Origin of the sequence: Roseomonas sp. KE0001 (genome assembly GCF_016107285.1) — a bacterium.
GTDB lineage: Bacteria > Pseudomonadota > Alphaproteobacteria > Acetobacterales > Acetobacteraceae > Pseudoroseomonas.
Window position 1 is genome coordinate 110,737 of sequence record NZ_RCVQ01000002.1, and the last position, 53,634, is coordinate 164,370.

General features: G+C 71.6%; 59 protein-coding genes and 2 pseudogenes (1 of these 61 only partly in view). 36 read left to right on the top strand and 25 right to left on the bottom strand.

The window, feature by feature from the left end:
* The 5 genes in view from D9598_RS03955 to D9598_RS03975 are tightly spaced (at most 52 nt apart) and all read right to left on the bottom strand, a layout consistent with a single transcriptional unit that may run on beyond the window.
* On the bottom strand, window positions 1-310 hold the 5' portion of the coding sequence (locus D9598_RS03955) for a hypothetical protein (protein WP_198365114.1). 227 nt of this gene lie to the left of the window's left edge; 310 of the gene's 537 nt are visible here — the first part of the coding sequence; its start codon is at window positions 308-310; its stop codon lies off the left edge, out of view.
* A 52-nt stretch (window positions 311-362) separates the two neighbouring features.
* Window positions 363-587 (bottom strand): hypothetical protein, encoded by a 225-nt coding sequence (locus tag D9598_RS03960; protein ID WP_198365115.1) that lies wholly within the window; start codon window positions 585-587, stop codon window positions 363-365.
* Entirely contained in the window at window positions 584-997 is a 414-nt protein-coding gene (locus tag D9598_RS03965; RefSeq protein ID WP_198365116.1) for a hypothetical protein, read from the bottom strand. Before D9598_RS03965 ends, D9598_RS03960 begins: the two co-directional genes overlap by 4 nt.
* Before the next feature lie 17 nt (window positions 998-1,014).
* Window positions 1,015-1,311, bottom strand: a complete 297-nt coding sequence (locus D9598_RS03970) for a hypothetical protein (RefSeq protein ID WP_198365117.1) — start codon at window positions 1,309-1,311, stop codon at window positions 1,015-1,017.
* Complete coding sequence (locus D9598_RS03975; protein WP_198365118.1) at window positions 1,308-1,610, bottom strand: hypothetical protein; 303 nt, start codon at window positions 1,608-1,610, stop codon at window positions 1,308-1,310. Before D9598_RS03975 ends, D9598_RS03970 begins: the two co-directional genes overlap by 4 nt.
* A gap of 210 nt (window positions 1,611-1,820) precedes the next feature.
* On the opposite strand from D9598_RS03975, the gene D9598_RS03980 reads away from it, so the two are divergent.
* Window positions 1,821-1,979, top strand: a complete 159-nt coding sequence (locus D9598_RS03980) for a hypothetical protein (protein ID WP_198365119.1) — start codon at window positions 1,821-1,823, stop codon at window positions 1,977-1,979.
* A gap of 848 nt (window positions 1,980-2,827) precedes the next feature.
* On the opposite strand, the gene D9598_RS03985 is transcribed toward D9598_RS03980, so the two are convergent.
* The 4 genes from D9598_RS03985 to D9598_RS04000 all read right to left on the bottom strand — a co-directional run bounded on the left by D9598_RS03985 (window position 2,828) and on the right by D9598_RS04000 (window position 6,674).
* Complete coding sequence (locus tag D9598_RS03985) at window positions 2,828-3,121, bottom strand: hypothetical protein (RefSeq protein ID WP_198365120.1); 294 nt, start codon at window positions 3,119-3,121, stop codon at window positions 2,828-2,830.
* Window positions 3,118-3,258, bottom strand: coding sequence for a hypothetical protein (locus tag D9598_RS03990; protein ID WP_198365121.1), 141 nt, complete (start codon window positions 3,256-3,258; stop codon window positions 3,118-3,120). The genes D9598_RS03985 and D9598_RS03990 overlap by 4 nt, the downstream gene beginning before the upstream one ends.
* A 260-nt stretch (window positions 3,259-3,518) precedes the next feature.
* Complete coding sequence (locus D9598_RS03995; RefSeq protein ID WP_198365122.1) at window positions 3,519-5,624, bottom strand: VapE domain-containing protein; 2,106 nt, start codon at window positions 5,622-5,624, stop codon at window positions 3,519-3,521.
* A gap of 225 nt (window positions 5,625-5,849) precedes the next feature.
* Entirely contained in the window at window positions 5,850-6,674 is an 825-nt protein-coding gene (locus D9598_RS04000) for a helix-turn-helix domain-containing protein (RefSeq protein ID WP_198365123.1), read from the bottom strand.
* A gap of 201 nt (window positions 6,675-6,875) precedes the next feature.
* Here D9598_RS04000 and D9598_RS04005 point away from each other — a divergent pair, with 201 nt between their 5' ends.
* The 11 genes and pseudogenes from D9598_RS04005 to D9598_RS04045 all read left to right on the top strand — a co-directional run bounded on the left by D9598_RS04005 (window position 6,876) and on the right by D9598_RS04045 (window position 17,888).
* Complete coding sequence (locus D9598_RS04005) at window positions 6,876-8,138, top strand: CaiB/BaiF CoA transferase family protein (RefSeq protein WP_370591930.1); 1,263 nt, start codon at window positions 6,876-6,878, stop codon at window positions 8,136-8,138.
* Window positions 8,135-8,893: a tyrosine-protein phosphatase gene (locus D9598_RS04010; RefSeq protein ID WP_198365124.1), complete on the top strand. Its 759-nt coding sequence runs from the start codon at window positions 8,135-8,137 to the stop codon at window positions 8,891-8,893. The genes D9598_RS04005 and D9598_RS04010 overlap by 4 nt, the downstream gene beginning before the upstream one ends.
* Before the next feature lie 60 nt (window positions 8,894-8,953).
* A complete protein-coding gene (locus tag D9598_RS04015; RefSeq protein WP_198365125.1) occupies window positions 8,954-9,928 on the top strand; it encodes a tripartite tricarboxylate transporter substrate binding protein in 975 nt (324 codons plus the stop codon).
* 4 nt (window positions 9,929-9,932) lie between these two features.
* Complete coding sequence (locus D9598_RS04020) at window positions 9,933-10,994, top strand: SDR family oxidoreductase (protein ID WP_198365126.1); 1,062 nt, start codon at window positions 9,933-9,935, stop codon at window positions 10,992-10,994.
* A 112-nt stretch (window positions 10,995-11,106) separates the two neighbouring features.
* Window positions 11,107-12,267, top strand: coding sequence for an ABC transporter substrate-binding protein (locus tag D9598_RS04025; RefSeq protein ID WP_198365127.1), 1,161 nt, complete (start codon window positions 11,107-11,109; stop codon window positions 12,265-12,267).
* Window positions 12,264-12,791: pseudogene (locus D9598_RS21570) on the top strand (ATP-binding cassette domain-containing protein); the annotation flags it as partial. The gene D9598_RS04025 and the pseudogene D9598_RS21570, both read left to right, overlap by 4 nt.
* Window positions 12,792-12,903: 112 nt before the next feature.
* Window positions 12,904-13,023: a hypothetical protein gene (locus tag D9598_RS21575; RefSeq protein WP_370591948.1), complete on the top strand. Its 120-nt coding sequence runs from the start codon at window positions 12,904-12,906 to the stop codon at window positions 13,021-13,023.
* A complete protein-coding gene (locus tag D9598_RS21580; RefSeq protein WP_370591949.1) occupies window positions 13,020-13,745 on the top strand; it encodes an ABC transporter ATP-binding protein in 726 nt (241 codons plus the stop codon). The genes D9598_RS21575 and D9598_RS21580 overlap by 4 nt, the downstream gene beginning before the upstream one ends.
* The gene (locus D9598_RS04035; protein ID WP_198365129.1) at window positions 13,742-14,614 is read left to right on the top strand and encodes a branched-chain amino acid ABC transporter permease; all 873 of its coding nucleotides are present in this window, start codon (window positions 13,742-13,744) and stop codon (window positions 14,612-14,614) included. Before D9598_RS21580 ends, D9598_RS04035 begins: the two co-directional genes overlap by 4 nt.
* 20 nt (window positions 14,615-14,634) lie before the next feature.
* Window positions 14,635-15,687, top strand: coding sequence for a branched-chain amino acid ABC transporter permease (locus D9598_RS04040; RefSeq protein ID WP_198365130.1), 1,053 nt, complete (start codon window positions 14,635-14,637; stop codon window positions 15,685-15,687).
* Between the two features lie 56 nt (window positions 15,688-15,743).
* The gene (locus D9598_RS04045; protein WP_198365131.1) at window positions 15,744-17,888 is read left to right on the top strand and encodes an acetate--CoA ligase family protein; all 2,145 of its coding nucleotides are present in this window, start codon (window positions 15,744-15,746) and stop codon (window positions 17,886-17,888) included.
* On the opposite strand, the gene D9598_RS04050 is transcribed toward D9598_RS04045, so the two are convergent.
* Window positions 17,860-18,855: an NADPH:quinone oxidoreductase family protein gene (locus tag D9598_RS04050; protein WP_198365132.1), complete on the bottom strand. Its 996-nt coding sequence runs from the start codon at window positions 18,853-18,855 to the stop codon at window positions 17,860-17,862. The two genes, D9598_RS04045 and D9598_RS04050, sit on opposite strands and share 29 nt — an antisense overlap.
* Window positions 18,856-18,953: 98 nt before the next feature.
* Here D9598_RS04050 and D9598_RS04055 point away from each other — a divergent pair, with 98 nt between their 5' ends.
* From D9598_RS04055 to D9598_RS04085, 7 genes are all read left to right on the top strand, one after another.
* Window positions 18,954-20,192: an acyl-CoA dehydrogenase family protein gene (locus D9598_RS04055; protein ID WP_198365133.1), complete on the top strand. Its 1,239-nt coding sequence runs from the start codon at window positions 18,954-18,956 to the stop codon at window positions 20,190-20,192.
* Window positions 20,189-20,989 (top strand): SDR family oxidoreductase, encoded by an 801-nt coding sequence (locus tag D9598_RS04060; RefSeq protein WP_198365134.1) that lies wholly within the window; start codon window positions 20,189-20,191, stop codon window positions 20,987-20,989. The genes D9598_RS04055 and D9598_RS04060 overlap by 4 nt, the downstream gene beginning before the upstream one ends.
* Before the next feature lie 3 nt (window positions 20,990-20,992).
* Complete coding sequence (locus D9598_RS04065) at window positions 20,993-22,054, top strand: phosphotransferase family protein (RefSeq protein ID WP_198365135.1); 1,062 nt, start codon at window positions 20,993-20,995, stop codon at window positions 22,052-22,054.
* Window positions 22,055-22,128: 74 nt separating this feature from the next.
* Window positions 22,129-22,668 (top strand): carboxymuconolactone decarboxylase family protein, encoded by a 540-nt coding sequence (locus tag D9598_RS04070; protein ID WP_198365136.1) that lies wholly within the window; start codon window positions 22,129-22,131, stop codon window positions 22,666-22,668.
* Complete coding sequence (locus D9598_RS04075) at window positions 22,655-23,464, top strand: SDR family NAD(P)-dependent oxidoreductase (protein ID WP_198365137.1); 810 nt, start codon at window positions 22,655-22,657, stop codon at window positions 23,462-23,464. Before D9598_RS04070 ends, D9598_RS04075 begins: the two co-directional genes overlap by 14 nt.
* A 14-nt stretch (window positions 23,465-23,478) precedes the next feature.
* Window positions 23,479-24,279, top strand: a complete 801-nt coding sequence (locus D9598_RS04080; RefSeq protein WP_198365138.1) for an SDR family NAD(P)-dependent oxidoreductase — start codon at window positions 23,479-23,481, stop codon at window positions 24,277-24,279.
* Between the two features lie 55 nt (window positions 24,280-24,334).
* Window positions 24,335-25,342, top strand: coding sequence for a tripartite tricarboxylate transporter substrate binding protein (locus D9598_RS04085; RefSeq protein ID WP_198365139.1), 1,008 nt, complete (start codon window positions 24,335-24,337; stop codon window positions 25,340-25,342).
* Between the two features lie 46 nt (window positions 25,343-25,388).
* Here D9598_RS04085 and coaA read toward each other — a convergent pair whose 3' ends face one another.
* Window positions 25,389-26,375 carry a type I pantothenate kinase gene (gene coaA, locus D9598_RS04090; RefSeq protein ID WP_198365140.1) on the bottom strand — a complete coding sequence of 329 codons (987 nt, stop codon included), beginning with the start codon at window positions 26,373-26,375 and terminating at the stop codon, window positions 25,389-25,391.
* Window positions 26,376-26,518: 143 nt separating this feature from the next.
* On the opposite strand from coaA, the gene D9598_RS04095 reads away from it, so the two are divergent.
* Entirely contained in the window at window positions 26,519-27,598 is a 1,080-nt protein-coding gene (locus D9598_RS04095; protein WP_232476897.1) for an MBL fold metallo-hydrolase, read from the top strand.
* Between the two features lie 69 nt (window positions 27,599-27,667).
* Here D9598_RS04095 and dnaA read toward each other — a convergent pair whose 3' ends face one another.
* Together dnaA and rpsT are read right to left on the bottom strand one after the other, a co-directional pair.
* On the bottom strand, window positions 27,668-29,167 hold the full coding sequence (gene dnaA / locus D9598_RS04100) for a chromosomal replication initiator protein DnaA (protein ID WP_198365141.1): 1,500 nt from the start codon (window positions 29,165-29,167) through the stop codon (window positions 27,668-27,670).
* Window positions 29,168-29,528: 361 nt separating this feature from the next.
* A complete protein-coding gene (gene rpsT / locus D9598_RS04105) occupies window positions 29,529-29,804 on the bottom strand; it encodes a 30S ribosomal protein S20 (protein ID WP_198365142.1) in 276 nt (91 codons plus the stop codon).
* A 294-nt stretch (window positions 29,805-30,098) separates the two neighbouring features.
* Here rpsT and D9598_RS04110 point away from each other — a divergent pair, with 294 nt between their 5' ends.
* The 6 genes from D9598_RS04110 to mgtE all read left to right on the top strand — a co-directional run bounded on the left by D9598_RS04110 (window position 30,099) and on the right by mgtE (window position 37,184).
* Complete coding sequence (locus tag D9598_RS04110; RefSeq protein ID WP_198365143.1) at window positions 30,099-31,250, top strand: ABC transporter ATP-binding protein; 1,152 nt, start codon at window positions 30,099-30,101, stop codon at window positions 31,248-31,250.
* Window positions 31,243-32,190 carry a carbohydrate ABC transporter permease gene (locus D9598_RS04115; protein ID WP_232476898.1) on the top strand — a complete coding sequence of 316 codons (948 nt, stop codon included), beginning with the start codon at window positions 31,243-31,245 and terminating at the stop codon, window positions 32,188-32,190. Before D9598_RS04110 ends, D9598_RS04115 begins: the two co-directional genes overlap by 8 nt.
* Window positions 32,191-32,209: 19 nt before the next feature.
* Window positions 32,210-33,034, top strand: a complete 825-nt coding sequence (locus tag D9598_RS04120) for a carbohydrate ABC transporter permease (RefSeq protein WP_255528586.1) — start codon at window positions 32,210-32,212, stop codon at window positions 33,032-33,034.
* A gap of 32 nt (window positions 33,035-33,066) precedes the next feature.
* Window positions 33,067-34,350 (top strand): ABC transporter substrate-binding protein, encoded by a 1,284-nt coding sequence (locus tag D9598_RS04125; RefSeq protein ID WP_198365145.1) that lies wholly within the window; start codon window positions 33,067-33,069, stop codon window positions 34,348-34,350.
* Between the two features lie 3 nt (window positions 34,351-34,353).
* On the top strand, window positions 34,354-35,193 hold the full coding sequence (locus D9598_RS04130) for a metallophosphoesterase (RefSeq protein WP_198365146.1): 840 nt from the start codon (window positions 34,354-34,356) through the stop codon (window positions 35,191-35,193).
* A 605-nt stretch (window positions 35,194-35,798) separates the two neighbouring features.
* Window positions 35,799-37,184 carry a magnesium transporter gene (gene mgtE / locus D9598_RS04135; RefSeq protein WP_198365147.1) on the top strand — a complete coding sequence of 462 codons (1,386 nt, stop codon included), beginning with the start codon at window positions 35,799-35,801 and terminating at the stop codon, window positions 37,182-37,184.
* Between the two features lie 80 nt (window positions 37,185-37,264).
* On the opposite strand, the gene D9598_RS04140 is transcribed toward mgtE, so the two are convergent.
* Genes D9598_RS04140 through D9598_RS04155 form a run of 4 tightly spaced genes read right to left on the bottom strand, consistent with a single transcriptional unit; the run spans window position 37,265 to window position 40,707 of the window.
* Window positions 37,265-38,032: an enoyl-CoA hydratase gene (locus tag D9598_RS04140; RefSeq protein ID WP_198365148.1), complete on the bottom strand. Its 768-nt coding sequence runs from the start codon at window positions 38,030-38,032 to the stop codon at window positions 37,265-37,267.
* 13 nt (window positions 38,033-38,045) lie between these two features.
* Window positions 38,046-38,903, bottom strand: a complete 858-nt coding sequence (gene mutM / locus D9598_RS04145; RefSeq protein ID WP_198365149.1) for a bifunctional DNA-formamidopyrimidine glycosylase/DNA-(apurinic or apyrimidinic site) lyase — start codon at window positions 38,901-38,903, stop codon at window positions 38,046-38,048.
* Between the two features lie 6 nt (window positions 38,904-38,909).
* Window positions 38,910-39,434 carry a L,D-transpeptidase gene (locus D9598_RS04150; RefSeq protein WP_198365150.1) on the bottom strand — a complete coding sequence of 175 codons (525 nt, stop codon included), beginning with the start codon at window positions 39,432-39,434 and terminating at the stop codon, window positions 38,910-38,912.
* 1 nt (window position 39,435) lies between these two features.
* Window positions 39,436-40,707, bottom strand: coding sequence for a GTP cyclohydrolase II (locus D9598_RS04155; RefSeq protein WP_232476899.1), 1,272 nt, complete (start codon window positions 40,705-40,707; stop codon window positions 39,436-39,438).
* Between the two features lie 265 nt (window positions 40,708-40,972).
* On the opposite strand from D9598_RS04155, the gene D9598_RS04160 reads away from it, so the two are divergent.
* Window positions 40,973-41,689, top strand: a complete 717-nt coding sequence (locus D9598_RS04160) for a response regulator transcription factor (protein WP_198365151.1) — start codon at window positions 40,973-40,975, stop codon at window positions 41,687-41,689.
* A gap of 37 nt (window positions 41,690-41,726) precedes the next feature.
* Here the strand turns inward: D9598_RS04160 and D9598_RS04165 are convergent, their stop codons facing one another.
* A complete protein-coding gene (locus D9598_RS04165) occupies window positions 41,727-42,167 on the bottom strand; it encodes a MarR family winged helix-turn-helix transcriptional regulator (RefSeq protein ID WP_198365152.1) in 441 nt (146 codons plus the stop codon).
* A gap of 54 nt (window positions 42,168-42,221) precedes the next feature.
* On the opposite strand from D9598_RS04165, the gene D9598_RS04170 reads away from it, so the two are divergent.
* On the top strand, window positions 42,222-42,656 hold the full coding sequence (locus tag D9598_RS04170) for a cupin domain-containing protein (RefSeq protein WP_198365153.1): 435 nt from the start codon (window positions 42,222-42,224) through the stop codon (window positions 42,654-42,656).
* Between the two features lie 104 nt (window positions 42,657-42,760).
* On the top strand, window positions 42,761-43,126 hold the full coding sequence (locus D9598_RS04175; protein WP_198365154.1) for a bleomycin resistance protein: 366 nt from the start codon (window positions 42,761-42,763) through the stop codon (window positions 43,124-43,126).
* Between the two features lie 44 nt (window positions 43,127-43,170).
* Here D9598_RS04175 and D9598_RS04180 read toward each other — a convergent pair whose 3' ends face one another.
* Window positions 43,171-43,836 (bottom strand): MBL fold metallo-hydrolase, encoded by a 666-nt coding sequence (locus D9598_RS04180; RefSeq protein WP_198365155.1) that lies wholly within the window; start codon window positions 43,834-43,836, stop codon window positions 43,171-43,173.
* A 152-nt stretch (window positions 43,837-43,988) separates the two neighbouring features.
* The gene (locus D9598_RS04185; protein ID WP_198365156.1) at window positions 43,989-44,585 is read right to left on the bottom strand and encodes a hypothetical protein; all 597 of its coding nucleotides are present in this window, start codon (window positions 44,583-44,585) and stop codon (window positions 43,989-43,991) included.
* A 229-nt stretch (window positions 44,586-44,814) separates the two neighbouring features.
* Between D9598_RS04185 and D9598_RS04190 the strand changes: the two genes are divergently transcribed.
* The 3 genes from D9598_RS04190 to D9598_RS04200 all read left to right on the top strand — a co-directional run bounded on the left by D9598_RS04190 (window position 44,815) and on the right by D9598_RS04200 (window position 47,213).
* Window positions 44,815-45,381 (top strand): transposase, encoded by a 567-nt coding sequence (locus tag D9598_RS04190; RefSeq protein ID WP_198365157.1) that lies wholly within the window; start codon window positions 44,815-44,817, stop codon window positions 45,379-45,381.
* Between the two features lie 72 nt (window positions 45,382-45,453).
* A complete protein-coding gene (locus tag D9598_RS04195) occupies window positions 45,454-46,689 on the top strand; it encodes an argininosuccinate synthase (RefSeq protein ID WP_198365158.1) in 1,236 nt (411 codons plus the stop codon).
* A 128-nt stretch (window positions 46,690-46,817) separates the two neighbouring features.
* Window positions 46,818-47,213, top strand: coding sequence for a hypothetical protein (locus tag D9598_RS04200; RefSeq protein WP_198365159.1), 396 nt, complete (start codon window positions 46,818-46,820; stop codon window positions 47,211-47,213).
* Between the two features lie 92 nt (window positions 47,214-47,305).
* Here D9598_RS04200 and htpX read toward each other — a convergent pair whose 3' ends face one another.
* Window positions 47,306-48,268, bottom strand: coding sequence for a zinc metalloprotease HtpX (htpX, locus tag D9598_RS04205; RefSeq protein WP_198365160.1), 963 nt, complete (start codon window positions 48,266-48,268; stop codon window positions 47,306-47,308).
* A 43-nt stretch (window positions 48,269-48,311) separates the two neighbouring features.
* Between htpX and D9598_RS04210 the strand changes: the two genes are divergently transcribed.
* Complete coding sequence (locus tag D9598_RS04210; RefSeq protein WP_198365161.1) at window positions 48,312-48,500, top strand: succinate dehydrogenase assembly factor 4; 189 nt, start codon at window positions 48,312-48,314, stop codon at window positions 48,498-48,500.
* 145 nt (window positions 48,501-48,645) lie between these two features.
* On the opposite strand, the gene D9598_RS04215 is transcribed toward D9598_RS04210, so the two are convergent.
* The 3 genes from D9598_RS04215 to D9598_RS04225 form a co-directional block, all read right to left on the bottom strand.
* Window positions 48,646-49,851 carry an MFS transporter gene (locus D9598_RS04215; RefSeq protein ID WP_198365162.1) on the bottom strand — a complete coding sequence of 402 codons (1,206 nt, stop codon included), beginning with the start codon at window positions 49,849-49,851 and terminating at the stop codon, window positions 48,646-48,648.
* A 62-nt stretch (window positions 49,852-49,913) separates the two neighbouring features.
* Entirely contained in the window at window positions 49,914-50,312 is a 399-nt protein-coding gene (locus D9598_RS04220; RefSeq protein WP_198365163.1) for a GFA family protein, read from the bottom strand.
* Window positions 50,306-50,788: a nucleoside deaminase gene (locus D9598_RS04225; protein ID WP_198365164.1), complete on the bottom strand. Its 483-nt coding sequence runs from the start codon at window positions 50,786-50,788 to the stop codon at window positions 50,306-50,308. Before D9598_RS04225 ends, D9598_RS04220 begins: the two co-directional genes overlap by 7 nt.
* A gap of 107 nt (window positions 50,789-50,895) precedes the next feature.
* Here D9598_RS04225 and D9598_RS04230 point away from each other — a divergent pair, with 107 nt between their 5' ends.
* Window positions 50,896-51,090, top strand: a complete 195-nt coding sequence (locus tag D9598_RS04230; RefSeq protein ID WP_198365165.1) for a DUF1508 domain-containing protein — start codon at window positions 50,896-50,898, stop codon at window positions 51,088-51,090.
* Between the two features lie 25 nt (window positions 51,091-51,115).
* Here the strand turns inward: D9598_RS04230 and D9598_RS04235 are convergent, their stop codons facing one another.
* Window positions 51,116-51,871 (bottom strand): SDR family NAD(P)-dependent oxidoreductase, encoded by a 756-nt coding sequence (locus D9598_RS04235; RefSeq protein ID WP_198365166.1) that lies wholly within the window; start codon window positions 51,869-51,871, stop codon window positions 51,116-51,118.
* 65 nt (window positions 51,872-51,936) lie between these two features.
* Between D9598_RS04235 and D9598_RS04240 the strand changes: the two genes are divergently transcribed.
* Together D9598_RS04240 and D9598_RS04245 are read left to right on the top strand one after the other, a co-directional pair.
* Complete coding sequence (locus D9598_RS04240; RefSeq protein WP_198365167.1) at window positions 51,937-52,677, top strand: gamma-glutamyl-gamma-aminobutyrate hydrolase family protein; 741 nt, start codon at window positions 51,937-51,939, stop codon at window positions 52,675-52,677.
* A pseudogene (locus D9598_RS04245) lies at window positions 52,674-53,420 on the top strand (pseudouridine synthase); the annotation flags it as partial. The gene D9598_RS04240 and the pseudogene D9598_RS04245, both read left to right, overlap by 4 nt.
* Window positions 53,421-53,634 lie beyond the last annotated feature (214 nt).

The following is a 53,634-nucleotide window of genomic DNA, read 5'->3' on the forward strand; positions in this document are numbered from 1 at the left end:
TGAAGACGCCATTGCCTGCATCGTGGAACGGATCGCCGAAGTCCGTGAACTTCGCCGCCGCCGCCGCGGCATCGACAGGCCGAAGGCCATGCCGAACCAACTGCGCGGTGAGGGCGATATGAACGACGCGGCGGAACGACAAGAGCAGGGGAATTCCCCTGCCTCGCCTGTCCATGTCGTCCTCCGGGATGAGCAGCGCAGCGCTCGGTCCATTCGACCAGCTTTTTAGTTTGTCCGTGCTGATCCCTGCCGCCACACAAGCGACGGCAGAGCTGTAACGCTCGATATGATCGGACGAGGGGTCGGACATGAAGGCTCTCCTTTCGCCTGAGTATAAGCCTTCACTCTTAAGAGTTGAAGCCCTAACTCTTGCTTTCTTGCCTTTGAGAGAGGGCCCACCGCTGCCGCTGCTCCAGCCACCCTAAGTGCTTCTCGGCATTCCCCGGCAGAAGGAGCCAGCCGGGCTCGTAGCCGAACTGCTCCTCGATCTCGGCGGCCAGCGCCTGCTTCCGGCCGTCGCGCCAGGCCAGCTCCAGCTCAAGGCAGAGAATGCGGAAGCGGAGCCAGAGCTTGCGGAGACGCTTCATGCCCGGCCCTCCAGCAGCCGGAGAACATCCTCGGTGAGGCTCCGCACGGCTTCCTCCTCAGAATTGAGGGCGTCGCCGTCGAGATCGGTCTGCACCCGGCGGCGCATCACCTTGGCCTTCCAGACCAGCCCGGCCGTCGTCTGCGCCGGGATCTCGTGCAGGGCTTCCAGGGTCTCGTTCATCTCCGGGACGAGCGCCCGCTGGGCATCGCCGAAGCGGTCGCGCTCCACCTTGTCGCCGGCATCGTCCGCCTCGCATTCCAGTTCGAACAGCCGATCCCATGTGTCCTCAATATTGAGGACACGCTGGCAGAGGGTGATCAGTTCAGCGTCAGGGTTGTCCTCAATATGAATGACCTTTGCCACCACCGGCGCGACGGCCATCGGCGCCAGGGCTGCGGTGATGAGCACTGATCTTCTCCCGCGGCTCACAGCGTCACCGCCAGGCCAGTGCAGGCCATGAAGAGGGCGGAACAGGCGACGATGCAGGCGCGGATGGCCCGGTCGCCAGGATCGGCAAGCGTCCGTTTCGCGGCGGGGGGCCGCTTAACCGGCGGCGGTGGTGGGACCCACGGTTCCCGCGCCGGCCAGACGAAGGCCAAGACCGGCGGCCGGTCGCCGTTCGCCAGATAGGCCATGGAGCGTCGCAGCAAGCCGGGGCGGTAAACCTGACCAGCGGGCAGGTTTGGCGGCGCAGCGCTGCGGAAGGGTGCGGGGCGGATCATCGCACCAGTTCCCCCTCGATCATCATGCGGCGGGGTTTGGAACCGCTGCGGTTCAGAACCACCCCCTCGGCCAGCCCGGCGGCCTCCAGGGCATCCCAGCCGGGGAAGGGCTGCAGCCTATGTTCGGCATAGGGCGTCAGGGTGGCAGGCTGCAGGCTACGCTCGTCATCGGCATCAGCCTCGTGGTCCCAGTCCGGCTCCATGTCCGCGGACGGCGCGTCATAGGCGTCCAGCAGGTCGATCAGGCGGGCGATGAGGGCCTCGATACGGGCGCGGTCGGGTGCGTCAAGTTGACGCACCTTGGCGGGCAGTCTTCTTCTAGACGCGAGGATAGCGTCAGGGGTAAGGGCGCGCGTAGCCATGAGCCAATGCCTCCAGCATCGGGTTGTGGTTAGGCACGTCTCCGGGATCCGACCCCCGGAGGCCTGCCGCCTTGCCTCAGCAAGACACTGGCTACATAATGGCTACGCAGTGAGAGTGTCAAGCCAGTGGCTATACAAGAAAAGCGGTTGAAGACGGCTCAGGTAAACCTTCGGTTGCTGCCGGAGATGAAAGCTGCTGCCGAGAAGGCCGCTTCCGACGATCAGCGGTCGCTTACCTCACTGATCGAAAAACTGCTGGCGGACCATCTGCGCGAGAAGGGCTATCTGCCCAGAGCGGAAGATTGAGGCGGCATAAAGAAGCCCGCCCCTGGATGGGACGGGCCGGCTTAAGCAACCAAAAAAAATCGCTTAGCTTAAACTGCTGCCATCAAGGATAGGCGCGAGCATGCTCCTCGCAGATCCGATCAACGGTCTCCCAAAGAGGTTCCCCAGGCTGACGCTTACTCTTAATGTAAACCTCTGCTCCCAAGCTGGAGTTGAGCGTGGCTCTGGTCCGCCTCCGATTATTCGTTCGGAGGGTTGCCACCACGATATTAATGTCGGCTTCATCGCAACCATACATGGCGGCGAGAGTGGCGATATCGACGCCTGACTTGCGTTGCCGGCGGATTTCCCCCTGCTGCTCTTCGTCAAATTTTACAGGTGGTCGAAGCGCAACGGTAATGGGGGAGATACTACCGCAGCCCCTACTGGGAGGCTTGCTAGGAATGAAACTCATCAGATTTAGCCTTTACAATGGGTAAGCGCGTTGCGCGCGCTGCGCCACGGAAAGGACTTGCCTCGCTATTCAAAGCCGCCTACACACGGCCTACCACGATCGCTAACGCAAGCACTGCTGCTACCATGAAGCAGCAGAATTATTGGTTCTAAGCATGATCGGCTGGCAGGCTCTTCATGCTAAGGTTGCAATAACCCAAAGCTTCACTAGCTTGTGACCGGCCGCTGAGTCGAGTCAAAATTTGCACAATGCGCTATTTTTTGGCGTCTGCGCATCTGCGCAGGCGCTTTTGCAGTTTGACAGCGACCCTTTCGAGGTTTGGTTGAAGATTTTTTACCCTTCTTTCAACCCCTAAACCCCCCCCTCCGTTTTTGCTCCTGCTGCAAAAGAAGGCCCACCACGGTCCAGGGGCCCATCAGCCCTGAGCGATTTTCTCTCGCGCCGTCGCCAGCACCTCGGCCGCCACGGCCTCAGAGAGCCGCTGGGGCAGGCTGACCGCCGGCAGCCATCGCCCAGTTCGCGGATGCCGGAAGACCGGCGCAGCACAGCTCAGAGAGCCATCAGCCGCGCGGTTCACCTGCACGCCCTGTAGCGTCACCACCAGCCCGGCCACCTCGACCGCCACCACGGCCAGCGCTACCAGCCGCCCGGCGCCCAGCACCGGCTCCACGCCCAGCACCTCATAGCCCACGGATACCGTCTCGCTCATGGCATCCCCGGGCTACGGGCCAGCCGGCGCAGCGCATGCACCAGCTCGGCCTTCTCGATGTGGAACGCCTCGGGGTCGCGATGGCTCGGGCAAAGCCGGGACAGGCGGCGGGCGAGATCCTCGATGCACTGACGCACTCTGAAGTGCGTCAGTGCTAGTGCTTTGTTTTTATTGCCCGCAATGTTGCGGACTGACGCACTGACGCATTTCCCCCTACGTACTTTCTCACCCCCACCACCATACCCCCTTGCCCCCTCTACCCCTCCCCCAGGGGTCCAATAGAATGCGTCAGTATGCGTCAGTGCGTCAGATACTTCTTTTAAATCAACAATTTGCGCCTCCTGACGCACCCCATGTGCGTCAGTAAATCGGCCATGTGCGTCAGTAAGTGCGTCAGTCATGGCAGCGGCCCCTTAACCCAGTGCCGCTCCCCGGCCGCTCCGCTCCGCGCCCCCCGCACCCAGCCGAGCCGCTCCAGCGCGGCGGCGATGCGGCGTTGGTCGGCGGTGCCGATCTTCGCTGTCTCGATGCACAAGGCACCGCGTGCGACATGCAACACGGTCACCCTCTGCTTGCCTGCCAGCCATTCGGCAATGGCCTGTTCCCAGGCGTCGGCCTCGTATCGCTGTTCCTGCTCGCTGCGGATGTGCTCGGCCTCGAAGTCGCGGGTCGGCCACCACTGCGTGCCCTGGCGATACAAGGCATAGGCCTCGGCGAAGAGCTGGTCGCGGTCCCGGCCGAGCCCGGCCACGTCCAGCACAGGAGCCACCTTCACCGGCCAGAACCGCCGCCCGCCGGTCTCGTCCCGCAGGTAGGCGGTCTTGTTGGTGGTGCCGATGAAGACGCACTGCCGGGGCTCTATGACATCCTTCCTGCCGTAGCTCGGGCGGTAGCGCTCGATGGGCCGGGTGATGAAGGCCTTGAGCGCGGCGGCCTCGGCCTTGTCGAGCGCCGACATCTCGGCCACCTCGATCAGCCACTTGCCGTTCAGATGCTGCGACACGTCCTTGCCGCCGCGGATGTCCGGCAGGTTGTCGCTGAACCATGGCCCGCCCAGCACGGCGCAGGCAGTGGACTTCATGGCCCCCTGCGCGCCTTCCAGCACCATCATGTAGTCGGCCTTGCAGCCGGGCTGGAACACGCGGGCCACCATGGCGACCATGAACATGGTGCCGATGCCGGCGGTGTAGGGTGTGGCCTCGGCGCCGAGATAGGTGTGCAACCACGTCGCCAGCCGCGGCTGGCCGTCCCAGAACAGCCCGTTCAGATACTGCTGCACCGGGTGAAAGCCCCGCTCCCGGGCCCGTAGCGACACGGCCTGGTGCACCGTGTCCTTGCTCACCCTCTCCAGCCCCTGGCGTTGCAGGAACTCCTGCAGGGCGCTGACATCGGCATCCTGCACCGGCCGGGCCTCTTCCGACGGGCACAGGCTGGACGGCACCGGCCGCGCCAGGATCTCGGCACGCAGCATCTGGTCATAGGCCAGCAGGTCCGTGAGGTGCCGGTCGGCGCGCAGCGCCAGCATGACGTTCGCCAGATTGCCGCGCGGGTCGCCTTCCTTGTCGGTCTGGCACCGCTCCAGCCAGGAGGGCGGCTCCAGATCCTCATCCTCCTGTTCCAGCCCAGACGCCGCGTCGGGGCCGCTCTCCGGCTCGGCGGGCGGCTCCCAGGCCTTGGCCTGCTGCACCAGTTCCAGCAACCGTGGGATGGTTCCGCCGGCGGCCAGCCAGTCGGTCACGTCCCCCTTCTCCGGCAGATCAGGTAGGGCCAGGATGCCGACGAAGGCGGCGGTGCCGTGCAGGTTCCGCGCGACCGCCTCGGCATGGTCCCGGCCCACCGCGTCATTGTCCGGCAGGATCACGACGCGCCGGCCCTGGAACCACTTGGCGAAGTGCGACGGCCATTTGCCCGCGCCTTCGGGATTGCAGGTGGCCAGCATCCGATGGGCGGCCAGGCTCTCCACGTCCTTCTCGCCCTCGACAACGAAGATCGTGTCCATCTCGGCGCAGGAGGCCAGCAGCTCGGGCAGCCGGTAAGGCACCTTCTCGATGCCCGCCACGCCCGGCTTCCAGCCCTCATCCACGGAACGCCACTGGCGGAAGGTCTTCTTGCCGTCCTGGACGTGCCGGGTGACGCGGTAGACGACGCAGCCGTCCGCATCGCAATAGTCGTATTGGGCGATAGGAGGCGGCAGCGGCTTATGCTTGGTGGGCTTCCGCCAGATGCCGGGCCGGCTATCCACGATCTCGGCGCCGATCTCGCGCTTGAGCCAGTCGATCTCCCGGCCCCGCGGCACCCGGCCCTCGACGCGGATCAGGTCCAGCACACCGCCGCCGACCTTATCGACGTGGTTGTACCAGACCCCGCGCTTGTCCCCGCCGACGTTCACGCTGATGCGGCCGTTCTCGGAATAGCGCCACTCCGTACCGCCCCCCAGGATGTCGCTCGGCTCACCCAGCAGCCGCCGCGCCACCGGCTCGATGAAGCTGGCAAAGTCGGTCATGCCAGCGCCTCCGAGAGCCGGAAATCCGCTCCCTCACCGGTAGCCACATGGCCCAAAAATCGTTGATTTTGCTGGCCGGTTCCGGCATAGGGTGGCTGGTGTAAGTCGTTGATCGGGAAGGCTTCCGAGCCTCCCCTCAGCTCCACCACCGCGCAGGTTTCCCCCTCCGTCTTCCAATCAGATGGTCCGTAAGCAGCCGGTCGGGCGGCAAGGCTGAACCGCCCCTCAGGCCCGCGGGTGGTCGTCCGCCGCCGCGCCCTCCGGGTGCCACAGCCCGGCCAGCATCCCGCCGAGTTCGCCCGCCGCCTGGCGCAGCGCCGGCAGCAAGCGCGCCACCACGGTCGTCTCGTCGATCGCCTCGCGCAGATACATCAGGTTCAGCGCCGCCACCGCCTCCTCCCGCACCAGGACGGGCACGCCGATGGAGCAGGCCAGGCCGCCGTAGTCGCGGCGGGAATAGGCCTCGTTCATCACCGCATAGCCGCGCCGGCGGATGTCCTGCAGCAGCGCCGCCAGCGCCTCCGGCTGCCGTGCCACCGCGTCCCAGGGCTCGCGCGAGCGGGCGGCGAGGTCGAGCGCCCGCTCCCGCTCCGCCGGGCCGCAATGCGCCAGGAAGGCGAGGCCGAGCGAGGTCGCCAGGATCGGGGCGCGGAAGCCGGGCCGGCGCTGGAACAGGAAGCGGCCGCCCTCGTCGCGGCTGGTATGCACCACCACCATGGCGTCACCGTCGAAGACCGCGATGTCGGAGGGCCAGCCGATGCGCTGGCGCAGCGCGGTCATCGTCGGCGTGGCGGCGATCCCGACCTCGCGCTGCATCTCGTAGCCGGCCGAGAGCTCCAGGGTGCGGCCGGTCGGCAGATAGAAGGGCTGGCCCGGCTGGCGCGTGACGAAGCCGGCATGGATCAGCGTCTCCAGCATCCGCACCACCGTGGGCTGGCTGAGGCCGGTGGCCTGGTGGATCTCGCGCACCGTGGCGCGGGGCAGGCGGTTGACCAGGCGCAGCACGTCGAGGCCGCGCAGCAACGCCGTGACGGGATCATAGGATGGCATGGCGCCTCGAGGCTCCCTGGGACAGCGGGCGGGCCGGCGGGCGGCCGCGGATTCGCCGTTCACGGCCCGCATTCCCTATGCCATACTGTTCTGAAATTCAATTTCAACGAATGAAATTTATGCCTCGCGCCCTGGTGCGAGGGCGGCGAGGGGGAGGGCCCGCATGGGCGGAGCGCGGCGGACAGGACGGGGAGAGGACGCGTGAGCGGGGTGGAGGACAGCGGCGCCGCGCCGCTGGCGGGCCTGAAGGTGCTCGACCTGTCGCGCGTGCTCGCCGCGCCCTGGGCCACCCAGATCCTGGGCGATCTCGGCGCCGAGGTGCTGAAGGTCGAGCAGCCGGGGCGCGGCGACGACACGCGCGGCTGGGGTCCGCCCTTCCTGGAGGATGGCTCGGCCCGGCCGGACGCCGCCTATTATCTCTGCGCCAACCGCAACAAGCGCTCGCTCGCCATCGACTTCGCGCAGCCGGAGGGCGCCGCGCTGGTGCGCCGCCTGGCGGCGGAGGCCGATGTGCTGGTGGAGAACTTCCGCACCGGCGGGCTGGCGAAGTACGGGCTGGACGCCGCCAGCCTGCGCGCCGGAAACCCGCGCCTGATCTATTGCTCCATCACCGGCTTCGGGCAGACCGGCCCCTATGCCGCGCGCGGCGGCTACGACTTCCTGGTGCAGGGGCTGAGCGGGCTGATGAGCATCACCGGCCGCCCGGACGGCGTGCCGGGCGGCGGCCCGATGAAGGTGGGCATCCCGGTCAGCGACCTGTTCACCGGCCTCTACGCCACCGTCTCCATCCTCGCCGCGCTGAACGAGCGGGGCCGCAGCGGCCTCGGCCAGCATCTCGACTGCGCCCTGCTCGACAGCCAGCTCTCGGTGCTGGTCAACCAGGCGATGAACTACCTGGTCGGCGGCGTCACGCCCCGGCGCCTGGGCAACGACCACCCGAACGTCGTGCCCTATCGCGACTTCGCCGCGGCGGACGACTACATCATCGTCGCCTGCGGCAATGACGGACAGTTCCGGGCGCTGTGCCGCCTGCTCGGGCTCGAGGCGCTGGCGGCCGACGCGCGCTTCGCCACCAATGCCGGCCGCGCCCGCCACCGCCGCGAGCTGGAGGTGACGCTGGCGCATGCCATCGCGCCCTGGAAGGCGGCCGACCTGCTGGCCGCGATGGACGCGGCCGGCGTGCCGGGCGGGCCGATCAACACCATCGACCAGGTGCTGGCCGATCCGCAGGTGGCGGCGCGCGGCCTGCTGCGCGAGATGCGGCGCCAGGACGGCACGCCGGTCACCGTCATCGGCTACCCGGTGCGGTTCGGCCGCACCCCGCCGCGCTACGATCTGGCGCCGCCGCGCCTCGGCCAGGACACGGCCGCGGTGCTGGCGGAGCGGCTCGGCCTCGATGCCGCCGAGCTGGAGCGGCTGCGCGCCGCCGGCATCGTGCAGATGGCGGAGGAGGCGGCGGCATGAGCGGGGCGGTTCCCGAGCTGCCGCGCCGGCTGGCGCTGGAGGGCTGCACCAACCTCCGCGACCTCGGCGGCTACCGCGCCGCCTACGGGCGGCGGGTCCGCTTCGGGCTGGTGTTCCGCGCCTCCGCCCTGGGCGCGCTGACGGAGGCCGACCTGCTGGCGCTCGGCCGCCTCGGTCTGCGCACCGTCTGCGACCTGCGCGGCGAGCGCGAGCGCGCCCGCATGCCCTCCCGCCTGCCCGATCCGGCGCCCGACGTGGTTTCGCTGCCGATCGAGCCCACCGTCGGCGCCTCGCTGCGCGACATCCTGGAGCATGGCCAGGCGACGGGCGAGGATGTCGTGTCGCTGCTGGCCGAGGCCTATCGCGCCTATGCCACCGACAAGCTGCCGCAATACCGCGCCCTGCTCGCCCTGGTGGCGGAGCCGGGGCGGCTGCCGCTGGCCTTCCACTGCACCGCCGGCAAGGACCGCACCGGCTTCGGCGCGGCGCTGCTGCTGACCGCGCTCGGCGTACCGCGCGAGGTGATCCGGGAGGACTACCTCGCCACCAACCGCTTCTGGACCGGCAGCGGCCTGCTGCCGCTGACCACGCCGCCGGCGGTGGCCGAGGCGCTGATGCGCGCCCACGCGCCGCTGCTCGACGCCGCGCTCGACACCGCGCTCGCCGGTCATGCCGATACCGCCGCCTTCCTGGAGGCGGCGCTGGGCCTGGATGCGCGCCGCCTCGCCGCGCTGCGCGACAGCCTGCTCGAATGACCGAACGCTGAACGACAACGCGCCGCCGGCAGAAGCGGCCGTGTCCAGGGGAGAAGACCGATGCTGAGACGAACCATCCTGGCGGGCCTGCCCGGCCTGCTCGCGGCGCCGGCCCTGCTGCCGGCGGCCCCGGCCCGCGCGGCGGAGGCCTTTCCGGGCCGGCCGGTGAGCATCGTCGTGCCCTTTCCGCCCGGCGGCGCCACCGATGTCATGGCGCGGACGCTGGCCGACCGCATGGCGCCGGCGCTCGGCCAGCCGGTGATGATCGACAACAAGCCCGGCGCGCAGACGGTGATCGGCGCCGATGCCGTGGCGCGCGCCACGGCCGATGGCCACACCCTGCTGATGTCCTCGGGCACGACGCTGACGCTCAACCCGCTGCTGCCCGACAAGCTGCCCTACCGGTTCGAGGACTTCGCGCCCATCGTGCTGTGCAGCAAGCTGCCCTTCGCCATCGTGGTGCGCGACGGCCTGCCGCGCGACCTCGACGGTTTCATCAGGCTGGCGAAGTCCCAGCCCGGCAAGCTGAACTACGGCTCCAACGGTCCGACCAGCTTCAACAACATCGCCGCCATCGTCGCCTTCGAGGGGCTCGGCATCAGGCTGACCGAGATCACCTATCGCGGCGACGCGCAGCAGCTCACCGACCTGATGGCCGGCACGCTCGACGTCATCGTCGTCGGCGGCAGCTCGGGCCTCGCCGCGCACCGCTCGGGCCGCGGCCATATCGTCGCCTGGACCGGCGACCGGCGCCTCGCCGTGACCCCCGACATCCCGAACGTCTCGGAACACGGGCCGGACATGGTGGCGCAGACCTGGTTCGGCCTGCTCGCGCCGGCGAAGACGCCCGCGGGCGTGGTGGAGAAGCTGAACGCGGCGGCGCAGAAGGGGCTGGAGAACCCGGCGCTGCAGGAGCGGCTGCTGTCCGAGGGGCAGTATGTCGCCGGTGGCACGCCGGAGGAATTCGCCACCTTCCTGCGGAGCGAGATGGACCGCTGGCGCCCGCTCGTTCGGCGCCTGACCGGGGCGGGCTGAACCCATGCCGGGCACCCTTCTCGTCGCCGGCGCGCTGGGGCTGGTCGGGCGCGCGGCGCTGCAACGCTTCGAGGCCGCCGGATGGGAGGTCATCGGCCTGTCCCGCCGGCCGCCCGACTTCGGGACGCGCGCGCGCTTCCTGGCGCTCGACTTGATGGACGCGGCGGCCTGCCGCGCCACGCTGCCCGGCCTCGGCGTCACGCACCTGGTCTATGCGGCGCTGCAGGAGAAGCCGGCGCTGCGGGCCGGCTGGCTGGACGCGGAGCAGATCAAGACCAACCGCGCCATGCTGGCCCATACCCTGGCCGGGCTGGAGGGCGGGCCGCTGCGGCATGTCGCGGTGCTGCAGGGCACCAAGGCCTATGGCGTGCATCTCGGCCAGATGCCGATTCCCGGCCGGGAGGACGCGCCCCGCCACATGCACCCGAACTTCTACTGGGCGCAGGAGGATCTGCTGCGCGAGCGGGCCGCGCGCGGCGGCTGGCACTGGACCGTGCTGCGCCCGCAGGCGGTGATCGGCCATGCGCGCGGCAGCGCCATGAACCTGCTGGCGGCGATCGGCGCCTATGCCGCGATCAGCCGCGAGCTTGGCCTGCCACTGGTCTATCCCGGCCGGGGCGACCGCATCACCGAGGCGACCGATGCCCGGCTGCTGGCCTCGGCCCTGCTCTGGGCGGCCGGGGCGGAGGCGGCGCGGGACCAGATCTTCAACGTGGCGAATGGCGACGTGCTGACCTGGCGCGGCCTCTGGCCGGTGGTGGCGCGCGTCTTCGGCATGGAGATCGGCGCGCCGCACCCGATGCCGCTGACGGCGCTGATGGTCGACAAGGAGCCGGTCTGGCAACGCATCGTCGCGCGCCACGGGCTGCGGCCCGGAACCCTCGCGGAGCTGGTCGGCGCCTCCTGGCAGTTCGCCGACTTCGCCTTCAGCCGCGAGGAGCAGACCGCCTCGCTGGTCAGCACCATCAAGATCCGCCAGGCCGGCTTCGGCGACTGCGTCGACAGCGCCGCCATGCTGGAATGGTGGCTGCGCCATCTGCAGGAGGCGCGCATCCTGCCCGCCTGACCGGCCACGCCGGCCCGCCCGCATGAAACGTCAGCCCGGGGCGGCCGCCATCCGGGCACAGGAACTGAGGACCGGCACCACAGAACCGCCGGCCATGGAGGAGGTCCCGAAGATGACGATGTCCCGCAGGACGATGCTGCGCCTCTCGGCGCTCGGCGCGGCGGCGCTGGCCGCGCCGCTCGCGGCGCCCCGCCTGGCGCGCGCCGCCGATCCGGTGAAGGTCGGCGCGCTGTTCCCGCTGAGCGGCGGCGCCGCGCCGCAGGGCCAGCATGTCAGCCAGGCGATCGAGATCGCCGCCGCGCTGGTCAACGAGCAGGGCGGCGTGCTCGGCCGCCCGGTGCAGATCCTCCGGCGCGACGACGAATCCACGCCCGCCGTCGGCGTCAGCCGCGCCAACGAGCTGATCGGCGAGGGCGTGGCCGTCATCATCGAGGGCTGGAACAGCCCGGTGACGCTGGCGACGCAGACGGTGATCGCGCGCGCCGGCGTGCTCGACATCACCGCCATCTCCAAGGCCGACCAGATCCTGACCGGCGGCGGCAATCCGCTGGCGATCCGGCTCAACTCCTCCAACGCCCAGGACGGCCGCATCATCGCCGAGCACCTGAAGGCCACGGGGGCGAAGCGGCTGGCCTTCCTGACGCAGAACGACGCCTACGGCAACGGCGCCCAGGCGGCGATCGAGGGCGAGCTGAAGGCCATCGGCCATGCCTATGACAAGGTGGCGGAGGAGCGCTTCCCCTTCGCCCAGGCGGATTTCCGCGTCGCGCTGACCAATGTGCGCGGCAGCAACGCGGACGCCATCGTGGCGATCAACGCCAATGAGGGGTCCGGCCTGCCGGCGCTGATCCGCCAGGCGCGGCAGATGCGCCTCAGGGGCGAGCTGGTCACCGCCGTCGGCACCGTGGCGCCGAGCGTCATCGCGGTGGCGGGCGAGGCGGCCAATGGCATCGTCGGCGCCGACATCTATTTCCCCAATGTCGAGCCCTTCGCCTCCAACCCGGCGAACCGGACCTTCGTGCGCCGCGCCGAGGAGACCATCCGCTACACGCCGGACAAGTTCATGGCGCTCGGCGCCGCGGCGCTGCAGGTCTGGGCCATGGCGGCGAACGAGCTGAAGTCGCTGGAGCGCGAGGCCATCGCGAAGCGCATCCGCGGCGGCGCCTTCCAGGGCACGGTGCTGGGCGACATCACCTTCGGCGCCGACGGCCAGCTCGCCTCCAGCCACCACCTCTTCACCGTGAAGGACGGCAGGATCGAGGTCCGCGCATGACAGCGGTGCTGCGGGTCGAGGGCCTCGGGGTGCGCTACGGCGCCCTCGTCGCCCTCGACGGCGTCTCCTGGGAGGTGGCGGCGGGCGAGGTGCTCGGCATCATCGGCCCGAACGGCGCCGGCAAGAGCTCCTGCTACGACGCGGCCACGCACATGACGCGCCGCACCGGCCGGGTCTGGCTGGACGGGCGGGAGGTGACGGCGGTGCCGCCGCACGGCCTGGCGGCGCTCGGTCTGAAGCGGGCCTTCCAGCAGAACGCCTTCTTCGCCCAGCTCAGCGTGCTGGAGAACATGGTCGCCGTGCTGCAGCGGGAGGGCGGCGCGGGCCTCGCCGCCAGCCTCGCCCTGCCCTGGCGCGAGGCGCGGCTGCGCCGGGCGCTGCGGGCCGAGGCGGCGGCGCTGCTGGAGGAGTTCGGCGTGCCGCGCGAGATGCACGAGCTGCGCCCCGGCCACATCCCCTACGGCAGCCAGCGCATGCTCTCCATCGTGCTCGCCTGGGGGCGTGGCGCGCGGGTGCTGATGCTGGACGAGCCGGCGGCGGGGCTCGGCGGCCCCGACATGGCGCGGCTGCGCGACCTGCTGCAGCGGCTGCGCGGGCGCGGCACTGGTCGTCATCGAGCACCACATGGACCTCATCATGTCGGTGGCCGACCGCATCCTGGTGCTGGAGCAGGGGCGACCCCTGGCCAGCGGCACGCCGCGCGAGATCCAGCAGGATGCGCGGGTGCTGGAAGCCTATCTGGGGCGCGCGGCATGAGCGCGCCCATCCTGGAGGCGAGCGGGCTGCGGGTCGTCTATGGCGGCAACCTCGCCCTCGACATCCCGCACCTGGCGCTGCGGCCGGGCGAGCTGATCGGCGTGGTGGGCGCCAATGGCGCGGGCAAGTCCACCCTGGTCAACGCGCTGCTCGGCTGGTCGCGCGGCGCGCCGCGCGTCGAGGGGCGGGTGCGGCTCGCCGGGCAGGACGTCTCGGCCCTGCCGCCGCACCAGCGGGTGCGGCGCGGCCTCGCCCTGGTGCCCGAGGGCGGGGCGGTCTTCATGCGGCTGACGGTGGAGGAGAACCTCGCCGCCGCCGTGCCCGAGGGAGGCCGGCGCGGCCACGGGCTGGAGGAGGTCTATGCCCTCTTCCCGCGCCTGCGCGAGCGGCTGCATCACCTCGCCTCGATGCTCTCGGGCGGCGAGCGGCAGATGCTGGCCATCGCCCGCGCGCTGCGCCTCGGCCCCGCCGTGCTGCTGCTCGACGAGCCTTCCATCGGCCTCGCCCCGCGCCTTGTCACCGATGTGCTGCGCAGCGTGCGCGGCCTGGTCGGGCCGGGGCTCTCGGTGCTGCTGGTCGAGCAGAACGTGCGCGCCGCCATCGAGGTGGTCGACCGGCTGGTGCTGCTGGAGCGCGGCCGCATCCTGGCCGAGGGGCCGGTCGCCGCGATGCGCGACGACCCCCGCATCCTGCATGCCTACCTGGGCGAGGCGGTGGCATGAACCTGGTGCAGCAACTGATCAACGGGCTGATCATCGGCCATGCCTACGCGCTGATCGCCATCGGCTGGACCGTGCTGCTCGGCGTGGCGCGGCTGGTGAACTTCGGCCACGGCCAGATGTACATGCTGGCCGCCTTCGTCACCTGGTGGGGGGTCGCCGGGCTCGGCCTGCCCTATCCGCTGGCCATCCTGCTGGCCATGGCGGGCGGCGTGCTGCTCGGCCTCGTCATGCAGCTCACCATGCTGCGGCTGACCTTCGCGCAGGACCTGGTCTCGATCATGATCGTGACGCTGGGCTTCGGCCATGTCATGCGCGGCCTGGCCGGCCTGCTCTTCGGCGGCAATCCGCAGGTGCTGGAGACGCCGCTCTCCTGGATCGACTTCGAGATCGCCGGTGCCTGGGTCACGGCGCAGGACCTGCTGATCGTCGTCGCCGCCATCGCCGTCTTCCTGCTGCTGCGCCTGGTGCTGGAGCGCGGCGCGCTCGGCCGCACCGCGCGCATGGTGGCGGAGGACCCGAAGCTGGCGCAGCTCGGCGGCATCGACGTGCGCCGCGTCTATCTCGCGGTCTTCGCCTTCGAGGGCGCGGCGGTGGCGCTGGCCGCCGCGCTGGTCGCGCCGCGCACCCCGATCCTGACCAGCATCGGCTTCGAGGAGGTGATCATCACCTTCGTCGTCGTCGTGCTGGGCGGCATCGGCTCGATCGGCGGCAGCTATCTGGCGGGGATCGGCCTCGGTCTCTTCACCGCCCTCTTCGGCGGCTTCGTCTCGCCCGCCTACGCGACCTCGGCCGCCTTCGGCGTGCTGATCCTGGTGCTGGTTCTGCGGCCCGGCGGCCTCGCCCTCGGCGCCAAGGGGGGCAGGGCATGAGGCCGGGCATGAGGCCGGGCATGAGCGGCGCGCCCCGTCTCCTCCTGCCCCGTCTCTTCCTGCCCCGTCTCTTCCTGGCAGTGGCCGGCGCGCTGCTGCTGCTCCCGCTGCCGGGCTGGATCGGCGGCGTGCACGGCGCCTTCGCCGTCATCGCCATCCTGGCCGTCGCCGCCTACGGGCTCGACATCGTCGTCTCCGATCTCGGCGAGGTCAGTCTGGCGCACACGGTGTTCTTCGCCGCCGGCGCCTATGCCACCGGCCTGCTCGCCACCCGCGCCGGCGCGGGTAGCTGGGTGACGCTGCCGGCGGCGCTGCTGGCCGGCCTCGCCATCGCCCTGCTGCTCGGGCTGATCACGCTCTCGCTGCGGGAGTTCGTCTTCTCCCTCGTCACCTATGCCGCCTCCGTCGTCGCCGCCGCCGTGGCGCACAACTGGAACGTGCTGGGCGGCTCGGACGGCGTCTCCGGCATCCCGACGCTGGACCTCTCCATCGGCCCGCTGCGGCTCGCGGCGCGCAACGATGCCGAGCTCTGGCCCTTCGCCCTGGCGCTGCTGCTGGTCACGCTCTACGCGGTGCGCCAGTTCCGCCGCTCGCGCCTCGGCGCCATGGCGATGATGGTGCATCTCAACCCGCGCCTCGCCACCATGTCGGGGATCGACGTGCGCCGCGTCCGGCTGCGGGTCTTCCTGCTCTCCGCGCCGTTCAGCGCCGCGGCGGGCTGGCTCTACGCCTATCAGCGCGCCTATGTCGGGCCGGACCTGTTCGAGACCTACTTCCTGGTGCTGATGCTGACCGCCGTGGTGCTGGTCGGCCGCCGCCTGCTGCTGGGGCCGCTGCTCGGCACGGCGCTGATCATCGGCCAGGAGCGCTTCCTCTCCTTCGGTGGCGACATCAACGCCATCCTGCTCGGCGGCGCGCTGATCCTCTCGCTGGCGGTGCTGCCCAGCGGCGGGACGAGCGGCGGGACGGGCGGGCTGGCCGGCGGCCTGGCCGGCCTCCTGGAGCGGCTGCGCCCGCGGGCGCCGGACGCCGCCGCGCCGCCCGCCGAGGGCCGCTCCGTGCCGCAGCCATGACGCCACACGGAACCGCCCGAACGGGAACCACGCAGGGGAATGCCATGGGGAATGCCATGCCCGAACGTCCGCTCTACCGCGCCGCCGACCTCCGCGCGCTGCTCTCGCCGCAGAGCATCGCGGTGGTGGGCGCCTCGGCCCGCGCCGGCTCCTTCGGCGAGCGCACGGTCCGCAACCTCGATGGCTTCCGGGGCCGGCTGCACCTGGTGAACGCGCGCTACGACAGGCTGGGAGAGCGGCCCTGCCACGCCGCGCTCGCCGCCCTGCCCGAGGTGCCGGAACTGGTCGTGGCCGCGACGCCGATGGAGGCCGCCGAGGGCGTGCTGGAGGATTGCGCGGCGGTCGGCGCCCAGGCGCTGGTGCTCTACGCCGCCGGCTTCTCCGAGACCGGCCGGCCCGAGCGCATCGCGCTGCAGGAGCGCCTGGCGGCGCGCGCGCGGGCGGCCGGCATCCGGCTGGTCGGGCCGAACTGCATCGGCCTCGTGGACTATGCCAGCGGCGCGAAGATCAGCTTCATCACCGTGCCGCAGCCCCTGGCGATCCCGACGCGGCCCGCCATCGGCATCGTCAGCCAGTCGGGCAATCTCGGCTTCGCCCTGGCCCAGGCGGTGGAGGCGGGGGCGAATATCGGCCGCGTGCTGACCTGCGGCAACTCGGCCGATGTCGATGTCGCCGACTATGTCGCGGCGCTGGCGGAGGATCCGGCCTGTTCCGGCATCGCCCTGCTCTTCGAGGGCATGGCGGCGCCGCGCCGGCTGCTGGAGGCGGCCGAGATCGCCTGGGCGCATGACAAGCCGCTGGTGGTGCACAAGCTGGCCACCGGCGAGAGCGGGGCGGCGGCGGCGCTCTCGCACACCGGATCGCTGGCGGGGTCGGACGCCGCCTATCGCGCCGCCTTCGAGCGTAGCGGCGCGGTGCTGGCCGAGCCGTTCGAGGGGCTGCTGGAGCTGGCCAGCTTCCTGGCCAAGGCGCCGCCGCCGCGCGGCGCGGGCGTCGCCGTCGTCTCCACCTCCGGCGGCTCGGCGATCATGGCGGCGGACCGCGCCGAGGTGCGCGGCGTCGATCTGCCGCAGCCCGGCGCGGCGGCGCGGGCGGTGCTGGAGGCGCGCATCCCGGAGTTCGGCTCGGCGCGCAATCCCTGCGACGTCACGGCGCAGGTGCTGAACGACCCGGACTCGCTCCGCGCCTGCGCCGGCGCGCTGCTGGAGGACCCGGCCTATGGCGCGCTGATCCTGCCCAACGGCTATGCCTATGACGTGGCGACGCCGCGCTTCGCCATGGTGGGCGAACTGGCGGAGACGCACGGCAAGATCGCCTGCGTCGTCTGGACCACGCAGTTCCTGGAAGGCCCCGGCGCGCGCGAGGCGGAGGCCGAGCCGCGCGTGGCGCTGTTCCGCTCGATGGACCGCTGCATGGCCGCCATCGCCGCCTGGCAGGCGCGCGGGGCGCGTCGCGCCGCCGGCACGCCCGCCGTCGCGCGCCTCTCGCCGCCGGAGGCCAAGGCCCGGGCGGCGGCGCTGCTCGACCAGGCGCGGGGCCCGGTGCTGACGGAGCGCGAGGCCAAGGCGGTGCTCGCCGCCTATGGCGTCCCGGTGGTGGCCGAGACGCTGGCCGCCGATGCCGGGGCCGCCGTCGCGGCGGCGGAGGCCGCCGGCTACCCCGTGGTGCTGAAGGTCGAATCGCCCGACCTGCCGCACAAGACCGAGGCCGGCGTCATCCGCCTCAACCTCGCCGATGCCGCCGCCGTGCGCGCCGGCTTCGCCGAGGTCATGGCCAATGCCGCGCGCGCCGCGCCCCGGGCGCGCATCAACGGCGTGCTGGTGCAGCCCATGGTGCCGGCCGGCATCGAGATGGTGGTGGGGGCGCGGCACGACCCGCTCTTCGGCCCCACCGTGGTCGTCGGGCTCGGCGGCATCCTGGTGGAGCTGCTGCGCGACACCGCCCTCGCCCTCGCTCCGGTCGGGCACGGCGAGGCGCGCGCCATGCTGGAGCGGCTGAAGGGCGCGAAGCTGCTGCACGGCTTCCGCAACCTGCCGGCGGTGGATCTCGATGTCCTCGCCGGCATCGTGCAACGCGTCTCGGAACTGGCCGCCGACCAGGCCGGGCGCATCGCCGAGATCGACGTGAACCCGGTGATCTGCGCCGGCGGCCGTCAGGTCGCGGTGGACGCGCTCATCGCGCTGGCGCCGCCGCATGGGTGAGCAGCACCAGCTTGCCGGTGGCCTGCCGCGCGGCCAGCGCCTCCAGCGCCTCCGGCGCGCGCTCGAGCGGCAGGGTGCGCGAAACATGCGGCCGCAGCTTCCCCTCGGCGATCCAGCCGAAGAGATCGGCCAGCAGGGCGCGATAGGCCGCGCGCTCCCGCCGGGCGAACTCGCCGAAGAAGACGCCGGTGATGGCGCAGCCCTTCAGCAGCGCCAGGTTCAGCGGCGGGCGCGGGATCTCGCCGGCCGCGAAGCCGACGACGAGGTAGCGGCCGCGCCAGGCGGTGCCGCGCAGCGCCGGCTCGGTATAGGCGCCGCCGACGGGATCGAAGACGACATCGGCGCCGCGCCCGCCGGTCAGTGCCTTCAACTGATCGCGCCAGTCGGGCGCGTTGTAGTCGAGGAGGGCATCGGCGCCCTCGGCCCGGCAGGCCTCGAGCCGCGCCGCCGAGCCCGCGGCGGCGATCACCCGCGCGCCCATGAGCCTGCCGAGCTGCACGGCGGCGAGGCCGGTGCCGCCGGCCGCGCCCAGCACCAGCAGCGTCTCGCCGGGTTGCAGCGCGCCGCGGTCGCGGAGCGCGTGCAGCGCCGTGCCATAGGCGAGGCAGACGGCCGCGGCGACCTCCGGCGCCACGCCCTCCGGCACCGGCACCACGGCCTCCGCCGGCAGGGCGACAGCCTCGGCGAAGCCGCCATGCGTCATCAGCGCGGCGACACGGTCGCCGGGGCGGAAGCCATCGACGCCCTCGCCCAGCGCCGCCACGCGGCCGGAGACCTCGCCGCCGGGCGCGAAGGGCAGCGGCGGCTTCTGCTGGTATCGCCCCTCGATCAGCAGCAGGTCGGGAAAGTTCACGCCGCAGGCCTCGACGCGCAGCAGCACCTCGCCCGGGCCGGGCACCGGATCGGGCAACTCGCCCGGCCGCAGCGCGGATGGCGGGCCATAGGCGTGGCAGAGCATGGCTTTCATGGCGGGTCTCCTCCGGTGGCCAGCCTGGGCATCGTCGGATGGGTCGCGCAAGCCCGCAACCGATGGCAAGATCGCTGGAACGACGAGAGGAGACGGGAGTGGACTTCAGCTACTCACCCAAGGTCATGGCGCTGCGCGAGCGGCTGCAGGCCTTCATCGACGAGCATGTCGCGCCGAACGACCATCTGCATCACGCGCAGCTCGAATCCGCCGCCGACCGCTGGCAGCCGGTGCCGATCACCGAGCAGCTCAAGCCGAAGGCGCGCGAGGCAGCGCTGTGGAACCTGTTCCTGCCGGAGTCGCGGCACGGGGCGGGGCTGACGAACCTGGAATACGCGCCGCTGGCCGAGATCATGGGCCGCTATCCCTGGGCCAGCGAGATCTTCAACTGCTCGGCGCCCGACACCGGCAACATGGAGACCATCGAGCGCTACGGCACGGAGGAGCACAAGGAGCGCTGGCTGAAGCCGCTGCTGGCGGGCGAGATCCGCTCCTGCTTCGCCATGACCGAGCCCGATGTCGCCTCATCGGACGCGACCAACATCCAGACCCGCATCACGCGCGATGGCGACGACTACGTCATCAACGGCCGCAAGTGGTGGTCCTCGGGCGCCGGCGATCCGCGCTGCGCCATCTTCATCGTCATGGGCAAGACCGATCCCGGGGCGGAGAAGCACCGGCAGCAGTCGATGATCCTGGTGCCGCGCGGCACGCCGGGGCTGACCATCAAGCGCATGCTGCCGGTCTTCGGCTTCGACGACGCGCCGCATGGCCATGCCGAGCTGCTGTTCGAGAACGTCCGCGTGCCGGCCTCCAACATCCTGCTCGGCGAGGGGCGCGGCTTCGAGATCGCGCAGGGGCGGCTCGGGCCGGGGCGCATCCATCACTGCATGCGCGCCATCGGCCTGGCCGAGCGGGCGCTGGAGATGATGTGCCGCCGCTCGCTGGAGCGCCGCCCCTTCGGCAAGCCGCTGGCCGACCAGGGCGTGATCATCGACCGCATCGCGCAGTCGCGCATCCTGATCGACCAGTGCCGTCTGCTGACGCTGCACGCCGCCTGGCGGATGGACACGGTGGGCAACAAGGTGGCGCGCAGCGAGATCGCCGAGATCAAGGTGGCGGCGCCGGACATGGCCTGCCAGGTGATCGATTGGGCGATCCAGGCGCATGGCGGCGGCGGTGTCACCGAGGACTTCCCGCTGGCCTACATGTACAAGATCGCGCGCACGCTGCGCATCGTGGACGGGCCGGACGAGGTGCACAAGTTCCAGCTCGGCCGCATGGAGCTGAACAAGTACCGCCCGCCGCGCAACGCCCCGCCGGGAGGCGCCGCGTGAGCGCCCCCATGGAGACCTCCCTCTTCGACCTGACCGGGCAGGTCGTGGTCGTCACCGGCGCCTCGCGCGGCATCGGCCGCGCCATCGCCGAGCGCATGGCGCAGCAGGGGGCGAAGGTCGTCGTCTCCTCGCGCAGGATCGACGCCTGCCAGGAGGTGGTGGACGGCATCGTCGCGCGCGGCGGCGAGGCCTTCGCGCAGGCCTGCAACATCGGCCGCAAGCCGGAGCTGCAGGCGCTGGTGGACGCCGCGCTGGCGCGCTGGGGCCGCATCGACACGCTGGTCTGCAACGCGGCGGTGAACCCCTATTTCGGCCCGGCGATCGAGATGCCGGACGAGGCCTTCGACAAGATCATGGCCTCCAACGTCCGCTCCAACCTCTGGCTGGCCCATATGGTGATGCCGGGCATGGCCGAGCGTGGCGGCGGATCGGTGGTCATCATCTCCTCGATCGGCGGGCTGCGCGGCTCGCCGGTGCTCGGCGCCTATGCCATCTCCAAGGCCGCCGACATGCAGCTCGCGCGGAACATCGCGGTGGAATGGGGCCCGCGCAACGTGCGCGCCAACTGCATCGCCCCTGGCCTGGTGCGCACCGACTTCGCCCGCGCGCTCTGGGAGAATCCCGAGATCTACCGCAAGCGCACGCGCGACACGCCCCTGCAGCGCATCGGCGAACCGGACGAGATCGCCGGCGCGGCGGTGTTCCTGGCCTCGCGCGGCGGCAGCTTCATGACCGGGCAGACCATCGTCATCGACGGCGGCATCTGCGCCGGTCCGCCGATGGTCGGGGAGGAGTGAGCCATGGGCGCGGGCGAGCCGGCGCTGGTGCCGGTGCTGGAGAACCACCGCTTCGACGAGGCCGCGCTCGCCGCGGCGCTCCGCGGCCGGCTGCCCGGCTTCGACGGGCCGGTGACCATCCGCCAGTTCCAGGGCGGCCAGTCGAACCCGACCTTCCATGTGGCGACGGCGGCGGGGAGCTATGTCCTTCGCAAGAAGCCGCCGGGCCGGCTGCTGCCCAGCGCGCATGCGGTGGAGCGGGAGTACCGCGCCATGGAGGCCTTGCAGGACAGCGGCGTGCCGGTGCCGCGCATGCGCCTGCTCTGCGAGGATGACACGGTCGTCGGCACGCCCTTCTTCCTGATGGACCATGTGCCGGGCCGCGTCTTCCCCGACCGGGTGATGACCTCCGGCACGCCGGCGGAGCGCCGCGCCGTCTATGACGACCTGGCGCGCGTGCTGGCGCGGCTGCACGCGGTGGACTGGCGCGCCGCCGGCCTCGCCGATTTCGGCCGGCCGGACCACTACATGCAGCGGCAGGTCGCGCGCTGGACGAAGCAGTGGGCGGCGGTGAAGGTCGAGGAGATGCCGGAGATGGAGCGGCTGGCCGAATGGCTGCCGCGCCACCTGCCGGAGGATGAGGAGACCACCATCGCGCATGGCGACTTCCGCCTCGGCAATGTCATCCTCCATCCCGAGGAGCCGCGCGTCGTCGCAGTGCTGGACTGGGAACTCGCCACGCTGGGCCATCCCATGGCCGATCTGGCCTATGCCTGCCTGACCTACCACATGCCGCCAGGGCCCAGCGGTGTCACCGGCCTGCTGGGCGTCGATTTCGGCGCGACCGGCATCCCGGACCAGGAGAGCTTCGTCGCCACCTACTGCGCGGCGGCGGGGCGCGCGGCGCCGCGCGGCTTCGATGTCTTCCTGGTCTTCTCCATGTTCCGCCTGGCCTCCATCGTCGCCGGCGTCTGGAAGCGCGCGCTGGATGGCAACGCCTCCGATCCGCGCGCCATCGGCTACCGCGAGCGCTACCGCGTCATGGCCGAGCGCGCCTGGGCGATCGCGCAGCGCATGGAGGCTTGATCGCGGACCCGGCGCCGTGTTCTCTGTCGGACAAGAGGCACCGCTCCGACGGCGCCGCAGATGAGGAAACCGACTTGGCCCGCATCCCCTATGCCGACCCGAACGAGCCTGAGGCGCGCCCGCTGGTCGAGCGCATCGTCCGCGAGCGCGGCAGCCTGCTGCATCTCTACGCCATGCTGCTGCACAGCCCGCCGGTCGCGGAGGGCTGGCTCGGCTACCTGACCGCCATCCGCCATCACTGCGGCCTCGCCGGCAGCCTGCGCGAGATGGTCATCATGCGCATCGCCCATCTCAACGGCGCGCCCTACGAGGCCGAGCAGCACGCGCCCATCGCGCTGAAGGAAGGGCTCACCCAGGCGCAGGTCGATGGCCTGGCCGACTGGCGCGCGCAGGACCTCTACGATGCCCGCCAGCAGGCCGTGCTCGCCTATTGCGACAGCATGACGCGCGAGATCCATGTGCCGAAGCCGGTCTTCGAGGCGGTGCGGGCCGAGCTCGACGCGCGCGAGCTGGTCGAGCTGACGGCGACCATCGGTGCCTACAACATGGTCTCGCGTTTCCTGGAAGCGATGCAGATCCATTCCGGCGATCCGCTCCCCGATGCCGCGGCTTGACGGCAGGGTCGCCATCGTCACCGGCTGCGGCTCGCAGGGGCCGGGCTGGGGCAATGGCCGCGCCATCTCGGTGCTCTTCGCGCGCGAGGGCGCCACGGTCTATGGAATCGACCGCGATCCGGCGGCGGCGGCGGACACGCGCCGGCGGATCGAGGCCGAGGGCGGCACCTGCCTCACCGCCGAGGCCGATGTCACCCGGCGCGATCAGGTCGAGGCGATGGTCGCCGACTGCCTGGCGCGTTTCGGGCGCGTCGACGTGCTGGTCAACAATGTCGGCCTGTCGCTGCCCGGCGATCCGGTGGCGATGAGCGAGGAGGTCTGGGACAGCCAGATCGACATCAACCTGAAAAGCGCCTTCCTCTGCACGAAGGCCGTGCTGCCCTGCATGGTGGCGCAGGGGAAGGGTGCCATCGTCTCCGTCGCCTCCACCGCCGCCATCCGCTACACCGGCAAGCCCCAGGCCGCCTATGCCGCCGCCAAGGCCGGCCTCGTGCAGTTCAGCCGCGTCGTCGCCGTGGATTACGCGCGGCGGGGCGTCCGGCTTAACTGCGTGCTGCCCGGGCTGATCGAGACGCCCTTGGTCGAGAAGCTGGCCGAGCAGTTCGCCAGCGACGAGACCGGGCTGGACCGCGACGCCTTCTACAACCGCCGCCACGCCCAGGTGCCGATGGGCCATATGGGCGAGGCCTTCGACGTCGCCGAGGCGGCGCTGTTCCTGGCCTCGGACGCCGCGAAGTACGTCACCGGCACGGAGCTTCTGGTCGATGGCGGGCTCTGCGCCGCCGTGCGTAGCTGAAGGAGGGACGCCGCATGCTGCGTCTGGATGGCAAGGTCGCGCTCGTCACGGGCGCCGGCTCGGCGGGCCCCGGCTGGGGCAACGGCAAGGCGACGGCGGTGCTGATGGCGCGCCAGGGCGCGCGCGTCCTCGCCCTCGACAACCGCGCCGAGGCGGTGGAGGAAACCCTCGGCCTGATCCGCGGCGAGGGCCATGAGGCCGAGGGGCATATCGCCGATGTCACTCTCGCCGCCGAGGTCGAGGCCGCCGTGGCCGCCTGCGTCGCGCGCTTCGGGCGGCTCGACATCCTGGTCAACAATGTCGGCGGCTCCTTCCCCGGCGGCGCCGAGAGCATGGCCGAGGCGGACTGGGACCGGCAGCTCGACTTCAATCTGCGCAGCGCCTTCCTCGGCTGCAAATACGCCCTGCCGGTGATGAAGGCGCAGGGCCGCGGCGCCATCGTCAACCTTTCCTCCATCGCCGCGCTGCGGATGAGCGCGGACCGCCCGCATGTCGCCTACAGCGCGTCGAAGTACGGCATCCTGGCGCTGACCAAGTCGGTCGCGATGGAGCATGCGAGGCTCGGCATCCGCTGCAACACCGTCATCCCCGGGCTGATGCACACGCCGCTGGTCGAGCACCGTCTGGTGCGCCAGCTTGGCGCCAATGACGCGGCCGCGCTGATCGCGAAGCGCGACGCGCAGGTGCCGATGGGAAAGATGGGCGACGCCTGGGACATCGCCCACGCCGTGCTGTTCCTGGCCTCCGACGAGGCGCGGCACATCACCGGCACTGAATTGCTCGTTGACGGAGGAATCTCCGCGGCGATGCCGTAGGCACAACAAAGGGCCGACGCACGGCACAGGTGCGCGGCCACAGGGAGAGGTGTTCATGGAACAGGATACGAAGCTCGGCCGCCGCGCTCTGATGGGCGGCGCGCTGGCCATGACGGCGGGCCTCGGCGCGACGGCCCTGGCGCGCCCGGCGCTGGCGCAGGGGAAGTTCCCGTCGCGGCCGATCACCATCGTCGTGCCGATTCCGGCCGGCGGCGGCACCGACTACGCGGCGCGGCTGATCGCCGAGCCGATGGGCGTGCTGCTCGGCCAGCCCGTGGTGGTGGAGAACCGGCCGGGCGGCAATGACGTGGTCGGCGTCACCTCCGTGCTGCGCGCGCCGCAGGACGGCTACACGCTGCTGATGGGCTATTGCGGCACCATGGCAGGGCGGGCGGCCATCGGCGGGCTCGGCGCCATCGACACGGTCGCCGATTTCGTCCCCATCGGCCAGGTGTCCGACACGCCGCAGCTCTTTGTCGTGCATCCCTCGGTGCCGGCGAAGACGCTGCAGGAGTTCGTCGCCTATGCGAAGGCGAATCCGGGCCAGGTCAACTATGCCTCGGCCGGCAACGGCTCGATGCACCACCTGGGCACCGAGCTGCTGAAGTCGCGCGCCGGCATCGACATGCTGCACGTGCCCTACCGCGGCACCGGGGAGACCATCAGTGACCTGATCGCCGGCCGCATCCAGTTCTACATGAACTCGCCGCCGCCGCTGGTCAGCCTGGTGCGGGACGGGCGCGTGCGCGCGCTCTGCGTCAGCTCGAACGAGCGGCATCCGGGCCTGCCGGACATTCCCTCCCTGGCCGAGAACGGCATGCGGGACCTGCCGCTCAATGTCTGGTTCGCGCTCTACGCGCCCAGGAACGTGCCGGCCCCGATCCGGGCGGCGCTGACCGAGGCGATGCGGACGGCCCTGGCGCAGGAGGATCTGAAGCGCCGCGCCTTCGAGGCGGGATCGCTGGTCCGCTTCGAGGGGCCGGAGGTGGTGGCGGAGCGCCTGCGCCGCGAGATCGGCGGCTGGCGGCAGATCGCCGAGGCCGCGAATATCCGCGCCGATTGAGCGCCGGGGCGGGCGCGGGGGGGGGCGGGCCCCGCTTCCGCGCCCATCACATCCGCCGCATCCAGATCTCGCCCACGCTGTGGTCGGCCATCTTGCGCAGCACCAGGCGCGCGCGCTCGCGCGTCGGCTGGATGTTCTCGTGCAGGTTGACGAGGTTGATCTCGCGCCAGATCCGCTGCGCCACCGACACGGCCTCGTCGCGCGGCAGGTCCTTGTAGCGGTGGAAGTAGGAGGCCGGCTTCTGGAAGGCGGTGCGCTGCAGCAGCAGGAAGCGCTCGAGGTACCAGGCGGCGATATCGGCCTCGTCGGCGTCGACATAGACGGAGAAGTCGAAGAAGTCGGAGGCCAGCAGCGGCGCGCCCGCCGCCGCCTGCAGCACGTTCAGCCCCTCGAAGATCAGGATGTCGGGCCGGCGCACGATCTGCGTCTGATCGGGCAGGATGTCGTAGGTCATGTGGGAATAGACCGGCGCCGCCACCGCCGGCTCGCCCGCCTTCACCGCCGAGAGGAAGCCGATCATGCGGCGCAGGTCGTAGCTCTCGGGGAAGCCCTTGCGCTGCATCAGCCCGCGCTGCTCCAGCACCCGCGTCGGGTAGAGGAAGCCGTCGGTCGTCACCAGCTCGACCTTGGGATGGTCCGGCCAGCGCGCCAGGATCGCCTGCAGCACGCGGGCGAAGGTGCTCTTGCCCACGGCCACGCTGCCGGCGACGCCGATGATATAGGGCGGCGGCACCACGGGGCGGCCGAGGAAGGTGTCCTGCACCACGCCGAGCCCGCGCGCCGCCGCCACCTGCAGGTTCAGCAGGCGCGAGAGCGGCAGGAAGATATCCGCCACCTCTGTCAGCGAGAGCCGGTCGTTCAGGCCGCGCAGCCCGCGGATATCGGCGTCCGAGAGGGAGAGCGGCGTGTTGGAGCGCAGCCTGGCCCATTCGTCGCGGCGGAAGTGCCGGTAGGCGGAGGGGCCGGCGATCGGCCGCTGGTTCGCCATGTCGGGGGTCCTCGGCCCGTCGGCCGGGAGCGTGGCGTGATTCATGGTCGCGTTTCCCTGCGCCGCCACCCCCGGGGGGAAGAGGCGGGGGCGATCCTGGCACCGCCATGCTGCGTTGCGAAGCCTGTGCTGGCGGATTTCGCCATCCGGGTCGAGGATGGCCGCCGGAAAAAGAGGAAAGCCGTCCGATGATCGTCACGCCAGACCGCGGAATGCCGCCCCTGGAACCGGCCCTGGAGCCAACTCCCGTCCCACCGGGCCCCGGCGAGCTGCGGCGGATCCTGCCCGGCCTGGCCTGGGCCCGCATGCCGCTGCCCTTCCCGCCGCGGCACGTCAATCTCTGGCTGATCGACGATGGCGAGGGCGTGCTGGCGGTGGATGCGGGGGCGCGCACGGAGGACTCCGTGCCGCTCTGGACCCGGATCCTGGACGAGGGGCTGGCGGGCCGGCCACTGACGCGGCTGCTGGTGACGCACTTCCATCCCGATCATGTGGGCTTCGCCGGCTGGCTCTGCGAGCGGCATGACGTGCCGCTGCTGATGCCGCGCACCGAGTACCTGATGGCGCGCTTCCTCAGCCTCGACACGGACGAGGGCATGACGGCGCGGCAGCTCGCCTTCGCCGCCGCCGCCGGCTGCCCGCCCGCGCATCTCGACTTCCTCGCCGGACGCGGGCCGCTCTATGCCCGCGCCGTCACCGCCCTGCCGCGCTGCTACCGGCGCATCGCCCAGGGCGACGTGCTGACGATCGGCGGCCGGGCCTGGCATGTCCACACCGGCGGCGGCCATGCGCCGGAGATGGCGGCGCTGCATTGCCCCGAGCTCGGCGTGCTGATCTCGGCCGACCAGATCCTGCCGCGCATCACCCCCTATGTCGGCGTCGGCGCGGCCGAGCCGCTGGCCGACCCGCTGGAGGATTTCCTGGCCTCCAACGAACGCCTGCGCGCCCTGCCGGCGGAGACGCTGGTGCTGCCCTCGCACGGCGAGCCCTTCACCGGCCTCCATGCCCGCATCGACGCCCTGGCGGCGCACCACGCCGAGCGGCTGGAGACCCTGGCGGCCGGCCTCGCGGCGCCACTGACCACCTTCGAGGCCGCGCGCATCCTCTTCCCGCGCGTGACGGAGGATCGGCAGATCGGCTTCGCCGTGGGCGAGACCCTGGCGCACCTCAACCGCCTGGTGGAAAGCGGCCGGGCGGAGCGGATCGGGGACGAGGTGCCGCGCTACCGGCGCCGGGCCCGGGCGGAGGGGGAGGCGGCGGAGCCTTAGCCGGCCGCCGGGCCGGAGGGGCCCGATCGGGTCTCGGGAACCGCCCTCCGGCGCGCGGAGGGCGGGCCCTCAGGTCTCCAGCATGCGCCGCAGCAGCTCGACATCCTCGGCGAAGGTGCTGTCGGCCTGCATGAGCTCGGCCACGCGGGAGACGGCGTGCATCACCGTCGTGTGATCGCGGTTGCCGAAGCGGCGGCCGATCTCGGGCAGCGAGCGGGAGGTGAGCTGCTTCGCCAGGTACATCGCCACCTGGCGCGGCCGCGCCACGTTGCGCGCGCGGCGGGCGGAGGACATGTCGGTCAGGCGGATGTTGTAGTGTTCGGCGACCTTGCGCTGGATCTCCTCGATCGTCACCCGCCGGTCATGCGCGCGCAGGATGTCGTGCAGCACCTCCTGCGCCGATTCCAGCGTGACGGGGCGGCCGAACAGGTTGGCATGCGCGATCAGCCGGTTCAGCGCGCCTTCCAGCTCGCGGACGTTGGAGGTGATCTTGTGCGCCAGGAACTCCAGCACCCGGGCCGGCACGTCCACCTCCGCGCCGGCCGCCTTGGCCTGCAGGATGGAGATGCGCAGCTCATAGGTGGTGGCGTGGATATCGGCCACCATGCCGCAGCCCAGGCGCGTTCGCAGCCGGTCCTCCAGCCCCGACAGGTCGGAGGGCGACTTGTCGGCCGAGACCACGATCTGCTTGCCGGCATCCACCAGCGCGTTGAAGGTGTGGAAGAACTCCTCCTGCGTGTTGTCCTTGCCGATCAGGAATTGCAGGTCGTCGATCATCAGCACGTCGACCGAGCGCAGGCTCTCCTTGAACTCCATCGTGCTCTGCGAGCGAAGGGCGGCGATGAAGCGGTACATGAACTTCTCAGCCGACATGTAGGCGACGTTGCGCTGGCCGTTGAAGCTGATCGCCCAGGCGATGGCGTGCATCAGATGCGTCTTGCCGAGGCCGACGCCGCCATACAGGAACAGCGGGTTGAAGCCCGGGCTCGCCGGCTTCTCCGCCACCCGGCGGGCGCAGGCATGGGCGAACTCGTTCGGCTTGCCGACGACGAAGCTGTCGAAGGTGAAGCGCGGGTCGAGCGGCGCGGCCCAGTCATTGCCGCGCGACTCGGCCCGCTGGGCAGCGGGGGCGGAGGCCTGAGCCTCGGCGCGCGGCAGGGAGGAGAGGGGCTCGGCCAGGGCGAGCGCGCCCTGATGCGCCCGCGCCACCGGCGCGGCGCCGGCGAGCCCCGTGGCGGCCGCGGCCTCCTCCGAAGCCGGGGGGCGGGAATCGGGCGCCACACGGATATCGACGCGGCGCACGCCCAGGCTCTCGGCGCTCCAGAGGGCGCGCAGGCGGTCTCCGTAATGGTTGCGCACCCAGTCGCGCAGGAAGCGCGTGGGCAGCTGGATCACGGCCTCCTCGCCCTCGATCGCCGAGAGCGTCATCTGCCGCAGCCAGCTCCGGTACTCCACCTCGCCCACTTCCTCGCGCAGGCGGCCGCGGATGCGGGCCCAGGCTTCCGCCGCGGGCGCTTCCCTGACCTGATCCGGCGCGGCGGAGGAAGGAGTGCCGAGCTCATTCTCCATACGAAGCACCTGCCACCTTTCGGCCCGAGGCCAAGCTGATCGAGGCCCCTCGCGGGGCGGAGCGGAAGGCCGGGCAGCGCTTCCGCGAGGCTCCCGCCACGGGAGCAGGGAACCATGACACAGACAAGTCAATTACGTGCGCCGGAATAAGGACACACATCACCGATCCGTCCTGATGCATCGGGATTCAAGTATTGAACCCCATCGCCAAGGACGAACGGCTACGCCAGAATGTATTCAGAAATAACGGTCCGGCGGATTGTTCTCGGAAGGCTATCCCCCGTCGCGCGGGCCGCGCAACGGGTTCTTAGCGAGAACACGGACCACGGCGGTCAAGCCGCCGTCATGCCATGAGCCCGGCTCAGGCCTGGGCGGTGGCCAGGGCCTTGATCCGCGCCGAGAGGCGGGACAGCTTGCGGGCGATGGTGTTGGCGTGCATCACGCCCTTGGTGCCGGCGCGCTGCAGCTCGGGCTGCGCGTCCTTGAAGGCCGCCTGCGCGGCGGACTTGTCGCCGCCGGCGATGGCCTTCTCGACCTTGGTCAGGAAGGTGCCGACGCGGGAGCGACGGGCGCGGTTGCGCTCGTTGCGAGTGGCCGTCTGCCGGATGCGCTTGCGCGCGGAAGCCGTATTCGCCATGGCGATTCTTGAACCAGTCGTCTGTGTCTCAGGAACGCGCGGCCCCTGGGCGGAGCCCGGGACCGGCGCGGGAAGGCGCGGTTTCTAGCCCTCGCGGCGGCCGGGAGTCAATGATCCCCAGGATATCCCCAGGGCATCCCCGGGCAGCCTTCCGGGCATACCCCCGGCCCCTCCCGGGTCCGTGAGGCTGCCCCGCCCGAGTCGCTGCGTTGCAACGCAAGCTTCACGGAAGCGGAACGCCCCTGTCATCCCGCTTGGATAGAGCGCCCCCCGACGCGAGCAAAGGGGCGTGAGGTGTCGGGCATCCGGATCGAAGGCGTGGCGCGCCGCTATGGCGGCACGGCGGTGTTGAAAGGGGTCTCGCTCGAGGTGGCGGCGGGCGAGTTCGTCGCCCTGCTCGGCCCCTCCGGCTGCGGCAAATCCACCCTGATGCGGCTGATCGCCGGCATCGACCGCCCCGATGCCGGCCGCATCCTGATCCAGGGCCGCGACGTCACCGCGCTGCGCCCGGCCGACCGCGACGTCGCCATGGTCTTCCAGTCCTATGCCCTCTACCCGCACCTGACGGTGGAGGAGAACATCGCCGTGCCGCTGGCCATGCGGCGGCTGAGCGCCCCGCAGCGCCTGCCGCTGCTCGGCCGCTGGTGGCCGGGCAGCCGCGCCGCCCGGCGCGCCATCCACGAGGAGGTCGGCAGCGCCGCGCTGGCGCTCGGCCTCGGCAGCCTGCTGGACCGCCGCCCCGGTCAGCTTTCCGGCGGCCAGCGGCAGCGCGTGGCGCTGGCCCGCGCCATCGTCCGCCACCCCGCCGCCTTCCTGATGGACGAGCCGCTGTCCAACCTGGACGCCGCGCTGCGCGTGCACACCCGGCGCGAGATCGTCGAGATCCACCGCCGCGTCGGCGCCGCCACCCTCTATGTGACGCACGACCAGACCGAGGCCCTGACCATGGCCGACCGGGTCGCCGTCATGCAGGGGGGCGAGATCCTGCAGGTCGCCGGCCCGCGCGCCATCTACGCCGACCCCGAGGACCTGCGCGTCGCCTGCTTCATCGGCTCGCCGCGCATCAACACGCTGGAGGGCGTGGCGGACAGCCACGGCCTGGTCCGGCTCGGCGGCTATCCGAGCGGGCTGCGCCTCTGCGGCGCCGCGGCGGGGCCGGCGCCGGTGACGCTCGCCGTGCGGCCCGAGGACCTCTACCTCTCCGAGACCGGGGGCCTGCCGGCCGAGGCGGCGGGGCTGGAGTTCCTGGGCGAGAGCCTGCTGCTGCACGCCCGCCTGGCCGGCGGCACGCCGCTGGTCTGCCGCCTGCCGCCCAGCTACGTGCCCGACCTGCCGCCCGGCAGCCCGGTGCGGCTGGGCTTCGACCCGGCCCGGGCCCTGCTGTTCGACGCCCGCGGCAAGCGGCTGCGCGACATCGCCGTGGTGCCGGAGCCGGCCCTTGTCTGACGCCGTTCTCCCCCCGCGCCTTTCCCCGGGCCTTTCCCCCGGCCTGGCCCCGCCCCGCCCGCGCTGGCGGGCCGGCGAGACGCTGACGGCCTGGATGCTCAGCCTGCCGGCGGTGCTGGCCTACTGGGTCCTGCTGCTGCTGCCGACGCTGGCCGCCGTGGCGCTCGCCTTCACCGACTACGAGCTGGGGATGGACGGCTTCGCCTGGATCGGCCTCGGCAACTTCGCCGAGCTGATGACCGACCGCGGCTTCCTCCAGGCCTTCCGCAACACCCTCTTCTATGTCGCGGTGGTGACGCCGGGCTCGATCCTCGGCGCCCTCGGCCTCGCCTTGCTGATCGAGGGCGGCACGCGCGGCCGCACCTTCTTCCGCGCCGTCTTCTTCCTGCCCGTGGTCTCGCTCACCGTCGCCATGGCCTCGGCCTGGCAATACCTGCTGCACCCGACCATCGGCCCGCTCAACGCGGTGCTGCGGCAGGTGGGGGTGGAGGGGCCGGCCTGGCTCTCCTCCTCGGGCACGGTGATGTGGGCGCTCGCCGGCATCGGCATCTGGGAGAATCTCGGCTTCAACCTGGTGCTCTTCCTGGCCGGGCTGACCGCCATCCCGCGCGACCTCTACGCCGCCGCCGAGGTGGATGGCGCCCGCTCGGCCTGGTCGCGCTTCCGCCTCGTCACCTGGCCGATGCTGGGGCCGACCACGCTCTTCGTGCTGACCATCACCATGATCCGCGCCGTGCGCGTCTTCGACACGGTGAAGGTGCTGACCCAGGGCGGCCCCGACCGCGCCTCCGAGGTGCTGCTGCACACCATGTACCAGGAGGGCTTCACCTATTTCCGCCTCGGCTACTCGGCCGCCATCACCCTGGTCTTCCTGGCCATCGTGCTGGCGCTGATGTGGCTGCAGACGCGGGTCCTCGACAAGCGGGTGCATTATGGCTGAGCGCGAAGCCCCCCACGACATGTCCCTTTGGCGCGACCTGCCGCGCCTCGCCGTGCTGACGCTGCTCGGCCTGCTGCTGCTGATGCCCTATATCTGGATGGTCTCGGCCAGCCTGAAGCCGGCGGACGAGATCTTCCGCGCCAGCCTCGCCCTGCTGCCCGAGCGGCTGGCGGCGGCGCAGAACTACGGCCGCGTCTTCTCCCTGCTGCCCGTCGCGCAGTACCTCTGGAACGGCGTCATCGTCTGCGGCGGCATCCTGGTCTTCCAGCTGCTCTTCGCCATCCCCGCCGGCTACGCGCTGGCCAAGCTGAACTTCCGCGGCCGCGAGCTGGTCTTCGGCGCCGTCATGCTCGGCCTGCTGGTGCCGCCGCACGTGCCCGCCCTGCCGCTCTATCTGGGCTTCAGCAGCCTCGGCCTGCTCGACACCTACACGGCGCTGATCGCGCCCTCGACCATCTCGGTCTTCGCCATCTTCCTGTTCCGCCAGTTCTTCAAGTCGCTGCCGGACGACCTGATCCACGCCGCGCGGCTCGACGGCATGGGCGAGATGGCGATCGTCTGGCGCGTCGTGCTGCCCAATGCCTGGCCCGCCGCCACCGCCTTCGCGATCTTCTCCGTCGTCGCGCACTGGAACGACCTGTTCTGGCCGCTGATCGTCGTCAGCACGGCCGAGCACGCGACGCCCGCCCTCGGCGTGCTGTTCTTCCGCACCACCGAGGGCGACGACGATTTCGGCGCGCTGATGGCCGCCGCCGTGATCATGACCGCACCCCTCGTCGCCGCCTTCCTGCTGGCGCAACGCCGCTTCGTCGAGGGCATCGCCACCACCGGCCTCAAGGGCTGACCCCTTTCTTCCGCGCAACCGGAGCCACCGTCATGCCGATCCTCTCCCGCCGCGCCGCCCTGGCGCTTCCCGCCGCCCTGGTGCCGCTCGCCGCCCCCCGCCTGTCGCGCGCCCAGGGCCAGGCCGAGATCACGGTGCATTACGCGCAGCCCTTCATCTACAAGGAGAGCTACGACGCCATCCTGGCCGAGTTCGCGAAGCGCGAGCCGGGCATCAAGGTGAACTTCATCACCACGCCGAACTACGAGGAGGGTGCGCAGCTGCTGCTGCGCCAGGCCGCGACCAGCCAGCTCCCCGACCTCTCCTACCAGGGCTTCAACCGGCTGCGCATCTTCGCCGAGCGGGGCATCGCCCAGGATCTGGCGCCGCTGCTCGCCCGCGACGGCGACCCGGCCGGGGCCGGCTACACGCCGAACCTGCTGGCGCTGGCGCATTTCGGCGGCATGCAGGCCGGCCTCGCCTACGCCGCCTCCAACCCCATCACCTACTACAACGCCGAGCTGGTGAAGCGCGCCGGGGGCGACCCGGACAACTTCCCGCAGGACTGGAACGGCGTGCTGGAGCTGGCCGGCCGGATCGACCGGCTGGGCGGCGGCACCGAGGGCATGTGGTTCACCTGGAGCGGCGACGACTGGATGTATTCGGCGCTGCTCTTCGGCCATGGCGGCCGCATGCTGACCGAGGACGAGCGCGATGTCGGCTTCGCGGGGCCCGAGGGGCTCGGCGCGCTGCGCCTGCTCGACCGCATGGTGAAGGAGGGCGGCATGGCGAACATGACCGCCCCCGCCGCGCGCCAGGCCTTCGCCGCCGGCAAGGTCGGCATGCTGTTCCAGACCACCGCCCTGGTGCGCGGCACGCTGGCCAGCATCGGCGAGAACTTCACGCTGCGCACCACCGGGATGCCGGTGATCGACCCGCAGAAGGGCCGCCTGCCGACCGGCGGCGCCGCCGGCATGCTGACCGCCAAGGACCCGGCGAAGCGCGAGGCGGCCTGGAAGTTCCTGCGCTTCTCGACCGGTCCGGAGGGTCAGGCGCTGATGGTGCGCAACACCGGCTACCTGCCCTGCAACCAGATCGCCATCGACGACCCGCAGCACCTCGGCGCCTTCTACCGCGAGAACCCGCTCTTCACCCCGGCGGTGCGCCAGCTCCCCATCTCGATCCCCTGGTACGCCTTCCCCGGCAGCAACAGCGTGCGCGTGACGCAGACCATGGTGGACAACCTGGCCCGCATCGTCGAGCAGCGCGCGACGCCCGAGCAGGTGCAGCAGGACATGGCCGCCGAGGTGCGCCGCCTGCTGCCGCGGAGGTCATGAGCCATGGCCTTCCGCATCGCCCAGATCAGCGACACCCATCTCTCCGCCGCGCATCCGGAGTTCAGCGTCAATTTCGAGGTGCTGGCGGCGCATCTGCGCGCCACCCGGCCTGACCTCGTCATCCACACCGGCGATGTCTCGGCGCATGGCGAGACGGGGCCCGAGGATCTGCGCTACGCGCGCGGGCGGATGGACGGGCTCGGCCTCGACTGGCTGGCCGTGCCGGGCAACCATGATGTCGGCAACGACCCGGCGCTCGGCGGCGCCACGGCGGCCGACGCCACCCGGCTGGCCCATTGGCGCGAGGCCTTCGGCCCCGACCGCTTCCTGCGCGACGTGCCGGGCTGGCGGCTGATCGGCCTCGACACGCTGATCATGGCCACCGACCTGCCCGAGGCGGCGGCGCAGTTCGATGTCCTGGAGACGGCGCTGGCGACCGCCGGGGGGCGGTCCATCGCGCTCTTCCAGCACAAGCCGCTCTGCGAGGAGCGGATGGACGAGACGGCGCTGACCTACTGGCCGGTGCTGCCGGCGCCGCGCCGCCGCATGCTCGAATTGCTGGCGCGGCACCCGGTGGCCTTCGTCGCCTCCGGCCATGTGCACCAGGCGCGCGACCGCGGCGTGTCGGAGGGCATCCGGCAGATCTGGGCGCCGGCCGTGGCCTTCCTGGTGGGCGACACCTGGCAGCGCCGCATCGGCGACAAGACGCCGGGCTATGTCGAGCACGCGCTGCACGCGGATGGCCGCTTCGAGAGCCGCGTGATCCACCCGGAAGGGCTGGTGCCGCACGATATCGGCCTGCTGCCGGAGATCTACGGGCCGCAGCAGCCGGTGGCGGCCTGAGGCGAAGGGCGGGGAGGGGCCGGCGGCTCCTCCCCGGCGGCCCCTCCGGCGGTCCCTTCGGGGGGTGCCCGGCCCGGTTCCCGCGGCGAACGCCACGGCCTCGCCCTGAATGGCCGGCTGATCCGCGTCCTGGGGGCGATGGACACGGGTCGATCTCGGTGCCCGCCACCGGAGCGGGATCGCCGGCGAGCCGGTCACACCGCCCGGCCAACCCGGAGGACGCCTTCGGCGCGGAGCCCGGGCTTGGCCAGGGGGGCTTGGCCAGAGGGGCTTGGCCAGGGCGGCATGGCGTGGTCCATGTCTGGCGGCGCTCCGCGATAGCAGATTCCCGGCCCCCCGGCGCGCGGGATCGGCACGGTCCGCCCGCGCCCTCCCATCCCCGAAAGCCGCTTGACGCCACCGCTGCGCGGGTCCATTGGCCCGCGCAGCGCCGCGGCGCGGGGGAAGCTCCGGCACGGCGCGCATCAGGAACAAACCGGACCATGCCGAGCGACAGTCCCAGCGACAGTCCCAGTCGATTGTCCGCGCCCCGGACGGCCGCCGCGTCCTGAGCCCCCTCCGGCTCGCCGCGGTGCCGCCCGTCTCGCGGACCGTAAAGGTGAGCCATGCTGCAAACCCTCTCCCACCCCTATGGGGCGCAGGCGGCGGCGGCCCTCGACCGCGTCACGCGCGGCCATGTCGCCGATGCCGTCGAGGAACTGAACGCGCTGCCGGCCGAGGCGGCGGCCGAGCTGCTGCGCCTCGCCCCGCCCGAGCGCCGCGTCGAGGCCTTCGACCGGCCCGAGCTGCACCGCGCCGGCCGGCTGCTGCTCGCCCTGCCGGAGCCGCTGCGCGCGCCCCTGCTCTCCGACATGTCGGCCGATCGCGCCGCCGACCTGCTGCGCGAGGTGCGGCCGGGCGAGCGCGCGCGGCTGCTGGCGCCGCTGGAGCCCGAGCCGGCCGGCACGCTGCGCCGCCTGCTGGCCTATCCCGAGGGCAGCGCCGGCAGCCTGATGACGACCGAGTTCGTCAGCCTGCCGGCCACCGCCACGGTGGAGGAGGCGCTGCGCCACATCCGCGAGGTGGAGCGCACGCGCGAGACCATCTACGCCCTCTACCTGCTCGATCCGCGCAGCGGCGCGCTGCTGCGCACGGTGCCGCTGCGGCGCCTGATCACCGGGCGGCCGGAGCAGCGCGCCATCGAGCTGGTGCCGGACCGCGCGCCGGTCACGGTGGCGGCCGGCACGCCGCGCGACGACATCGCGCGGCTCTTCGCGCGGCACGACCTGCTGGCGGTGCCGGTGGTGGACGCGGCGCGGCAGGTGCTCGGCATCGTCACGGTCGATGACGTGATCGACGCCATCATGGAGGATGACAGCGCGGCGGCGCAGCGCTTCGGCGGCATGGAGGCGCTGGACCGCGAGAGCCTGGGCAAGCCCTATCTGCGCATCGGCTTCCTGGAGATGATCCGCAAGCGCGCCGGCTGGCTCTGCGTGCTCTTCCTGGGCGAGATGCTGACGGCGAGCGCCATGCAGCATTTCGAGCACGAGCTGGAGAAGGCCATCGTGCTGACGCTCTTCATCCCGCTGATCATGAGCTCGGGCGGCAATTCCGGCAGCCAGGCGACCTCGCTGCTGATCCGGGCGCTGGCGCTGGGGCAGGTCCGGCTCGGCGACTGGTGGCGGGTGGCGCTGCGCGAGGTGCCGACGGGGCTGACGCTGGGCGGCATCCTCGGCCTGCTGGGGATGGCGCGGATCGTCGCCTGGCAGCAGCTCGGCTTCTACGATTACGGTCCGCACTGGGCGCTGGTGGCGCTGACGGTGGGGCTCGGCCTGCTCGGCATCGTGCTCTTCGGCTCGATGGCGGGATCGCTGCTGCCCTTCGGCCTGAAGCGGCTGGGCTTCGATCCGGCCAGCGCCTCGGCGCCCTTCGTCGCCACGCTGGTCGATGTGACGGGACTCGTCATCTACTTCAGCGTCGCCGCGCTGGTGCTGAGCGGGACGCTGCTGTGAGGCGCGCCCGCCGCGCCGCATGACACCGGGCCGGGCGGAAGGGGGAGGAATTGACTTCCCCCCCCCGCCCTTGATCCGGCCTAGCGGAACGCCGGCTTCCGCTTCTCCACGAAGGCCGCCATGCCCTCCTTCTGCCCCTCGGTGCCGAACAGGCCGAGGAACAGGCGGCGCTCCAGCCGCACCCCTTCGCGCAGCGGCAGCTCGAAGGCGGCGTTCACCGCCTCCTTGGCCATGGCGACGGCGGGGGCGGAGAGGGTGCCGATCTTCTCCGCGAGCTTCTCCGCCTCGGCCAGCAGCTCCGCCGCCGGCACCACCCGCGCCACCAGCCCGGCCCGCTCGGCCTCCTCCGCGGTCATCATGCGGCCCGTCAGCACCATCTCCATGGCCTTGGACTTGCCGATGGCCCGCGTCAGCCGCTGGCTGCCGCCGGCGCCGGGGATGATGCCGAGGTTGATCTCGGGCTGGCCGAAGCGGGCGGTGTCGGCGGCGAGGATCAGGTCGCACATCATCGCCAGTTCGCAGCCGCCGCCGAGCGCGAAGCCGGAGACGGCGGCGATGACGGGCTTCCTCACCGTCAGCACCGCCTCCCAGCTCTCGCCGATGAAGTCATGCAGGTAGGTGTCGGGGAAGCGGCGCTCCTGCATCTCCTTGATGTCGGCCCCGGCGGCGAAGGCCTTCTCGTTGCCGGTGAGGATGATGGCGGCGATGGCCGGATCGGCGTCGAGATCGCGCAGCGCCGCGGCCAGCTCGCGCATGAGCTGGTCGCACAGGGCGTTCAGCGCGGCGGGGCGGTTCAGGCGGATCAGGCCGGCGCGGCCTCTCGTCTCGGTCTGGATCATCTCGGCCATGGCGGGTTTCCTCTCAGCGTTGGGTGCGGGCGCAGAAGAAGCTGCTGCGCCCCGATTGCACGATGCGCGAGACGCCCGCGCAAGCCGGCGGGCCGGGGCAGAGCGGGCAGGGGGCGCCCTCGCGGTCATAGACCTGGAAGCGGTCCTGGAAACGGCCCAGCTCGCCATCCGCCTGCACATAGTCGCGCAGGCTGGAGCCGCCGGCCTCGATCGCCTCGGTCAGCACGGCCCTGATCGCCGGCACCAGCCGCGCGGCGCGGGCGCCGGGGATGGTCTGCGCTAGCCGGCGCGGCGAGAGGCCGGCGCGGAACAGCGCCTCGGCGACATAGATGTTGCCGAGCCCGGCCACCACCCGCTGGTCGAGCAGCGCCGCCTTGATGGGCGTCCGCCTGCCGGCGAGGGCCGCGCCCAGCACGCCGGGGGTGAAGTCGGGCGCCAGCGGCTCCGGCCCCATCCCGGCCAGCAGCCTGTGGCCCTCCTCCGCCGCCGTCGGCACCAGGTCGACGCTGCCGAAGCGGCGCGGATCGACGAAGCCGATCTCCTGCCCGTCCCCCGGCCCATCCCCCTCCGTGCGGAGCAGCAGGTGCTCATGCGCGGCGGGCGGGGTGTTGGCGCCCACCGGCCGGGCCACCATCCGCCCCGACATGCCGAGATGGATCAGCGCCGAATCGCCGCCCGAGAGCCGCATCAGGATGTACTTGCCGCGCCGCCGGAAGCTCTCCACGCGCGCGCCGGTCAGCCGCGCGGCGAGGCCCGGCGGGAAGGGCCAGCGCATGCCGGCGCGGTGCGTCGCGGCGAAGACGATGCGCCGGCCGAGCAGCAGGCCGGAGAGGCCGCGCATCACGGTCTCGACCTCTGGCAGCTCAGGCATGCCGGCTCAGCCCGTTCCCTCGAAACCTGGCACCTCGATGCCCGCCACCCCCATGGCCAGGAGGGCGCGCAGGTCCGGCTCGGCCAGGGCGATGCAGCCCTCCGTCGGCGGGTAGCCCGGCCGCGCCAGGTGCAGGAAGATGGCGCTGCCCCGGCCGCGCTCCACCGGCGCGTCGTTCCAGCCCAGGATGCCGATGATGTCGTAGACCGGATCCTGCCGCCAGAGCACCTCGTGCCGCGCCTCGTGCGGCAGGCGGATGCGGGTGTTGTAGGCGGGGTGCGCCACATCGTCGCACCAGCCATCCGCGGGCGCGATCGGCTCCACCGGCACGGCGCAGTCCGGCGCCCGCAGCCGGTCGGCGCGATAGAGCACCCGGCGCAGCGGCAGGAAGCCGGCGGGGGTGGCGCCATCCCCCTCGCGCTTCTCGCGCGCCGGGCGGATGCCGCCCTTGCCGAGGGCGCAGCGCCAGACGGCGCCGCGGCAGGCGAGGCGGCCCTCGGGATGAACCCGCGCGGTCAGGGCGGCCGACATGTCACTTCAGCCCCAGCAGATGGCCGAACCGCTCGGCCTTGGTCTCGAGATAGCGGTCGTTCACGCCATTGGCGGCGAATTCATGCGCCACCCGGCTCTCGACCGCGATGCCGCAGGCGGCCAGCCCCGCCACCTTGTCCGGGTTGTTGGTCAGCAGCCGGATGCGCTCCAGCCCGAGCGCGCGCAGCATGGTCGCGGCCACCAGGAACCCCCGCTCGTCGGCGCCGTAGCCCAGCGCCCGGTTGGCATCCAGCGTGTCCAGCCCCTGGTCCTGCAGGGTATAGGCGCGCAGCTTGTTGACCAGCCCGATGCCGCGCCCCTCCTGCGCCAGGTAGAGCAGCACCCCCGCCCCCTCCTGCGCCATGCGGGCGATGGCGCCGCGCAGCTGCGGCCCGCAATCGCAGCGCAGGCTGCCCAGCAGATCCCCGGTGAAGCATTCGGAATGCGCCCGCACCAGGGGCGCCGGCCCGCCGGCGGGCAAGGCCTCCGGCGCGCCGATCAGGATGGCCAGATGCTCGATCCCACCATCGGCGGCGCGGAAGGCCACGATCCGCGCGTCCCGCGCCTCCTCCAGCGGCACCCGCGCCTCCGCCACCCGCGTCAGGCTCGCCGCCACCCGGCCCGGATAGGCGAGCACATCCCCGGCCGGCACGCTGAGCAGGCCGAGCCGCTCCGCCGCCGCCAACCCCGTGCCGCCCGCCAGGCCGAGAGGAGCCGCCACCAGGGCCGGCAGCAGGCGGCCCAGCTTGGCCAGCGCCAGGCCGGCGGCCGCCAGCCCCGGGGGCGACACCTGCTCCGGCCGCTCCGGCAGCAACTGCTCGGCCACCGGGTCGGCCAGCCGCCGCAACGAGGCCGGGTCCAGCAACCCGTCCGGCAGGCGCAGGGCGGCCACCCCCTCCTCCATGCGCCGCTCGGGGGAAGGACCCGCCGACAGGCCCGCCGGGGGCTCCTCCGCCAGCACCGGCCGCTGCAGCACCGCCGCCGCCCGCGCGGGAGAGAGCAGCAGCACCGGCGGCGGCAGCCCGGCGGCGGCGATCTCGGCCAGGCCCCGCGCGCCCACCGTCTCGGCCGCGGCCACCAGCAGCGGCCGCTCGCCGCCCCCTGGTCCCGCGCCCCCCAGCCCGGAGGGGACCAGCAGCACCGGCGTGCCGCGGCGCAGCTCGCTCACGGCGCGATGCACCGCCCGCAGCGCCAGGGCCGCGGCGTCCGGCACGAGGGGCCCGATTTCGGCATCGTGCCCGCCCCGCATCGCCATGCCTTGCCTGCCTGTCATGCCCGTGCCTGTCCTCGTTTCCTCGTCCGTCCCGAAGCCGGCAACCGCCGCCTTGGCGGGAATGTTGGGGGCGGTGCGGCGTTGACCAGCCTCTAGATTGGGACGCCGGGGCGGGGAATCCCAATTTTCTTGTCGCATGCCAGGGCTTGCCCCCGGGCGCGGCTGAGGCCACGATGGCCGCTTGGTGGCTTCCGGGAGCGAATCGCTTGCCCCGGAAGCATCCGCGGGCCCCCAGGCCCGCCTACTGGCGAATTCGGGAGAGCGCATGACCGGCCCGAGGCCGATCCTCATCGTGGACGACGATGACGCCCTGCGGGCGACGTTGTCCGAACAACTGGCACTGGACGGCGAATTCGCGCCCGTCGAGGCGGCGACAGCCTCGGAGGCCTCCGGGCACCTGATGTCGCCCGACTCGCGCTGCGATGCCGTGCTGCTGGACATCGGCCTGCCGGACGGCGACGGGCGCGAACTCTGCGCCCGGCTGCGGCAGGACGGGATCAAGATCCCCATCATCATGCTGACCGGCGCCGACGCCGAGCAGGATATCGTGCGCGGGCTCGATGCCGGCGCCAACGACTACATCGCGAAGCCCTTCCGCATCGCGGAACTGCTGGCGCGGCTCCGCGCCCAGCTCCGGGTCTTCGACAATTCCGAGGACGCGGTCTTCGTCATCGGGCCCTACACCTTCCGCCCCTCCGCCAAGCTCCTGCTGGAGCCGCTGAAGGGTCGCAAGATCCGGCTGACCGAGAAGGAGGCCGCGATCCTGAAGTTCCTCTACCGCGCCGGCGGCCGGCCGGTGGGGCGGCAGGTGCTGCTGAACGAGGTCTGGGGCTACAACGCCGCCGTCACCACGCACACGCTGGAGACGCACATCTACCGCCTGCGGCAGAAGATCGAGCCCGACCCGGCCAATGCCGCCCTGCTGCTGACCGAGGGCGGCGGCTACCGCCTCGACCCCCAGGCCGGCCGCATCGCCGCCTGAGGCGGAACGAAAGCCGGGCCGGAAGGCCCGGCTTTCTTCATGCGTCCTCCTCCGGCGCCAGGGCCAGCTCCCGCAGCACCTCCAGGAACACGCCGAACCGCTCGGCCCCGATCCGCGCCGCCCACTCCGCCTGGAGCCCCCGCATGCTGGCCCAGATCGCCTCCGCGATATGCCGGCCCTTCGGCGTCAGGTGGATCAACCCCCGTGCCCCCCGCCGCTCCAGATAGCCCTGGCGCACCAGCTGCGCGATGGCATGGTGCGCCGCCTGCCGGGACATGTTGAGCCGCCGCGCCAGCTCCGAAGGCCGCGCCCCGTCCGGCAGCGGATAGGAGAAGACGGCCAGATGCGTCTCGTGCACGTCCGTGCCGCCGGCGGCGCGGATGGCCGCCTCCACCCGCCGCCGCGCCTTCTGGAAGCACAACCGGGCCAGCGCGCCTACGAAGGGCGGCCCTTCCGCCCTCTTCTCGCTTGACGTCATTGTAAAGTCTCTTTACGAATTCCCGTAAAGAGACTTTACGAAGGGAGGGCGGGAATGGAAACCTCGATGGAGCCGGTGACCGTGCGGATCGGCGCGCTGGACCTGCGCTTCCTGGTCGATGAGCACCACGGGGCGGGCGAGATGATCCTCTTCGAATTCACCGTGCCGCCCGAGGCCCGCGTCCCCGCGCCGCATCACCACGCGGCGGTGGACGAGGCGGTCTATGGCCTCGCCGGCATCCTGACCGTGACGGTGGACGGCATCCCCCGCGAGATCCGCGCCGGCGATGTCGCCTTCATCCCCCGCGGCGCTGTCCACCACCACGAGAACCGCCACGAGGAGATCGCCCGCGCTCTGGTGCTCCTGACGCCGGGCTCCATCGGCCGCGCCTACTTCGAGGAGATGGCGGCGGCCGTGGCCGGGCCGGACAGGCCCGATCCCGCGCGGGTGAGGGAGATCATGCCGCGGCATGGGCTGGTGCCGGCCTGAGGACATCGCCCCGTCCTGCCGCTTCCCGCCTTGACGCCCCCCCCCGCCTTGACGCCCCTGGGCCGCCCGGCCGACCCTGCGCCGGCCGGAGCGGAGACCCTGCCTTGACCGAGATGGCCACGCCCAACCTCCCCTCGCGCGATTTCGCGGCGACCGCGCGATTCTTCGCGCGCCTCGGCTTCCGGGAAACCTGGCGCGACGCGGGCTGGATGATCCTGCGGCGCGGCGGCCTCGTCCTCGAATTCTTCCTCCAGCCCGAGCTCGACCCGGCCCGCAGCGGCTTCGGCTGCTGCCTCCGGCTGCAGGACGCCGAGGCCTTCTTCCAGGCCGCGCGCGCCGCCGGCGTGCCGGAGGCCGACACCGGCTGGCCGCGCGCACACCGCCCCCGGCGGCAGGCCTGGGGCGGCACGGTGGGCGCCCTGGTCGATCCGGATGGAACCCTGTTCCGCCTGGTGCAGGAGCCCGGCTGAGCCCCCGATCCGCGCCTCAGCCCCAGCGGCTCAACCTCGGCGCCTCAGCCCCGGCCGCCCAGGAAGGGGTTGGAGCGGCGCTCCTCGCCGAAGCTGGAGCCCGGCCCGTGGCCGCAGAGGAAGCGGATCTCGTCCCCGAGCGGCAGCAGCTTCCGCTCGATCGCGGCGATCAGCGCCGCGCCGTCGCCATAGGGGAAGTCCGTCCGCCCGACCGAGCCGCGGAAGATCACATCCCCCACCACCGCCACCCCGAGCGCGGTGGAGACGAAGACGACATGGCCCGGCGTGTGGCCGGGGCAGTGCAGCACCGCGAAATCCTGCCCGGCGATGGACACCGTCTCGCCCTCGGCCAGCCAGCGGTCCGGCGTGACGCTCTCCAGATCCGTGATGCCGAAGCGCGCGCCCTGCTCGGCCAGCCCCTCCAGCAGGAAGCCGTCGCGCCGGTCCGGCCCCTCGATCGGCACCGGCCCGCCCTGCCGCGCCTCTAGCGCGCGCTTCAGCGCGGCGGCGCCCCCGGCATGATCCAGATGGCCATGGGTGAGCAGGATGCGCTCCACCGTGAAGCCCGCCCGGTCCAGCCCCGCCAGGATGCGCGGCACATCCCCGCCCGGATCGACCACCACCCCGCGCCCGCTCTCCGCATCCCAGATCAGGGTGCAGTTCTGCTGGAAGGGCGTGACCGGGATCTGGGCGGCCTGGAACTGGGACATGACGCCCGCGTGCCACAGGGGGCGGGGGTGGGTCAACGGGGAGGGGGAGGCGTCCGCTGGGCCAGGACTGGTGTCGGGAAGCGCCTGCGGATCAAAATCTAGAGGGCTTGCTGTCTGGTATTACGCAGCAGGTGGTTGGTTGTCTTCAAGAACTACTGTTTATCAGTGGCGGTAGAGGTTGGGGGAAATGTTTTCTCCAGATTTCTCAAGGGCGTGATCCATGGCATGCCCAAATATTGGCACGCCTCTTTGATATTGTTGAATGTGCGCGAAATGCCTTTTGAAGATGAAATACGGAATTCGTGGCGGTCGCGACGAGTGGTGTAGCCCAGAGAAATAGCCTTTGCCTCAACGGCATCCCAAGCTTCAGGAGAACCAGAATCGTTAAGGTGGACCGTTTTCTTCGCCGTTGGTTGGACTGGCGTTTCTACTTTCTGCGCGAGGGGCGGTGAGGCACCATAAAGCGGGTTAACAGGAGCGAAGGTAGGATGGATAGCGGACTTAAGTGCGGCAACGCTCCCTTCAATCTTGCGCGCCAGCAGGGAGCCAACAGTAAACAGCGATCCTGCGACCAGTATACCCGCCCCGGAATAAACCAGCGTAACATTTCGAACCAACAGGCCTAGGTTATTGACGCGCTCAGGTAATCCAAGCCCGAGGTGGCCTACTTCAGTACTGGTATCCAGGAAGATGCCAAGCAGCATCAGCACGATGCCGCATCCCATGCCCAGGATGCCCAACAGGAACATGACGCCCTCTCGCTGTTATGCGTTCACACGGTGCAAAAACTAGATGATAGAAAATCCATCTATTAATCCCTTTTGATAAGGCGACAAGAGAGGTGCGATAGCTTCTGGCTTCTTGGCGAACTGGCGCGTCTGACGCCCGCGAGGCTTTGTCAGCAGGCCAACCATCTTGACAAAAGGACTTAATTCCTAATAAACTTGGCTTTCCCTTGCCCCCCGGAGCGGCCCTCCCATGTCCAGCCCCACCACCCCCACCCCCTGGACCCCGCTCTCCGACGCCGCCTGGGCCGCCCTCCAGCCCCATCTCCCGCCGCTCGCCCCCCAGGGCCGCCGCACGCCGGGCCTCCGCGCGCGCATGGACGCCATCTTCCACATGGCCCACCAGCGCGGCGCGCCCTGGAAGAATCTCCCGGCACATTTCGGCCGCTCCGACACCGTCGCCCGCTTCTTCCGCCGCCTGACGCATGCCGGCTTCTGGCACCGCCTACTGAAAACCCTCGCCGCCGCATCCCCCACCGACCCGCTGCGCGCCATCGAATACAGCATCTGCCGCGCCGCCCGCCGCGCCGCGCGCCTCGGTGGCCTGCCGCTCCTCATGCTCATCCGCCGCCTCGGCCTGCGTTCGGCGCTGAACGGCCCGCCCTGGCTGCTGCCCGATCCGCTTTTGTCCGAAACCCTGCTCGCCTGGCCGCTCGGCCCGCGCCCCACCCGCGAGACGCTGCGCGCCCTGGCCCGTCTGCTGCGCGATGCCGCCGGGCGGCGCTCCATCCCGCGCTCCGTCCGCCTCGGCTGGCCATGACCGCCTTGCCCGCGCCGCGCCGCTGCGGCAAACCCTCGGGACTTCGCTCGTTCGGAAAAAGGGACCCACGCAATGGCGGTCAAGGACGTGAAAAAGGTGGTGCTCGCCTATTCCGGCGGGCTGGACACTTCCGTCATCCTGAAGTGGCTGCAGACCACCTATCAGTGTGAGGTGGTGACCTTCACCGCCGATCTCGGCCAGGGCGAGGAACTCGGCCCGGCCCGGGACAAGGCCCTGATGCTCGGCATCAAGGAAGAGAACATCTTCATCGATGACTTGCGCGAGGAATTCACGCGGGACTTCGTCTTCCCCATGTTCCGCGCCAATGCGCTGTACGAGGGCTGCTACCTGCTGGGCACCAGCATCGCCCGCCCCCTGATCGCCAAGCGCCAGATCGAGATCGCCGAGCAGGTCGGCGCCGACGCCGTCTCCCACGGCGCGACCGGCAAGGGCAACGACCAGGTCCGCTTCGAGATCGGCTATTATTCCCTGAAGCCGGACGTGAAGGTCATCGCCCCCTGGCGCGAATGGGACCTGACGTCCCGCACCCGCCTGCTGGAATTCGCCGAGGCGAACCAGATCCCCATCGCCAAGGACAAGCGCGGCGAGGCCCCCTTCAGCGTCGACGCCAACCTCCTGCACAGCAGCTCCGAGGGCAAGATCCTGGAGGAGCCGTGGGACGAGCCCCCGGAAATCGTCTGGCAGCGCACCATCCGCCCCGAGGACGCGCCCGACGTCGCGACCGAGATCACCATCGAGTTCGAGCGCGGCGACGCGGTGGCCATCAATGGCGAGCGCCTCTCCCCCGCCACGCTGCTGACCAAGCTGAACGCCCTCGGCAAGGCCAACGGCATCGGCCGGCTGGACCTCGTGGAGAACCGCTTCGTCGGCATGAAGTCCCGCGGCTGCTACGAGACCCCCGGCGGCACCATCCTCCACGCCGCCCACCGCGCCATCGAGAGCATCACCCTGGATCGTGAGGTCGCCCACCTCAAGGACAGCCTGATGCCGAAGTACGCGGAGCTGATCTACAACGGCTTCTGGTTCGCGCCTGAGCGCCGGATGATCCAGGCGATGGTCGATGAAAGCCAGAGGAGCGTCAGCGGCACCGTCCGCCTGAAGCTGTACAAGGGCAACACCATCGTGACGGGCCGCCAGTCCCCGAACAGCCTCTACTCCATGAAGCACGTGACCTTCGAGGACGACCAGGGCGCCTACGACCAGTTCGACGCCCAGGGCTTCATCAAGCTCAACGCGCTGCGCCTGCGCCTCGGCGCCATGGCCGGCCGCAAGGGCGGCGCTCTCTGAAAGGCATCGGGGGTGCCGTTCCGGAGGCGCCCCCAAGCCTTCTGAAGGGGCGAAACCGGCCGGACCACGCGGCGTTAGGCGTCCATCGGAACCCGTCAGGGTTTCTCGACACAGTGGAGGAACGCCGCATGACTTTCCGGATCACCCGTCTCACCCTGCTCGCCGCCGCGATGACGGCGGGCGCCTCCTTCGCTCAGGCCCAGAGCTACAACACCGGGGCTGGCCCGATCACGGGTTCCTCGGCCTCGACGCCGGCCGCGCAGTATCCCCAGACCGGGCAGCAAGGCATACAGGGCCGGCCGATGCATGGCCATCGTCCCATGGGCTCGGCCGCCCCGATGGGCAGCAGCGGCGGAATGGCAGGCAGCGGTGGGGACATGAGCGGCAGCAGGTCCACCACGCCGAGCGATCCGCTGGCCGGCGTCACGCTGCCGTCGCAGCCCGGCGTTGGAAACGGTGCCTTCAATGGCGGTGGCCTGGTGCTGGAACATCTGCCCGACGGCACGACCCGCGTGGTCCGCTGACGGCCGGCGCCAGGGCGCCCGATGAAGGAAAGGCCAGGCGATCGCCCGGCCTTTCCGCGTTCAGCCCGGGGATGCACCCCGGAGGCGATGGTCTAACCCCAGGGGCCGCGGGGCCGCTGCGGGCCGGGTCGGACGCGGCTCCACGGGCCGGGGGCAGTACCCGCAGCCGGACGCGCCGCCATCTCCGGAATGCTCGAACGGCCCCCGCCACGGCTCTGGCCCGTCATCTGCCGCAGCGCCGCCACGCGGTTCTCGGTCTTCGGATGGGTGGAGAAGAGGTTGTCCATCCGCGCGCCGGAGAGCGGATTGACGATGAACATATGCGCCATGGCCGGATTGTTCTCGGCCGCCTGATTGACGAAGGCGAGGCGCCCCTGCTCCAGCCGCAACAGGGCATTGGCAAGCCCCGCCGGATTGCCGCTGATCTCCGCGCCCACCCGGTCGGCCTCGTACTCGCGGGAGCGGCTGATCGCCATCTGCACCAGCATGGCGGCGAGAGGGGCCAGTATCATCATCAGCAGCGTGCCGATCGGCCCCAGGCCGCGACCGTCCCGGTTGCCGCCGAACAGGAAGCCGAACTGCGCGATCATGCCGATGGCGCCGGCGAGGCACGCCGTCATGGTCATGATCAGCGTGTCGCGGTTGCGGATATGCGCCAGCTCATGGGCGATGACGCCGGCCACTTCCTCGGGCGGCATGCGGTTCAGCAACCCGGTGTTGACGGCGACCGCCGCGTTCTGCGGGTTGCGGCCGGTGGCGAAGGCGTTCGGCTGATCCTCATGGATGATATAGAGGGCCGGCATCGGGATGCCGGCGTTGCGCGCCAGCCGCTCCGTCATGCGGTAGAGCTCCGGCGCGTCCTGCGGCCCGATGGGCTGGGCATTGTTCATCCGCAGCACCATCTTGTCGCTGTTCCACCAGGCGAAAAGATTGGTGGCGCAGGCGAAGAGAAAGGCCACCATCATGCCGCTCCGCCCGCCGATGGCGCCGCCGACGACGACGAAGAGGGCGGTCATGGCCGCGAGCAGCAGGGTCGTGCGCAGGTATCCGTTCATGCCCCTCTTTTCCTCAGCACCCTTTCCACCCCAGATGGGAAGCATGACGACACTTCCACAAGAGGCCGACCGCCCGGCCGGCCCCGCCCAGACCTCCACCCCGGCGCCTGCCGCCGACCAGGCGGCCCGTCCCGTCCCCGGCCCCATGCCCAAGGAGATCGACGGCCCCGCCGGGCCGGAACCCACGCGCTATGGCGACTGGGAAAGGAAGGGCCGCGTCAGCGACTTCTGACCGGAATGGAAAGCGAACCGTCTGGGGCGGGCGCCGGCGCGGCGCACACCAGATCTGGTGGTTGAGAACGTTACCGAACGTCAGCGATTCGTTCGCGCGACTCGGAGCATGGCCTTGATTCGAGAGGGCTCGCCCGTGTAACCGTTCAGGTTCTGTTCGGCTGTGTCGCGGGTGCGAGGCTGAGCCAGAGACTGACCGCCAGGACCCCCAGGCCCGCGGCGAGCAGCGCCGGCACCGCCCCCGCCAGCGCCATGGCCAGGCCGAAGACGCCCGGCCCCGCCGATTGCCCCAGGAAATAGCTGAAGGCATGCAGGGCGACGGCCGAACCCCGCGCCAGGGGCGCCACCTCGGTCACCCGCACCTGGATGCTGTTGTGCAGCATGAAGAAACCGAGCCCGATGAGGAAGCTGCCGCCGATTCCGGCCCAGGGCCGTTCCAGCCCCCAGGCCAGGGCGGTGGCGGTCATGCCCAGTGCCACCAGGCCCCCGGCCAGCCGCATCATCGCCGCCTGCCCGATGGCGCGCAGCAGGAAGGCCGCGAGCAGCGCATAGCCGAAGCCGCCGAGGCCGAAGGCGGCGATGGCGATCCCGGCCCGCAGCGTGCCATGCCCGTCCTGTCCCAGCAGGACGGCCAGGAAGGGCATGGGGCCGAAGACCAGCATGCCCTCGATGAAGACGCCGCCATAGAGCGGGCGGGCGCGCGGATTGGCCAGGATGGCCCGGTAGCGCCGCGCCACCTCGGCGGGGGAGGGGGCCGGGCCCGGCGGGGCGGCCGCCGGCTGCCGCCGCGCGTCGCGCCAGAGCACCGCCCAGGACAGCGCCGCCGCCGCGGCGCAGACCCACATCACGCCCCGCCAGCCGACCAGCGGCGCGATCCCGCCCGAGACCGCCCCGCCCGCCAGCTGGCCCAGGATGGCGCAGGCCAGCACCCGGCTGATCGCCACCTGACGCTGGGCCATGGGCACCGAATCGCCGAACAGGGCGAGGGTGAGGGGAAAGATGCCGCCGGCCGCCAGCCCGGCGGCGATCCGCGCGGCGAACAGCCCGTCCAGCCCCGGCGCCAGCGCGCAGAGGGCCAGCGTCACCGCCAGCAATCCGATGCAGAGCAGCACCACGCGGCGCTTGCCGAAGGCATCGCCGACCGGGCCCAGCACCGGCTGCACCAGCGCGTAGGGCAGGGCGAAGGCGCTGGCGAGCAGCGCCACGCGCTCATGCGGCGCGGCGAAGTCGAGGGCCAGCTCGGCCATCAGCGGATCGAGCGCCCGCCCGGCCAGGGCGCCGGAGAAGCCCGCGAAACCGAAGACCACGATCATCCGGCGCAGCGTCCGGGGATCGGCGAAGGGGTTGTCCATGCCGCCGATGCTGCGGGGCGATGCCGGCGGCGGCAACCGGGGCGCGGGAGAATCCACGCGGCTCAGCCCTCGCTGCGTCCCCCCGGATAGGCCGGCCGGCCATCGCAGAGCGGCAGCCAGGGGAGGCGCTCGGCGGCCTGGGTGTGGTCGGCCGGCGGCAGGGCTCCGGGATCGTCCAGGCTGGCGATGGTGATGTCGATCTCGTCCGGCAGGTCGTCATGCCGGTAGGTCAGGCTGGTGCCGCAGGCGGCGCAGAAGCCGCGCCAGACACCGGGACTCGACTCGAACAGGCCGAGCCGGCCGGTGGTGCAGCGGAAGTCGCGCCGCGCCACGCTGAACCAGGCGACCACGGGCGCGCCGGCCGCGCGGCGGCAGGAGGCGCAGTGGCAGAGTGTGGCGTGGAAGGGCGTTCCGCCCGCCTCGTAGCGGATGGCGCCGCAGAGACAGCCTCCGGTCAGCATCGGTCCCTCCTCTCCCGCAGCCCCGCGAAGAAGGCGCGCAACAGGGTGCCGCATTCCGTCTCGCGCAGGCCACCCACGATCTCCGGCGCATGATGGCAGGAGCCGGCGGCCAGGACGCGCGCGCCATGCTCGACGCCGCCGCCCTTCGGGTCATAGGCGCCGAAGGCCAGCCGCCGCACGCGGAAGAAGCTCGCCGCCTGGGCGCACATCGGGCAGGGCTCCAGCGTCACCGTCAGGGTGCAGTCGGGCAGGCGCGGCTCGCCGCGCGCCGCGGCCGCCTGGCGCAGCGCCAGGATCTCGGCATGGGCGCTGGGGTCGCACAGCTCCTCCACCCGGTTGCCGGCGCGGCCCAGCACCGTGCCGTCCGGCGCGGTGACGACGGCGCCCACCGGCACCTCGCCGCGCGCGGCGGCGGCGCGCGCCTCCTCCAGCGCGAGGGCGATGGGGCTGGGGGCGGAGGGGCCGGGGCTGGGCATGCGGCGGAACCATCGGTGGGGAACGAATCCGGCAGCGGGCGGGGCCAAGCCTGCGCTATCCTCGGCGGCCACCGCATCCCCGGCCACCGTATCCAGGGACTTCCGCCATGTACTTCACGATCAGCCAGAACGCCTCCGGCCAGTACTACTGGAACCTCAGATCCGCCAACCACCAGATCGTCGCCGGCGGCGAGACCTACCACAACAAGCGCGACTGCCTGGCCGCGATCGAGCTGGTGAAAGGCACCGGCGCGGCGACGCCGGTCAAGGATCAGACCGCGGCCGGCAGGACCGGCGGCTGAGCCGGCGCGGGTCCGGGGAAGGCCCTCAGCTCCCCGACCCGATGAGCTGCCCGCCATCGACCACGACACTCTGCCCGGTCACCCAGCGGGCGCGGCGGGAGGCCAGGAACAGCACCACGTCGGCCACCGCCTCGGGCTCGCCCAGCCGGCCGGAGGGGATCTGGCGGCGGATCTCCTCGTAGAGCGGCGCGCCCTCCAGCCGGCGCTTCTCCCACATGCCGCCGGGGAACTCGATGGAGCCGGGCGCCACGGCATTCACCCGGATGCCGCGCGCGGCGTACATCTTGGCCTGGCTGCCGGTGTAGTGGTCGATCGCCGCCTTCATCGCGCCATAGGGCGCGCTGCGGGCGCTGGCGCGCAGCGCCGAGATCGAGGAGACGTTGACGATCGCCCCCGCCCCGGACCGCTCCAGGAAGGGCAGCGCCGCCTGGCTGGCGCGCACGGTGGCCATCATGTCGATGTGGAAGGCGGCGGACCAGCCGGCCTCGTCATCGGTGGAACCGAAGCCGGAGGCGTTGTTCACCAGCACGTCGAGCCCGTCCAGCGCCGCCGCCGCCTCGGGGATGAAGCGGGCGATCTGCGCCGCCTCGGCGAGGTCGCAGGGCGCGGCGAAGGCGGTGACGCCGAGCGCCGCGATCTCCGCCCGCGTCGCCTCCAGCGCCCCGGCGCCGCGCGCGCAGATCGCGACCGCGGCACCCTCCTGCGCGAAGCCCAGCGCGATGGCGCGGCCGATGCCGCGGCTGCCGCCCATCACCACCACGCGTTTGCCGCTCAACTGCATCGGGGCCTCCCTCGGATTCTGAAATGCATTGTTCTCACCGGGCGGCGGGGCTAGCAACCGCAGCCATGCGCACCCTCCCCCTGATCGGCCTGACCCTCGATGCGGAACAGCCCGGCGGCTATTCCAGGCTGCCCTGGTACGCCCTGCGGCAGAACTACTTCTCCGGCGTCACGGCGGCGGGCGGGCTGCCGGTCGCCCTGCCGCACGAGCTGTCGCTGGCCGGCGCCTATCTCGACGAGATCGACGGGCTGCTGGTCACCGGCGGCGCCTTCGATGTCGATCCGTCGCTCTATGGCGGCGGGCCGGCGCATCCGACGGTGGCGCTGAAGCAGGGGCGCACCGCCTTCGAGCTGGCCATGGTGCGCGGCGCGCTGGAGCGGGACATGCCGGTGCTCGGCATCTGCGGCGGCGAGCAGCTGCTGGCGGTGGCGCTGGGCGGCACGCTGATCCAGCACATCCCGGACAGCATCCCCGCGGCGCTGGCGCATGAGCAGCCCAACCCGCGCACCGAGCCCGGGCACGAGGTGGCGATCACCGGCGGCACGCTGCTGGCGCGCCTCGTGGGCGTGCCGCGCATGGCGGTGAACTCGGCGCACCACCAGGCGGTGGCGGCGCCGGGGCCGCGCGCGGCGGTCAACGCCGTGGCGCCGGACGGGGTCATCGAGGGGATCGAGAGCACCGGGCACCGCTTCGCCCTCGGCGTGCAGTGGCACCCGGAATACGCCGTGGACCCGAGGGACCAGGCGATCCTGGACGGGTTCGTCGCCGCCTGTCGCGAGGCCGCCGCCGCGCGGAGGGCCGCATGAACGGCGAGGAGACGGCGGAGGGCGGCCCGGCCACGGAGGAGCGCGGCGAGCGCATCGCCAAGTGGCTGGCCCGCGCCGGGGTGGCCAGCCGGCGCGACGCCGAGCGGCTGATCGCCGAGGGCGCGGTCTCGCTGAACGGCCGCGCGGTGGAAAGCCCGGCGACCTTCGTCGGCCCGGAGGACCGGGTGACGGTGGGCGGCAAGCCGGTCGGCGCGCCGGAGCGCACGCGGCTGTTCCGCTACCACAAGCCGCCCGGGCTGGTGACGACGCACAAGGACCCCGAGGGGCGGCGCACGGTCTTCGAGGAGCTGCCGGCGGCGCTGCCGCGCCTGGTCTCGGTCGGCCGGCTCGACCTCAATTCCGAGGGGCTGCTGCTGCTGACCAATGACGGCGCGCTGAGCCGCAAGCTGGAACTGCCCGGCAATGCCTGGATCCGCCGCTACCGCGCCCGCGTGCACGGCCGCGTCGATGAGCGGGCGCTGGCGGCGCTGGCCCATGGCGTCACGGTGGAGGGCGTGGCCTATGGCCCGATCGAGGCGGGGCTGGATTCGCGCCAGGGCACCAATGCCTGGCTGACCCTCTCGCTGGCCGAGGGCAAGAATCGCGAGGTGCGGCGCGTGCTGCAGCATCTCGGCCTCACCGTCACGCGGCTGATCCGCACCGCCTACGGCCCCTTCACCCTGGGGCCGCTGCCGCGCGGCGCGGTGGAGGAGATCAACGCCAAGGTGCTGCGCGAGCAGCTCGGCCTCGACGCGCCGCCCCGGCTGCAGCGCGGCGTCGAGCGCGCCGCCCAGGCCCGCGCCGCCGCCGAGACCGCCGCGGCCCGCGCCCTGGCGCAGGGAGGGGAGGGGGCGCCGAAGCCCGAGGCGGTGCAGCGCAGCCGCCCGGCGAAGCCGCCCCGCGCGCGCAACGCCACCGAGCCGCTGCGCCGCGCCTGGGGCGCCGTGGCCCAGGGGC

Bases quoted from the DNA above. Each gene is read 5' to 3' on its own strand.
- D9598_RS04000 (WP_198365123.1), bottom strand. From the start codon at position 6,674: ATGCCATCCTATGATCCCGTCACGGCGTTGCTGCGCGGCCTCGACGTG.
- coaA (WP_198365140.1), bottom strand. From the start codon at position 26,375: ATGAATCACGCCACGCTCCCGGCCGACGGGCCGAGGACCCCCGACATG.
- D9598_RS04170 (WP_198365153.1), top strand. From the start codon at position 42,222: ATGGAAACCTCGATGGAGCCGGTGACCGTGCGGATCGGCGCGCTGGAC.
- D9598_RS04220 (WP_198365163.1), bottom strand. From the start codon at position 50,312: ATGCTGACCGGAGGCTGTCTCTGCGGCGCCATCCGCTACGAGGCGGGC.
- dnaA (WP_198365141.1), bottom strand. From the start codon at position 29,167: ATGGAGAATGAGCTCGGCACTCCTTCCTCCGCCGCGCCGGATCAGGTC.
- D9598_RS04150 (WP_198365150.1), bottom strand. From the start codon at position 39,434: ATGTCGGCCGCCCTGACCGCGCGGGTTCATCCCGAGGGCCGCCTCGCC.
- D9598_RS04215 (WP_198365162.1), bottom strand. From the start codon at position 49,851: ATGGACAACCCCTTCGCCGATCCCCGGACGCTGCGCCGGATGATCGTG.
- D9598_RS04190 (WP_198365157.1), top strand. From the start codon at position 44,815: ATGTCCAGCCCCACCACCCCCACCCCCTGGACCCCGCTCTCCGACGCC.
- D9598_RS04045 (WP_198365131.1), top strand. From the start codon at position 15,744: ATGCCCGAACGTCCGCTCTACCGCGCCGCCGACCTCCGCGCGCTGCTC.
- D9598_RS04160 (WP_198365151.1), top strand. From the start codon at position 40,973: ATGACCGGCCCGAGGCCGATCCTCATCGTGGACGACGATGACGCCCTG.
- D9598_RS03985 (WP_198365120.1), bottom strand. From the start codon at position 3,121: ATGAGCGAGACGGTATCCGTGGGCTATGAGGTGCTGGGCGTGGAGCCG.
- D9598_RS03960 (WP_198365115.1), bottom strand. From the start codon at position 587: ATGAAGCGTCTCCGCAAGCTCTGGCTCCGCTTCCGCATTCTCTGCCTT.
- D9598_RS04010 (WP_198365124.1), top strand. From the start codon at position 8,135: ATGAGCGGGGCGGTTCCCGAGCTGCCGCGCCGGCTGGCGCTGGAGGGC.
- mutM (WP_198365149.1), bottom strand. From the start codon at position 38,903: ATGCCTGAGCTGCCAGAGGTCGAGACCGTGATGCGCGGCCTCTCCGGC.
- D9598_RS04210 (WP_198365161.1), top strand. From the start codon at position 48,312: ATGACGACACTTCCACAAGAGGCCGACCGCCCGGCCGGCCCCGCCCAG.
- D9598_RS04200 (WP_198365159.1), top strand. From the start codon at position 46,818: ATGACTTTCCGGATCACCCGTCTCACCCTGCTCGCCGCCGCGATGACG.
- D9598_RS04085 (WP_198365139.1), top strand. From the start codon at position 24,335: ATGGAACAGGATACGAAGCTCGGCCGCCGCGCTCTGATGGGCGGCGCG.
- D9598_RS04155 (WP_232476899.1), bottom strand. From the start codon at position 40,707: ATGACAGGCAGGCAAGGCATGGCGATGCGGGGCGGGCACGATGCCGAA.
- D9598_RS04125 (WP_198365145.1), top strand. From the start codon at position 33,067: ATGCCGATCCTCTCCCGCCGCGCCGCCCTGGCGCTTCCCGCCGCCCTG.
- D9598_RS04225 (WP_198365164.1), bottom strand. From the start codon at position 50,788: ATGCCCAGCCCCGGCCCCTCCGCCCCCAGCCCCATCGCCCTCGCGCTG.
- rpsT (WP_198365142.1), bottom strand. From the start codon at position 29,804: ATGGCGAATACGGCTTCCGCGCGCAAGCGCATCCGGCAGACGGCCACT.
- D9598_RS04130 (WP_198365146.1), top strand. From the start codon at position 34,354: ATGGCCTTCCGCATCGCCCAGATCAGCGACACCCATCTCTCCGCCGCG.
- D9598_RS04235 (WP_198365166.1), bottom strand. From the start codon at position 51,871: ATGCAGTTGAGCGGCAAACGCGTGGTGGTGATGGGCGGCAGCCGCGGC.
- D9598_RS21580 (WP_370591949.1), top strand. From the start codon at position 13,020: ATGAGCGCGCCCATCCTGGAGGCGAGCGGGCTGCGGGTCGTCTATGGC.
- D9598_RS04065 (WP_198365135.1), top strand. From the start codon at position 20,993: ATGGGCGCGGGCGAGCCGGCGCTGGTGCCGGTGCTGGAGAACCACCGC.
- D9598_RS04025 (WP_198365127.1), top strand. From the start codon at position 11,107: ATGACGATGTCCCGCAGGACGATGCTGCGCCTCTCGGCGCTCGGCGCG.
- D9598_RS21575 (WP_370591948.1), top strand. From the start codon at position 12,904: ATGTCGGTGGCCGACCGCATCCTGGTGCTGGAGCAGGGGCGACCCCTG.
- D9598_RS04240 (WP_198365167.1), top strand. From the start codon at position 51,937: ATGCGCACCCTCCCCCTGATCGGCCTGACCCTCGATGCGGAACAGCCC.
- mgtE (WP_198365147.1), top strand. From the start codon at position 35,799: ATGCTGCAAACCCTCTCCCACCCCTATGGGGCGCAGGCGGCGGCGGCC.
- D9598_RS04040 (WP_198365130.1), top strand. From the start codon at position 14,635: ATGAGCGGCGCGCCCCGTCTCCTCCTGCCCCGTCTCTTCCTGCCCCGT.
- D9598_RS04050 (WP_198365132.1), bottom strand. From the start codon at position 18,855: ATGAAAGCCATGCTCTGCCACGCCTATGGCCCGCCATCCGCGCTGCGG.
- D9598_RS04075 (WP_198365137.1), top strand. From the start codon at position 22,655: ATGCCGCGGCTTGACGGCAGGGTCGCCATCGTCACCGGCTGCGGCTCG.
- D9598_RS04195 (WP_198365158.1), top strand. From the start codon at position 45,454: ATGGCGGTCAAGGACGTGAAAAAGGTGGTGCTCGCCTATTCCGGCGGG.
- D9598_RS04095 (WP_232476897.1), top strand. From the start codon at position 26,519: ATGATCGTCACGCCAGACCGCGGAATGCCGCCCCTGGAACCGGCCCTG.
- D9598_RS03995 (WP_198365122.1), bottom strand. From the start codon at position 5,624: ATGACCGACTTTGCCAGCTTCATCGAGCCGGTGGCGCGGCGGCTGCTG.
- D9598_RS04120 (WP_255528586.1), top strand. From the start codon at position 32,210: ATGTCCCTTTGGCGCGACCTGCCGCGCCTCGCCGTGCTGACGCTGCTC.
- D9598_RS04140 (WP_198365148.1), bottom strand. From the start codon at position 38,032: ATGGCCGAGATGATCCAGACCGAGACGAGAGGCCGCGCCGGCCTGATC.
- D9598_RS04020 (WP_198365126.1), top strand. From the start codon at position 9,933: ATGCCGGGCACCCTTCTCGTCGCCGGCGCGCTGGGGCTGGTCGGGCGC.
- D9598_RS04185 (WP_198365156.1), bottom strand. From the start codon at position 44,585: ATGTTCCTGTTGGGCATCCTGGGCATGGGATGCGGCATCGTGCTGATG.
- D9598_RS03970 (WP_198365117.1), bottom strand. From the start codon at position 1,311: ATGATCCGCCCCGCACCCTTCCGCAGCGCTGCGCCGCCAAACCTGCCC.
- D9598_RS04230 (WP_198365165.1), top strand. From the start codon at position 50,896: ATGTACTTCACGATCAGCCAGAACGCCTCCGGCCAGTACTACTGGAAC.
- D9598_RS04165 (WP_198365152.1), bottom strand. From the start codon at position 42,167: ATGACGTCAAGCGAGAAGAGGGCGGAAGGGCCGCCCTTCGTAGGCGCG.
- D9598_RS04035 (WP_198365129.1), top strand. From the start codon at position 13,742: ATGAACCTGGTGCAGCAACTGATCAACGGGCTGATCATCGGCCATGCC.
- D9598_RS04080 (WP_198365138.1), top strand. From the start codon at position 23,479: ATGCTGCGTCTGGATGGCAAGGTCGCGCTCGTCACGGGCGCCGGCTCG.
- D9598_RS04015 (WP_198365125.1), top strand. From the start codon at position 8,954: ATGCTGAGACGAACCATCCTGGCGGGCCTGCCCGGCCTGCTCGCGGCG.
- D9598_RS04180 (WP_198365155.1), bottom strand. From the start codon at position 43,836: ATGTCCCAGTTCCAGGCCGCCCAGATCCCGGTCACGCCCTTCCAGCAG.
- htpX (WP_198365160.1), bottom strand. From the start codon at position 48,268: ATGAACGGATACCTGCGCACGACCCTGCTGCTCGCGGCCATGACCGCC.